At 74.1% G+C, this 55,711-nt stretch carries 55 protein-coding genes, 1 pseudogene and 2 riboswitches (2 of these 58 running past the window's edge); of the genes and pseudogenes, 29 read left to right on the top strand and 27 right to left on the bottom strand.

Annotation, left to right across the window (positions count from 1 at the left end):
- Positions 1 to 181 carry the start of a metalloprotease gene (locus CRP29_RS17340; protein WP_097196293.1) on the bottom strand. 185 nt of this gene lie to the left of the window's left edge, so 181 of the gene's 366 nt are visible here — the first part of the coding sequence; the start codon lies at positions 179 to 181; its stop codon lies off the left edge, out of view.
- Between the two features lie 231 nt (positions 182 to 412).
- Between CRP29_RS17340 and ctaC the strand changes: the two genes are divergently transcribed.
- Together ctaC and CRP29_RS17330 are read left to right on the top strand one after the other, a co-directional pair.
- Positions 413 to 1,300 (top strand): aa3-type cytochrome oxidase subunit II, encoded by an 888-nt coding sequence (ctaC, locus tag CRP29_RS17335; RefSeq protein WP_097196292.1) that lies wholly within the window; start codon positions 413 to 415, stop codon positions 1,298 to 1,300.
- A gap of 51 nt (positions 1,301 to 1,351) precedes the next feature.
- On the top strand, positions 1,352 to 1,756 hold the full coding sequence (locus tag CRP29_RS17330; RefSeq protein WP_097196291.1) for a cytochrome c oxidase subunit 4: 405 nt from the start codon (positions 1,352 to 1,354) through the stop codon (positions 1,754 to 1,756).
- Between the two features lie 581 nt (positions 1,757 to 2,337).
- Here CRP29_RS17330 and qcrB read toward each other — a convergent pair.
- From qcrB to ctaE, 4 genes are read right to left on the bottom strand one after another with little or no spacing between them, the layout of a single operon-like run.
- Entirely contained in the window at positions 2,338 to 3,999 is a 1,662-nt protein-coding gene (gene qcrB / locus CRP29_RS17325) for a cytochrome bc1 complex cytochrome b subunit (protein WP_097196290.1), read from the bottom strand.
- On the bottom strand, positions 3,999 to 5,111 hold the full coding sequence (gene qcrA, locus CRP29_RS17320; RefSeq protein WP_097196289.1) for a cytochrome bc1 complex Rieske iron-sulfur subunit: 1,113 nt from the start codon (positions 5,109 to 5,111) through the stop codon (positions 3,999 to 4,001). Before qcrA ends, qcrB begins: the two co-directional genes overlap by 1 nt.
- The gene (qcrC, locus tag CRP29_RS17315; protein ID WP_176523018.1) at positions 5,108 to 5,959 is read right to left on the bottom strand and encodes a cytochrome bc1 complex diheme cytochrome c subunit; all 852 of its coding nucleotides are present in this window, start codon (positions 5,957 to 5,959) and stop codon (positions 5,108 to 5,110) included. The genes qcrA and qcrC overlap by 4 nt, the downstream gene beginning before the upstream one ends.
- A gap of 7 nt (positions 5,960 to 5,966) precedes the next feature.
- Positions 5,967 to 6,584, bottom strand: a complete 618-nt coding sequence (gene ctaE / locus CRP29_RS17310) for an aa3-type cytochrome oxidase subunit III (protein WP_097196288.1) — start codon at positions 6,582 to 6,584, stop codon at positions 5,967 to 5,969.
- A gap of 135 nt (positions 6,585 to 6,719) precedes the next feature.
- Here ctaE and CRP29_RS17305 point away from each other — a divergent pair, with 135 nt between their 5' ends.
- Complete coding sequence (locus CRP29_RS17305) at positions 6,720 to 7,145, top strand: response regulator (RefSeq protein ID WP_097196287.1); 426 nt, start codon at positions 6,720 to 6,722, stop codon at positions 7,143 to 7,145.
- Positions 7,146 to 7,152: 7 nt separating this feature from the next.
- The gene (trpD, locus tag CRP29_RS17300) at positions 7,153 to 8,220 is read left to right on the top strand and encodes an anthranilate phosphoribosyltransferase (protein WP_097196286.1); all 1,068 of its coding nucleotides are present in this window, start codon (positions 7,153 to 7,155) and stop codon (positions 8,218 to 8,220) included.
- A gap of 15 nt (positions 8,221 to 8,235) precedes the next feature.
- Here the strand turns inward: trpD and CRP29_RS17295 are convergent, their stop codons facing one another.
- Positions 8,236 to 8,523 carry an Lrp/AsnC family transcriptional regulator gene (locus CRP29_RS17295; RefSeq protein WP_091985632.1) on the bottom strand — a complete coding sequence of 96 codons (288 nt, stop codon included), beginning with the start codon at positions 8,521 to 8,523 and terminating at the stop codon, positions 8,236 to 8,238.
- The gene (locus CRP29_RS17290; protein WP_217991641.1) at positions 8,520 to 10,340 is read right to left on the bottom strand and encodes a DEDD exonuclease domain-containing protein; all 1,821 of its coding nucleotides are present in this window, start codon (positions 10,338 to 10,340) and stop codon (positions 8,520 to 8,522) included. The genes CRP29_RS17295 and CRP29_RS17290 overlap by 4 nt, the downstream gene beginning before the upstream one ends.
- A gap of 183 nt (positions 10,341 to 10,523) precedes the next feature.
- Between CRP29_RS17290 and CRP29_RS17285 the strand changes: the two genes are divergently transcribed.
- The 5 genes from CRP29_RS17285 to CRP29_RS17265 all read left to right on the top strand — a co-directional run bounded on the left by CRP29_RS17285 (position 10,524) and on the right by CRP29_RS17265 (position 16,641).
- Positions 10,524 to 12,248 (top strand): D-alanyl-D-alanine carboxypeptidase family protein, encoded by a 1,725-nt coding sequence (locus tag CRP29_RS17285; protein WP_217991640.1) that lies wholly within the window; start codon positions 10,524 to 10,526, stop codon positions 12,246 to 12,248.
- Between the two features lie 60 nt (positions 12,249 to 12,308).
- A complete protein-coding gene (locus CRP29_RS17280; RefSeq protein WP_097196284.1) occupies positions 12,309 to 12,632 on the top strand; it encodes a hypothetical protein in 324 nt (107 codons plus the stop codon).
- A 195-nt stretch (positions 12,633 to 12,827) separates the two neighbouring features.
- Positions 12,828 to 13,009, top strand: a riboswitch (cyclic di-AMP (ydaO/yuaA leader).
- Positions 13,010 to 13,023: 14 nt separating this feature from the next.
- The gene (locus CRP29_RS17275) at positions 13,024 to 14,139 is read left to right on the top strand and encodes a C40 family peptidase (RefSeq protein ID WP_245852975.1); all 1,116 of its coding nucleotides are present in this window, start codon (positions 13,024 to 13,026) and stop codon (positions 14,137 to 14,139) included.
- Between the two features lie 115 nt (positions 14,140 to 14,254).
- The gene (locus tag CRP29_RS17270) at positions 14,255 to 15,523 is read left to right on the top strand and encodes a M48 family metallopeptidase (protein WP_097196283.1); all 1,269 of its coding nucleotides are present in this window, start codon (positions 14,255 to 14,257) and stop codon (positions 15,521 to 15,523) included.
- On the top strand, positions 15,520 to 16,641 hold the full coding sequence (locus CRP29_RS17265; protein ID WP_097196282.1) for a glycosyltransferase family 4 protein: 1,122 nt from the start codon (positions 15,520 to 15,522) through the stop codon (positions 16,639 to 16,641). Before CRP29_RS17270 ends, CRP29_RS17265 begins: the two co-directional genes overlap by 4 nt.
- 53 nt (positions 16,642 to 16,694) lie before the next feature.
- Here CRP29_RS17265 and CRP29_RS17260 read toward each other — a convergent pair whose 3' ends face one another.
- Entirely contained in the window at positions 16,695 to 18,488 is a 1,794-nt protein-coding gene (locus tag CRP29_RS17260; protein ID WP_097196281.1) for an AMP-dependent synthetase/ligase, read from the bottom strand.
- 161 nt (positions 18,489 to 18,649) lie between these two features.
- On the opposite strand from CRP29_RS17260, the gene CRP29_RS17255 reads away from it, so the two are divergent.
- From CRP29_RS17255 to CRP29_RS17240, 4 genes are read left to right on the top strand one after another with little or no spacing between them, the layout of a single operon-like run.
- Positions 18,650 to 19,081, top strand: a complete 432-nt coding sequence (locus CRP29_RS17255; RefSeq protein ID WP_097196280.1) for an SRPBCC family protein — start codon at positions 18,650 to 18,652, stop codon at positions 19,079 to 19,081.
- Positions 19,082 to 19,087: 6 nt separating this feature from the next.
- A complete protein-coding gene (locus tag CRP29_RS17250; protein WP_097196279.1) occupies positions 19,088 to 20,236 on the top strand; it encodes an ArsA family ATPase in 1,149 nt (382 codons plus the stop codon).
- Entirely contained in the window at positions 20,233 to 20,565 is a 333-nt protein-coding gene (locus CRP29_RS17245) for a hypothetical protein (RefSeq protein WP_097196278.1), read from the top strand. Before CRP29_RS17250 ends, CRP29_RS17245 begins: the two co-directional genes overlap by 4 nt.
- Positions 20,562 to 21,551, top strand: coding sequence for an ROK family protein (locus CRP29_RS17240; RefSeq protein ID WP_097196277.1), 990 nt, complete (start codon positions 20,562 to 20,564; stop codon positions 21,549 to 21,551). Before CRP29_RS17245 ends, CRP29_RS17240 begins: the two co-directional genes overlap by 4 nt.
- A 24-nt stretch (positions 21,552 to 21,575) precedes the next feature.
- Here the strand turns inward: CRP29_RS17240 and CRP29_RS17235 are convergent, their stop codons facing one another.
- Both CRP29_RS17235 and CRP29_RS17230 read right to left on the bottom strand, forming a co-directional pair.
- Positions 21,576 to 22,250: a hypothetical protein gene (locus tag CRP29_RS17235; protein ID WP_245852972.1), complete on the bottom strand. Its 675-nt coding sequence runs from the start codon at positions 22,248 to 22,250 to the stop codon at positions 21,576 to 21,578.
- Positions 22,247 to 23,056: an alpha/beta hydrolase gene (locus CRP29_RS17230; protein WP_097196276.1), complete on the bottom strand. Its 810-nt coding sequence runs from the start codon at positions 23,054 to 23,056 to the stop codon at positions 22,247 to 22,249. The genes CRP29_RS17235 and CRP29_RS17230 overlap by 4 nt, the downstream gene beginning before the upstream one ends.
- Positions 23,057 to 23,178: 122 nt before the next feature.
- Between CRP29_RS17230 and CRP29_RS17225 the strand changes: the two genes are divergently transcribed.
- Complete coding sequence (locus CRP29_RS17225; protein ID WP_097196275.1) at positions 23,179 to 23,934, top strand: lysophospholipid acyltransferase family protein; 756 nt, start codon at positions 23,179 to 23,181, stop codon at positions 23,932 to 23,934.
- 21 nt (positions 23,935 to 23,955) lie between these two features.
- Here CRP29_RS17225 and CRP29_RS17220 read toward each other — a convergent pair whose 3' ends face one another.
- Genes CRP29_RS17220 through CRP29_RS17210 form a run of 3 tightly spaced genes read right to left on the bottom strand, consistent with a single transcriptional unit; the run spans position 23,956 to position 27,051 of the window.
- Positions 23,956 to 24,549: a TetR/AcrR family transcriptional regulator gene (locus CRP29_RS17220; protein ID WP_097196274.1), complete on the bottom strand. Its 594-nt coding sequence runs from the start codon at positions 24,547 to 24,549 to the stop codon at positions 23,956 to 23,958.
- A 10-nt stretch (positions 24,550 to 24,559) separates the two neighbouring features.
- Positions 24,560 to 25,510: an alpha/beta fold hydrolase gene (locus tag CRP29_RS17215; RefSeq protein WP_097196273.1), complete on the bottom strand. Its 951-nt coding sequence runs from the start codon at positions 25,508 to 25,510 to the stop codon at positions 24,560 to 24,562.
- Complete coding sequence (locus CRP29_RS17210; RefSeq protein WP_097196272.1) at positions 25,507 to 27,051, bottom strand: flavin-containing monooxygenase; 1,545 nt, start codon at positions 27,049 to 27,051, stop codon at positions 25,507 to 25,509. Before CRP29_RS17210 ends, CRP29_RS17215 begins: the two co-directional genes overlap by 4 nt.
- Before the next feature lie 142 nt (positions 27,052 to 27,193).
- Here CRP29_RS17210 and CRP29_RS17205 point away from each other — a divergent pair, with 142 nt between their 5' ends.
- Complete coding sequence (locus tag CRP29_RS17205) at positions 27,194 to 28,099, top strand: SDR family oxidoreductase (protein ID WP_097196271.1); 906 nt, start codon at positions 27,194 to 27,196, stop codon at positions 28,097 to 28,099.
- A gap of 3 nt (positions 28,100 to 28,102) precedes the next feature.
- Here the strand turns inward: CRP29_RS17205 and glpK are convergent, their stop codons facing one another.
- A complete protein-coding gene (glpK, locus tag CRP29_RS17200) occupies positions 28,103 to 29,572 on the bottom strand; it encodes a glycerol kinase GlpK (protein WP_097196270.1) in 1,470 nt (489 codons plus the stop codon).
- Positions 29,573 to 29,628: 56 nt separating this feature from the next.
- Here glpK and CRP29_RS17195 point away from each other — a divergent pair, with 56 nt between their 5' ends.
- The 5 genes from CRP29_RS17195 (at position 29,629) to CRP29_RS17175 (ending at position 33,310) form a co-directional block, all read left to right on the top strand.
- A complete protein-coding gene (locus CRP29_RS17195; protein ID WP_097196269.1) occupies positions 29,629 to 30,078 on the top strand; it encodes a RidA family protein in 450 nt (149 codons plus the stop codon).
- Between the two features lie 277 nt (positions 30,079 to 30,355).
- Positions 30,356 to 31,480 carry a PKD domain-containing protein gene (locus tag CRP29_RS17190; RefSeq protein WP_097196268.1) on the top strand — a complete coding sequence of 375 codons (1,125 nt, stop codon included), beginning with the start codon at positions 30,356 to 30,358 and terminating at the stop codon, positions 31,478 to 31,480.
- 30 nt (positions 31,481 to 31,510) lie between these two features.
- Positions 31,511 to 32,173, top strand: a complete 663-nt coding sequence (locus CRP29_RS17185; protein WP_097196267.1) for a class E sortase — start codon at positions 31,511 to 31,513, stop codon at positions 32,171 to 32,173.
- Between the two features lie 22 nt (positions 32,174 to 32,195).
- Positions 32,196 to 32,681: a polyadenylate-specific 3'-exoribonuclease AS gene (locus tag CRP29_RS17180; protein ID WP_097196477.1), complete on the top strand. Its 486-nt coding sequence runs from the start codon at positions 32,196 to 32,198 to the stop codon at positions 32,679 to 32,681.
- Between the two features lie 44 nt (positions 32,682 to 32,725).
- A complete protein-coding gene (locus CRP29_RS17175) occupies positions 32,726 to 33,310 on the top strand; it encodes a GNAT family N-acetyltransferase (protein WP_097196266.1) in 585 nt (194 codons plus the stop codon).
- Positions 33,311 to 33,313: 3 nt separating this feature from the next.
- Here the strand turns inward: CRP29_RS17175 and CRP29_RS17170 are convergent, their stop codons facing one another.
- Positions 33,314 to 34,216, bottom strand: coding sequence for an NmrA family NAD(P)-binding protein (locus CRP29_RS17170; protein ID WP_245852970.1), 903 nt, complete (start codon positions 34,214 to 34,216; stop codon positions 33,314 to 33,316).
- Between the two features lie 59 nt (positions 34,217 to 34,275).
- Between CRP29_RS17170 and CRP29_RS17165 the strand changes: the two genes are divergently transcribed.
- The 3 genes from CRP29_RS17165 to CRP29_RS17155 are packed head-to-tail and all read left to right on the top strand — an operon-like array spanning position 34,276 to position 37,697.
- Complete coding sequence (locus CRP29_RS17165; RefSeq protein ID WP_097196265.1) at positions 34,276 to 35,301, top strand: 6-phosphofructokinase; 1,026 nt, start codon at positions 34,276 to 34,278, stop codon at positions 35,299 to 35,301.
- A gap of 46 nt (positions 35,302 to 35,347) precedes the next feature.
- The gene (locus CRP29_RS17160; RefSeq protein ID WP_097196264.1) at positions 35,348 to 36,685 is read left to right on the top strand and encodes a class II 3-deoxy-7-phosphoheptulonate synthase; all 1,338 of its coding nucleotides are present in this window, start codon (positions 35,348 to 35,350) and stop codon (positions 36,683 to 36,685) included.
- Entirely contained in the window at positions 36,678 to 37,697 is a 1,020-nt protein-coding gene (locus CRP29_RS17155) for a threonine aldolase family protein (protein ID WP_217991639.1), read from the top strand. The genes CRP29_RS17160 and CRP29_RS17155 overlap by 8 nt, the downstream gene beginning before the upstream one ends.
- 63 nt (positions 37,698 to 37,760) lie before the next feature.
- On the opposite strand, the gene CRP29_RS17150 is transcribed toward CRP29_RS17155, so the two are convergent.
- The 5 genes from CRP29_RS17150 to CRP29_RS17130 all read right to left on the bottom strand — a co-directional run bounded on the left by CRP29_RS17150 (position 37,761) and on the right by CRP29_RS17130 (position 44,453).
- On the bottom strand, positions 37,761 to 38,615 hold the full coding sequence (locus CRP29_RS17150) for a DUF559 domain-containing protein (RefSeq protein ID WP_245852969.1): 855 nt from the start codon (positions 38,613 to 38,615) through the stop codon (positions 37,761 to 37,763).
- Positions 38,616 to 38,729: 114 nt separating this feature from the next.
- Entirely contained in the window at positions 38,730 to 39,629 is a 900-nt protein-coding gene (locus CRP29_RS17145) for a deoxyribonuclease IV (RefSeq protein ID WP_245852967.1), read from the bottom strand.
- 13 nt (positions 39,630 to 39,642) lie between these two features.
- Positions 39,643 to 41,616, bottom strand: coding sequence for a Stk1 family PASTA domain-containing Ser/Thr kinase (pknB, locus tag CRP29_RS17140; protein WP_097196262.1), 1,974 nt, complete (start codon positions 41,614 to 41,616; stop codon positions 39,643 to 39,645).
- A gap of 110 nt (positions 41,617 to 41,726) precedes the next feature.
- Complete coding sequence (locus tag CRP29_RS17135; protein WP_097196261.1) at positions 41,727 to 43,202, bottom strand: glycine hydroxymethyltransferase; 1,476 nt, start codon at positions 43,200 to 43,202, stop codon at positions 41,727 to 41,729.
- 23 nt (positions 43,203 to 43,225) lie between these two features.
- Positions 43,226 to 43,311: riboswitch (ZMP/ZTP riboswitch) on the bottom strand.
- A gap of 5 nt (positions 43,312 to 43,316) precedes the next feature.
- Complete coding sequence (locus CRP29_RS17130; RefSeq protein WP_097196260.1) at positions 43,317 to 44,453, bottom strand: alpha-hydroxy acid oxidase; 1,137 nt, start codon at positions 44,451 to 44,453, stop codon at positions 43,317 to 43,319.
- A gap of 13 nt (positions 44,454 to 44,466) precedes the next feature.
- Here CRP29_RS17130 and CRP29_RS17125 point away from each other — a divergent pair, with 13 nt between their 5' ends.
- The 3 genes and pseudogenes from CRP29_RS17125 to CRP29_RS23345 form a co-directional block, all read left to right on the top strand.
- Positions 44,467 to 44,790, top strand: a complete 324-nt coding sequence (locus CRP29_RS17125) for an Rv2175c family DNA-binding protein (RefSeq protein WP_091985718.1) — start codon at positions 44,467 to 44,469, stop codon at positions 44,788 to 44,790.
- A gap of 71 nt (positions 44,791 to 44,861) precedes the next feature.
- The gene (locus CRP29_RS17120) at positions 44,862 to 45,206 is read left to right on the top strand and encodes a lycopene cyclase domain-containing protein (RefSeq protein ID WP_097196259.1); all 345 of its coding nucleotides are present in this window, start codon (positions 44,862 to 44,864) and stop codon (positions 45,204 to 45,206) included.
- Positions 45,203 to 45,412: pseudogene (locus CRP29_RS23345) on the top strand (lycopene cyclase domain-containing protein); the annotation flags it as partial. The gene CRP29_RS17120 and the pseudogene CRP29_RS23345, both read left to right, overlap by 4 nt.
- Here the strand turns inward: CRP29_RS23345 and CRP29_RS17110 are convergent.
- From CRP29_RS17110 to CRP29_RS17100, 3 genes are read right to left on the bottom strand one after another with little or no spacing between them, the layout of a single operon-like run.
- Positions 45,409 to 46,362, bottom strand: a complete 954-nt coding sequence (locus tag CRP29_RS17110; RefSeq protein ID WP_217991638.1) for a phytoene/squalene synthase family protein — start codon at positions 46,360 to 46,362, stop codon at positions 45,409 to 45,411. The pseudogene CRP29_RS23345 and the gene CRP29_RS17110 overlap by 4 nt on opposite strands.
- Positions 46,359 to 47,849 carry a phytoene desaturase family protein gene (crtI, locus tag CRP29_RS17105; RefSeq protein ID WP_097196257.1) on the bottom strand — a complete coding sequence of 497 codons (1,491 nt, stop codon included), beginning with the start codon at positions 47,847 to 47,849 and terminating at the stop codon, positions 46,359 to 46,361. Before crtI ends, CRP29_RS17110 begins: the two co-directional genes overlap by 4 nt.
- Before the next feature lies 1 nt (position 47,850).
- Positions 47,851 to 48,981, bottom strand: coding sequence for a polyprenyl synthetase family protein (locus tag CRP29_RS17100; protein WP_245852965.1), 1,131 nt, complete (start codon positions 48,979 to 48,981; stop codon positions 47,851 to 47,853).
- Between the two features lie 178 nt (positions 48,982 to 49,159).
- Here CRP29_RS17100 and metF point away from each other — a divergent pair, with 178 nt between their 5' ends.
- A complete protein-coding gene (gene metF / locus CRP29_RS17095) occupies positions 49,160 to 50,071 on the top strand; it encodes a methylenetetrahydrofolate reductase [NAD(P)H] (RefSeq protein ID WP_217991637.1) in 912 nt (303 codons plus the stop codon).
- On the opposite strand, the gene CRP29_RS17090 is transcribed toward metF, so the two are convergent.
- Both CRP29_RS17090 and CRP29_RS17085 read right to left on the bottom strand, forming a co-directional pair.
- A complete protein-coding gene (locus CRP29_RS17090; protein ID WP_097196254.1) occupies positions 50,055 to 50,693 on the bottom strand; it encodes a hypothetical protein in 639 nt (212 codons plus the stop codon). The genes metF and CRP29_RS17090 overlap by 17 nt on opposite strands.
- Positions 50,694 to 50,734: 41 nt before the next feature.
- A complete protein-coding gene (locus tag CRP29_RS17085) occupies positions 50,735 to 52,822 on the bottom strand; it encodes an HNH endonuclease signature motif containing protein (RefSeq protein ID WP_245852961.1) in 2,088 nt (695 codons plus the stop codon).
- Positions 52,823 to 52,986: 164 nt separating this feature from the next.
- On the opposite strand from CRP29_RS17085, the gene CRP29_RS17080 reads away from it, so the two are divergent.
- Both CRP29_RS17080 and CRP29_RS17075 read left to right on the top strand, forming a co-directional pair.
- Complete coding sequence (locus CRP29_RS17080) at positions 52,987 to 53,742, top strand: CDP-alcohol phosphatidyltransferase family protein (protein ID WP_245852959.1); 756 nt, start codon at positions 52,987 to 52,989, stop codon at positions 53,740 to 53,742.
- Positions 53,743 to 53,906: 164 nt separating this feature from the next.
- A complete protein-coding gene (locus CRP29_RS17075) occupies positions 53,907 to 54,884 on the top strand; it encodes a carbohydrate kinase family protein (protein ID WP_097196253.1) in 978 nt (325 codons plus the stop codon).
- A 3-nt stretch (positions 54,885 to 54,887) separates the two neighbouring features.
- Here CRP29_RS17075 and CRP29_RS17070 read toward each other — a convergent pair whose 3' ends face one another.
- Both CRP29_RS17070 and CRP29_RS17065 read right to left on the bottom strand, forming a co-directional pair.
- Positions 54,888 to 55,544 (bottom strand): flavin reductase family protein, encoded by a 657-nt coding sequence (locus CRP29_RS17070; RefSeq protein WP_245852955.1) that lies wholly within the window; start codon positions 55,542 to 55,544, stop codon positions 54,888 to 54,890.
- Positions 55,541 to 55,711: the 3' portion of a glycosyltransferase family 2 protein gene (locus tag CRP29_RS17065; RefSeq protein ID WP_097196252.1), read on the bottom strand. 978 nt of this gene lie beyond the right edge of the window; the window shows 171 of its 1,149 coding nt (coding positions 979–1,149); the start codon falls outside the window, past its right edge; it ends in the stop codon at positions 55,541 to 55,543. The genes CRP29_RS17070 and CRP29_RS17065 overlap by 4 nt, the downstream gene beginning before the upstream one ends.

Below are 55,711 nucleotides of genomic sequence, written 5' to 3'. Positions count from 1 at the left end.
AGAACCAGAGCCCCATGACGCCGTAGAGCGGCCACTGCAGCGCGTAGCTCCAGTTGACCGCGCCGCCGCCGTCCTCGGCCTTGGTGAGCTGCCAGAACCCGAGGAACCAGGTGGCGACGAAGAGCGCGGCCACCAGCAGGTGGAGGAGCACCCACTTGGGGGTCAGCAGGCGGTACCACACGCCACGACTCTAACCGGCTCGCCCGATCCGGCCCCCGACGCGACGGGCGTGATCGGCCACAGTCGCCGCGACCCGCCGGGAACGCGTCTCCGGTGGTCAGCCGCCGAGCGCCGTCGGCTAGTCTCGACACACACTGAGATCGGCGTGGACGCCGCCTGCCGAAACCGGCTCGCGGCCCCGCCGGGAGGACCGTCCGGGCGCACCGGACGGAGGACGAGGAGGCAACGAGCAGTGGCTCGAGGCAGCAGGCTCGCGCGGCTGGCCGCGCTCGGTCTCCTGGGGGTGTTGACCCTCACGGGGTGCGACATGCCCAACAACGAGTTCTGGCGGTTCGGCTGGCCCGAGGGCATCACCGACGAGGCCGAGTCGATGCGTGAGCTGTGGACCGGTTCGGTCATCGCAGCCCTCGTCGTCGGCGTCCTGGTCTGGGGGCTGATCCTCTACTCGGTCGTCGCCCACCGGAAGCGCAGCGACGAGCTGCCGCGGCAGACGGCGTACAACCTGCCGCTGGAGATCGCCTACACGATCGCGCCGTTCCTGATCATCGCCGCGCTGTTCTTCTTCACCGTGGTGACGCAGAACGAGGTGCAGGAGCGCAGCGACACCCCGGACGAGACGATCGCGGTCAACGCCTTCAAGTGGAACTGGCAGTTCGTCTACCCGGAGACCACGGGCACCGACGGCGAGCCGGTGAACACGATCGGCAGCAGCAGTGAGATCCCGATCCTGGTCCTGCCGACCGACCGCTCGATCCGCTTCGAGGTCGCCTCGGCCGACGTCATCCACTCGTTCTGGGTGCCGGAGTTCCTCTTCAAGCTCGACGTCATCCCCGGCAACGACAACGGCCGCGACAACGTCTTCGAGGTGACCGTCCGCGAGGAGGGCGCCTACGTGGGCCGCTGCGCCGAGCTGTGCGGGACCTACCACGCGTACATGAACTTCGAGGTGCGCGCGGTCTCCGGGGACGACTACGACGCCTACCTCGCGGCGCGCGAGGAGGGGCTGGACACCTTCGAGGCCCTCGAGGAGATCGGTCAGCCGGGCGCCTCGACGACCACGACGCCGCTGGAGCTCTTCCAGGCCAAGAACGACGACGAGCAGCAGTCGAGCAATGGCTGACCGCCGCACGGCCCCGGCCCCCACCGCCACGACGCCTGAGGAGGCACGACCGTGAAGGTCGAGGCGCTGATCTTCAACATCATCGCGTTCTTCTGCATCGCCGCAGGCGTGGTCTACGGCGTGTGGGCGAGGGAGCCGATCGGCACCACGGCGCTGATCCTCTCCGCCGGCCTGACCGGCATGGTCGGCATGTTCTTCTGGTTCGTGTCGCGGCGCATCGACGCCCGCCCCGAGGACCGCAAGGACGCCGAGATGGCCGACGGCGCCGGCGAGCTCGGCTTCTTCAGCCCGGCCAGCTACTGGCCGCTGGGCATCGCCCTGTCGGTCGGTCTGACCGCCCTGGGGCTGTCGTTCTTCTACTACTGGCTGATCGCGATGGGCGCCGTCGCCGTCCTCCTCACGGTCGGCGGGCTGCTCTTCGAGTACTACGTGGGGCAGAACGCCACGCAGAGCTGAGCTCCACCCACCACGGTCCGAGGGCCCCTTCCGCTGCGGCGGGAGGGGCCCTCGGCCGGTCCGGCGCGACGGACGTCCGGGCACCGAGCCCCTGACCCGGAGCCGGTGGGCCGCTGTGGGGGTGGTTCTCGTGCTGGGGGAGTGCTGCGCAGGCCCCTCGAGCGTGAGTGGGCCTCCGGAAGCCCGACGGCGCGCTGAGTAGGGGCCCGGCACACGAGCCGGTGGTTGATGTGCGGCCCCCAGGGGGCGGGCGGCTCTGTGGGTGGCTCTCGTGCTGGGGGAGGGCTGCCGGAGCCCCAGCGCGAGAGGACCGCCCCCACGGCAGGCCGGCGGTGGTGGGCCGCCGCCGGGGTCAGTGGTTGCCGGCCATGGAGGGGTCGCCATGCGCGTAGACGCCGGCGCTGCACCTGGGGCCCGGCCGACGACCTGCGCTGCACGGCGCGGACCCAGAGGCGGTGCGGCAACGGGCAGCGGGTAGCGGGGCGGTGCGGCGTCGTCCTGGCATGCAGCGGGGCGCCGGAATGCAGCAGGGCCCCGGTGGACGGATCCACCGGGGCCCTGCTGTTCGTGCGTTGCCGACGTCAGTCGCGCGGCTCCTGCGGGCGCCCACCCTCGGACGGGCGGCCGGAGGAGCTGAGCTCGCGGTTCTCGCCGGCGGCCAGCCCGCGGCCCTCGGCACGCTGCTCCAGCTCGACCTGCGAGGGCTCCTCGATCGGCTTGAAGAAGCCGCGGATGGCCCGTCGGGCGCCACCCACCTGGTTCATCTTCTTCGGCACCGGCGCACCGCCGTACGCGAGCGTGCCGTGGCCGTGCTCGTCCACCGGGCCGAGGGGCTGGTGGACCTCGATGAACTCACCGTGCGGCAGGCGCCGGATGACACCGGTCTCGATGCCGTGCTCCAGCACCTCGCGGTCGTGCATCTGCAGACCCAGGCAGATGCGGTAGGTGAGCATGTAGACCAGCGGCGGGAGGACGATCACGCCGAGCCGGCCGAACCAGGTCATCGCGTTCAGGCTCACGTCGAACTTGTCCGCGAAGACGTCGTTCCCACCGGAGAGCATCAGGACGCCGTAGAAGGTCAGCCCCATCATGCCCAGCGAGGTCCGCACCGGGACGTCCCGGGGGCGCTGCAGCAGGTGGTGGGACGCCGTGTCCCCGCTGAGCTTCCGCTCGATCATCGGGTAGAGCGCCAGCACCGTGAACATCGCACCCGCGACCACGACGGTCGGCCAGAACAGCGCCGGGATCGTGTAGTCGCCGGGGAGGTTGATGTCCCACGCCGGGAAGATTCGCGTCGAACCGTCCAGGAAGAGGACGTACCAGTCGGGCTGCGACCCCGAGGAGACCTGCGCGGGGTTGTACGGCCCCCACAGCCACACCGGGTTGATCTGCACGAGACCGCCCAGCGCGGCGATGACGCCGAACACGATGAACAGCAGGCCGGTCGCCTTCGCCGCGAAGGTCGGGAAGAGCCGGTTGCCGACGACGTTGTGCTCGGTGCGGCCGGGGCCGGCGAACTGCGTGTGCTTCTGCTTGACCAGGAGCAGCAGGTGCACCGCGATCAGGGCCAGCAGGATCGCCGGGATGATCAGCACGTGCGCGATGTAGAAGCGCCCGATGATCAGCTCGCCGACGAACTCACCACCGAAGACCGCCCAGTGCGCCCAGGTGCCGATGACAGGGACGGACAGGATGATCGCGCTGATGATGCGGAGCCCGGTGCCCGAGAGCAGGTCGTCGGGGAGGGTGTAGCCGGTGACGCCCATGAGCAGGGCCAGCACCAGCATGACCACGCCGATGATCCAGTTGGTCTCCCGCGGCCGGCGGAACGCGCCGGTGAAGAAGATGCGCAGCAGGTGGATCACGATCGAGGCGACGAACAGCAGCGCGGACCAGTGGTGGACCTGGCGCATGAAGAGGCCGCCGCGGACGTCGAACGACAGGTTCAGCGCCGAGTCGTACGCGGCCGACATCTCGACCCCGCGCAGCGGGGCGTACGAGCCCTCGTAGACGACCTCGCGCAGCGAGGGGTCGAAGAAGAACGTCAGGTACGTGCCGGACAGCAGCGCGATGAGGAACGAGTAGAGCGCGATCTCACCGAGCAGGAAAGACCAGTGGTCGGGGAAGACCTTGTTCAGCGTCCGGCGCAGGGGGCCGGCGACGATCAGGCGGTCGTCGATCTCGTACGCCTGCTTGCCGAGCCGGGTCGTCGGAGCTCCCGGGGCCGTGGCGGTAGCTGCCATCAGATGCGCTCCCGGTTCCAGTACGTGGGGCCTACGGCCTCAGGGTAGTCGCCGCGGGCGACGAAGAAGCCCTCGTCGTCGACCGTGATCGGCAGCTGGGGCAGGGACCGCGTCGCCGGGCCGAAGACCGGCTTGGCGCCCTGGGTGACGTCGAACTGCGACTGGTGGCACGGGCAGAGGATCCGGCTGGTCTCCTGCTCGTACAGCGACACCGGGCAGCCGGCGTGGGTGCAGATCTTGGAGAACGCGACGTAGTCGCCGTAGCCGAAGTCGCCCTGGCCCTCGCGCGGCGCCTCCTGCTCGCGCTGCTCCGGACGGAGCCGGATGAGCATCGTGGCGGCGTCGGACTGGCGGTTGCCGCCGGGAACGGCCGGGAAGACCGTCTCGAGCGAGCCGGGCTCCTGGTCGCCGGGGCGGATCGGGCTGCCGTCGTTGCGCACCAGGCGAACGCCCTCGGCCCAGGCGGTGCGGCCGAGCGGGTTGCCCTTGTTCGGGTTGTTGATCAGGCCGCCGAGGGGCATGAGCAGCATGAGGCCGAGGCCGCCACCCATGAAGCCGAGCGAGCGGGTGATCAGCTTGCGACGGGCCAGCCCGCTGTTGTGCAGACCGCCGACCAGCGTCGCGCCGGTGGTGACCCGGTCGAAGTGCGAGCCGTCGTGCTTGTCCTGGACGGCCGTCTCGTGCGGCAGCAGCTTCTTGCTGAAGAGCACGAGGCCCACGCCGACGAGCGCGAGCGCCAGACCCATGGTCGCGCCCAGCAGGGGCGTGAAGAAGGCGCTGAAGTCGCTCCCCGAGACGCTCCACTGCCAGTCGGGGAAGAACCAGCCCGCCCCGACGTAGACGACGACGAAGGCCAGCGCGGACAGCCCGGCGAGCGTGAAGGTCAGGCCGACCTGGCGGATCGCCCGCCGCTCCATCGGTGAGCCCGGCTCGGGGCCCGGGTCGACGTGCAGGATCTGCACGCCGTCGTACCGGGCACCCAGGCGGTCGAGGTCCTCCCGCGGCATGGCCGCGAGCTGCTCGGGGGTGTAGTCGTCGTCCGGGCCGCCGTGCAGCGGGCCGGCCGTGTCCGCGCCACCGGTCGAGCCGGGGCGGGTGTCGTGCGTCGTCACGCCTTGCTCCCCATCCAGAAGATGCCGAACATCAGTACGCCGATGCCGACCACCCAGATGACCAGGCCCTCGGCCACGGGGCCGACGCGGCCGATGCCGGCGCCGCCCGGGTCGGCCTGCTCGCCGATCGTCTGGACGTAGTTGATGATCGAGCGCTTCTCTTCCGACGTGAGCTGGTTGTCGCCGAACACCGGCATGTTCTCCGGGCCGGTCAGCATCGCCGTGTAGATCTCGAGGTCGGTGGAGTCGTTGAGGCTCGGCGCCGCCTTGCCGGACGAGAGCGCACCGCCTTCGCCGACGAAGTTGTGGCACGAGGCGCAGTTCAGCCGGAAGAGCTCGCCGCCCTCGGCGATGTCACCGTCGCGGAGGTCACCCGACGGGAGGGTCGGGCCGCCGCCGTTGGCCTGGACGTAGGCCATCAGCTGGTCGATCTCCTCGTCGGAGAAGACCGCGGGCTTGGCCGCGGCGTCGGCCTCCTGGCGCACGAGGGGCATGCGCCCGGTGTGGACCTGGAAGTAGACCGACGCCTCGCCGACGCCGATCAGCGAGGGGCCCCGGTCGGGGACGCCCTCGAGGTTCTCACCGTGGCAGGAGATGCAGCTGCGCTCGTACAGCTCGCGGCCGGCCGCCTCGGCGGCCGACTCGCTGCTGCTGTCGGCCGGGGCCGCCTGCGCGGGGCTGAAGACCGAGTAGAGCGCGCCGGTGAGGACCAGGCTCGCCATGAGCCCGGCCACGTTGGCGACCCGGCGGCGGTGCTTGCTGCGGCGGCGCGCCCGGGCGCGGGCGACCGGCGAGGCGGTCGCGGCGTCGGACGGTGCGGCGTCGGACTGCGGGTGCGTGGTGGACACCGTTCCCCTAGCGGATCAGGTAGATCGTGGCGAAGAGCCCGACCCACACGACGTCGACGAAGTGCCAGTAGTAGGAGACCACGATCGCCGCGGTCGCCTGTGCCGGCGTGAAGCGGCCCATGGTGGACCGGATGAGCAGGTAGACGAACGCGACCAGCCCACCGATGACGTGCAACGCGTGGAACCCGGTGGTGATGTAGAAGACCGAGCCGTACGTCGACGACGAGATGGACGTGCCGTGCTCGGTCACCAGGACGCGGTACTCGTTCATCTGGGCCACGACGAAGATCAGGCCCATCACGAACGTGATCGTGAACCAGCGCCGCAGGCCGTAGACGTTGCCGCTCTCGGCCGCGAAGACACCGAACTGACACGTCACCGAGGACAGCACCAGGATGATGGTGAAGACCGTGGCGTACGGCAGGTTCAGCTCTGTCGGCTCTGGCGGCCACCCTTCGGCGCCGGCCCGGGATCGGGCGGTGAAGTACATGGCGAACAGGCCGGCGAAGAACATCAGCTCACTCGAGAGCCAGATGATCGTGCCGACGCTGACCATGTTCGGTCGGGTCAGGGAGTGCACCCGCGAAGGGTCGAAGGTGCTGCTCGCCACGGGGGCCGTTGTCACCCGGTCATCATGGCATCGGCCGAGACTCGTGACGACCTCGGGTCGGCCCGGCGTGGCGCGCGCCGGGATCGTCCCCGGAGCGGGCGGCGGCCGTCCTCACCAGCGGACCCGGGCCGAACCACTAGGCTCGCCCGCGTGAGCACAGCCGGAACCCCCGACGCACCGGCCACCGTGCTGGTCTACAGCTCCCGAGCCGAGACCCGCGAGGCGGTGCGCACCGCGGTCGGGCGCCGTCCCGCCCCGGATGTCGGCCCCCTCACCTGGATCGAGTGCGCCACCGGCGAGGAGGTCGTCGCGGCCGTCGACGCCGGGGGTGTCGCGCTGTGCATCCTGGACGGCGAGTCGCAGCCGACCGGGGGGCTGGCGCTGGCCCGGCAGCTCGACCAGGAGGTGCCCGACCGCCCGGCCGTGTGCGTCCTCATCGCCCGGCAGCCCGATCGCTGGCTGGCGCACTGGTCCCGCGCCGAGGGCACCCTCCCGTTGCCCGTCGACCCGCTGACCGCGCCGGGGCTCGTCGCGGACCTGCTGCGCAGCTCCGTCCGTCGTCCCGCGGTCCGGTGATCCCGCGGTGACCACCGCTCCTGCCGCCCGGCCGTCCTGGCCGGGCCTGCTCAACCGGCTGCTCGCCTCCCAGGACCTCACCGCGGAGGACACCGCCTGGGCGATGCGCGAGGTGATGACCGGGGAGGCGACGCCGGCCCAGGTCGCCGGCTTCGCCGTCGCGCTCCGGGCCAAGGGCGCCTCGGCGCAGGAGGTCTCCGGTCTGGCCGCCGAGATGCTCGCCCAGGCGACGCCGGTCTCGCTCCCGCTGGCGTGCGTGGACATCGTGGGCACCGGTGGCGACGGCGCGCACACGGTGAACATCTCCTCGATGGCGTCGGTCGTCACCGCCGCTGCCGGGGCGCCGGTCGCCAAGCACGGCGGGCGGGCGGCGTCGTCCTCCTCCGGGGCGGCGGACGTGCTCGAGGAGCTGGGCGTCGTCATCGATCTGCCGGCGGCCGGGGTCGCGCGCTGCGTCCAGGAAGCCGGCATCGGCTTCTTCTTCGCGCCGGTGTTCCACCCCGGCATGCGGCACGCCGGCGCACCCCGCCGGGAACTGGGCATCGCCACGGTCTTCAACTTCCTCGGCCCGCTCACCAACCCGGCGCGGCCGGTGGCCGCCGCCATCGGCTGCGCCGACCGCGCCATGGCGCCGGTCCTGGCGGAGGTCCTGGCCGCCCGGGGCGCCCGGGCCGTGGTGTTCCGCGGTGACGACGGGCTCGACGAGCTGACGACGGCGACGACGTCGTCGGCCTGGGTCGTGCGCGACGGCGCCGTCGTCCCCGACCGGGTGGACCCCGCGGCGCTGGGCATCCCGGCGTCGGGGCCCGACGCGCTGCGCGGCGGGTCGCCGGCCTTCAACGCCGACGTGTTCCGCCGGGTGATGGACGGGGAGCAGGGCCCCGTCCGCGACGCCGTCCTGCTCAACGCGGCGGCGGCGCTCGCGGCCTTCGACGAGCACTCCACCGGACTGCACGACGGGCTCGCCGCCGGGCTGGAGCGCGCCGCGGCCGCGGTCGACGAGGGCCGCGCGGCCGCTCAGCTGGAGCGCTGGGTGTCGGTCAGCCGGGCGGTACGGGACGGCCTCGCCGGCTGACCGGCGCGGCCGGGCTCAGTCGGCCGACTCGAACCCGATGGCGAACGCCGCCTCGAGGTCGTGGCGGGAGTAGGCCCGGAAGGCGATGTGCGTCTCGGTCTCGAGCACGCCGGGCACCTTGTTGATCCGGCCGGCGATCACCTCGGCGACCTGCTCGAACTCGCGCACGCGGACGAGGGCGATCAGATCGACCTCGCCGGCGGTGGAGTAGACCTCGCTCACGCCGTCGAGGTCGGCGATCGCCGCGGCCACCTCGGGGATCGAATCGGTGGCGGCGTCGATCATCACGATGGCGGTGATCACGCCGGCGATGCTAGCGGTGGCCGGCCGCCGGCGCCCACGCCCGCCGTGATCCGGTCCGGGCGGGCACGGGTCCCCAGTGACCGGCCGTCGGCGAACGGGTCGCGGCCGGCTCCACTGCCGTCGGCCATCGCGAGGAAGCGGCTGAAGGCGCCGGTGCCGGGGGCGGGGCTGGCGAGGGTGCCGTCGAGCTCGACCAGCCGGGTGCCCGGCTTCTCCATCCAGCGGAGCACCAGCTCGGTCTCGTCGACGGACGCGGCGATCTCCCCGTCGGGTCCGAGCAGGGTCTCGGCGGTGCCGAGCAGGCCGGCCAGCGTCGCGCGGACCGACGCCCCCCGCGGCGCGACCCCGGCGGACACCAGCCGCCCGCGGCGGACGACGGACAGCTCCCAGCCGCCCGCGCCGTCCGGACGGGCCAGGACCAGCTCCGGGACGGCGGCGAGCGACTCCAGCCGCTGACGCCGCCGGACCGCCCTCAGCAGCACCGCGATGCGGTCCCGGAGGACCGCGGCGTCCTCGTAGCGCTCCTCGGCCGCCAGCCGGTCGACCCGGTCCAGCAGCGGGGCCACCAGCGCGCCCGGATCGCAGGCGACCGCCGCCCGGAGGACCGCCGCGACGTCGGCGTACTCGGCGACGGACTGGGAGCCCGTGCAGGGCGCTCCGCACCGCCCCATGTCGAACAGCGCGCACGCCGAGCCGGCCGGCGCCCGCGCCGGGATGCGGGCGGTGCACTGCCGCAGGGGCAGGGACTCGTGCACGGCCGCGACGGCGGCGTCGGCGGCCCGCCGGTCGGGGAAGGGACCGAGGAACACCCCCGCGCCGGGGCGGACGCGGCGCACCACCGAGAGCCGGGGGAAGGGCTCGTCGGTGAGCCGCACCCACAGGGCCCGTTCGGGGAAGCGGGACCGGCGGTTGTACCGGGGTTTGTGCTCGGCGATCAGCCGCAGCTCGCGGACCGCGGCCTCCAGCGCGTGCGCGCACGGGATCGCGTCCACCCGGGATGCGAGGGCCACCATCTCGGTGATCCGGCTGCGCTGCTCGCCGGCGGTGAAGTAGCTGCGCACCCGGGTGCGCAGGTCGGTCGACGTCCCCACGTAGAGCGGCTCGTCGCGCGGCCCGCGGAAGAGGTAGACGCCCGGGCCGGAGGGGACGGTGTCGGCCAGGTGCCGCTTGCGCCGCCGCTCCGGGTCGATCTGCCGGGTCAGGCCGGTGAGCTCCTCGAGCGAGGAGACGCCCAGCGGCCCCAGCCGCTCGAACAGGCCGTGCAGCACGTCGACGGTGGCCCGCGCGTCGTCCAGCGCGCGGTGCGTCGGGGAGGTGGTGGCGCGGAAGAACGGTGCGAGCGTGCCCAGCTTGCAGTTGGGCACCTCGTCGCGGGTGAGCAGCCGCCGGGCGAGCACCGCGGTGTCCACCGACGCCGCCGCCGGCCACAGGATGCCGTTCTGCGCGCACGCCGCCTTGAGGAAGCCGAGGTCGAACGGGGCGTTGTGCGCCACCAGCACCGCTCCGCGGGCGAACTCGAGGAACGCCGGCAGCACCGTCCCGATCCGCGGCGCCGCGGCGACCATCGCCGTCGTGATCCCGGTGAGCACGCTGATGTAGGGCGGGATCTCCTGGCCGGGGTCGACCAGCGTCTGGAACTCCCCGAGGACGGCGCCGCCGCGGACCTTGACCGCGCCGATCTCGGTGATCGCGCAGTCCTTGGGGGAGCCGCCGGTCGTCTCGAGGTCGACCACGACGAAGGTGACCTCCGCCAGCGGGGTGCCCAGTTCCTCGATCGTGCCCTGCACGTAGTGCGGGAGGGTGGGGGAGGAGCTCACGGGGCGGACGGTAGGTCGGGGTGCTGACAGTCCCGGGGTGCCGCGCCGACCGGGATCCGGGCCGCAGCTGCCGGCGGGGTCGCCCGCGCGGGCGGTTCCGAGCCGCTCACCTGGCGCTTCGCCCGTGCGCGGGACAACATTCCTGCGGTGGGCGACGCTGCCCAGATCCGCAGAGGTGGTCCGATGTCCCCGCGCTCCCCGTGGCGCTCGCGCGTGCTCGTCGCACCGTTCGTGGTCCTGGCGTTGCTCGGCACGGCGGCCCCGGCGGCGGCGGCGCCCAGCGACCAGCCCGGAGGCACCTCCGGCGTCCTCGACAGCCGGGCGCTGGACCGCCTCCAGCAGCGCGCGTCCGAGGTCCAGCAGGGCCTGCAGGAGCAGCAGGGCGAGGTGGCCGCGGCCCGGGACGCGCTGGCCGAGGCGGAGCGCGCCGTCGCCGACGCCGAGGCGGTGCTCGGCGACGCCGAGGGCGAGCTGGCGGGGTACCAGCGGGTCGTCGCCCAGTACGCCTCGGCCGTGTACCGGGACGGCGGGGCGCTGTCGCCGCTCACCCTGTTGCTCAGCGGTGGCGCCCCCGGCGAGGTGGTCGCGGCGCTGAGCTTCCTGGACGTCGTGGACCGGCACGCCGCGACGGTGATCGGCACCGCCGAGGCGCAGCGCCGGGCTGCCGTGGAGCAGCAGCGCGCGGCGACCGAGGCGCTCGAGCAGGCGCGCGCCCGCGCCGCCGAGGTCGGCGCCCGGGCCGCCGAGCTGGAGGCCGCGGCCTCGGCGGTGACCGACGAGCTGGACGAGGCGCTGGGCGCGGTGGACCGCCAGCTGGCGCAGCTGCAGGCCGAGCAGGTCGAGGTCAACGACCGGACGGCGGCCAGCTGGCGGGGGTACCTCGACCAGCTGACCGCGGCGGGGATCGTGCCGCCGCCCGCGTCCGCGCTGCGCGAGCCGGCGGCGGGGCTCCCCGAACGCCTCGTGCCGGTCGGCGCGGCCGGCGGGGGCGCCCAGCGCGGCGCGGCCCAGCTGCCCGGCCAGCCCGCCTCGCTGCTCGTGCTGCCCGCGGAGACGCTCACCGCGGTGACCGCCGCCATGGAGGCCCTGGGGCTGCCCTACGCGCCGGGCACGGCCGGTCCGGAGTCCTGGAGCTGCGGCTCGCTGGTCCAGTCGGTCTACGGGCGGGCCGGGGTCGCGCTCCCGGGGAACCAGGCCGAGCTGTTCGCCGTCACGACGCCGGTCGCGCCCGTCGACGTGCTGCCCGGCGACCTCGTGTTCCTGGGCACGCCGGAGGCGGGGCTCGGGCACGTGGGCATCGCGCTGGACGCGCGGACCATGCTCGCGGCCGACGCCCGGGCCGGCGCCGTGGTCGTGCGCACGCTGCCGGCCGAGCAGGTCGTGGGGGTGGGCCGGCCGAGCCTCGGCCAGCGTCCGCCGGTGGCCGGCCCCGGTCCGACCGGGGGAGCGCTGCGGATGGAGTGCGGCAACAGCGTCTACCCGCCCAGCTTCGACGGTGCGCGCCAGTGGGGCGGCTATCCCAACGGGCTGATCCCGCCCAGTGCGATGTGCCCCCTGGGCGCGGCCGGGCACTCGCTGCGCTGCGACGCCGCGGCGGCCTACCGGGCGATGTCCGCGGCGTACGCCACCGCGTTCGGCGGCCCGATCTGCATCACCGACTCCTACCGGACCTACGCCGGCCAGGTGAAGCTCTACGGCGAGAAGCCGGCCCTGGCCGCCGTCCCGGGGACGAGCAACCACGGCTGGGGGCTGGCCGTGGACCTGTGCGGGGGCATCCAGACGTTCGGGACGGCGCAGTACTCGTGGATGGTCGCCAACGCCGGCCGTTTCGGCTTCCTGCACCCCACGTGGGCCGATCCGGGCAACGGCCGCGAGGAGCCCTGGCACTGGGAGTACGCCGGGAGCTGAGGCCCGGGCGGAATTGTCGGTGGCCGCTCCTACCGTGCGCATGACTCACGGAGGAGAGACATGCTCATCGACTGCGACACCTGCACGCTCCGGGGCACCGGCTGCGCCGACTGCGTCGTCACCGTGCTGCTCGGCGCCCCGCCCGGTTGGCAGGGGGTGGATCCCGTCGTCGTGCCGATGGCGGGTCGCCCCCGGACGCCCGAGCCGTTCCCGGCGGCGGAGGACGTCGTGCTCCCACCGCCCGGCGTGGTGGTGGAGTTCGACGACGTCGAGCGCCGCGCGGTGCGGGCGTTGGCGGAGTACGGCCTCGTACCGCCCCTGCGGCACCGCGGGGCGCCCGAGGCCGGCGGGGGCGGTGCGGCGTCCGGGCGGCGCACCGGCTGAGCGCTTTCTCACGGGCACCGGAAGCAGCGGAGCGTGCTTGTACCCCTACGCAGCGCGGTGATCGGGGAGGCGCGCGGCACGGAGAGCGATTCTCGTCATACGTTTACCGGCCGCTTCCATTTGTCACGGCAACATCACGAACGTAGGGTCGCTGCGTCCGACCGGGTGGTCGTCATCCGCTCAAGGGGTGGCCTCGGCCGGGCACCGCCGAATCACCGCACGACGTCCCACCGTGGTCGTCCGAGGTGAACCGGGGACCCACCGCAGTCCTGGGGTGAGTTCCCCTGCAGGGCCGGTTCGCCGGTGAGCAGGGGATAGGGCCAGTCTTCCCCGCCCGAACCCGTCAGCTAACTCGGTAGGCGGACGAGGAAGAAACGGAGAGCCGCCTCACGTGGCGACCCCTCACGCCCTGTCGACGCATGTCCTCGCACCCTTCCGCAGCGCTCCACCGGCCGGCTCCGCCCGCCGGATGGGCCGCGTCCGCGCCGGCCTCCTCATCGGGGCCACCACCGCACTGACCTTCACGGTCCTGCCCGGCACCGCGGTGGCGACGCCCGGCACCGCCAGCAGTGCCGCCGAGGCCGCTCAGCTGGTCGCCGACGCCAGCCACGAGCTGGAGGTCGTCACCGAGCAGCTGAACGAGGCCAAGGTCGACCTCCAGCGCCAGCAGGCCGCCGTCGAGACCGCCGAGCTCGTGGCCTTCGACGCCCAGCAGCAGCGCGCTGCCCTGGACGGGCGGATCCGCCAGCTGGCCCGCTCGGCCTACACCGCCGGTGGCGCCTCGCGCAGCCAGCTGAACGCCATGCTCACCAGCGACTCCGCCGGCGACCTGGTCTCCCAGCTCGGCACGCTCGACGCGATCGCCGCGCGCACCAACGCCGCCGTCAGCGAGGTCGCCGAGGCCTCCGACCGGGCGGACGAGACCCGCGCCGAGGCGCGGGCGGCCCGCGAGAAGGCCGAGCAGAGCGTCGAGGACATCGCGGCCCAGCAGAAGGACCTCGAGGTCCAGATCGCCGACTACCAGCGGCAGTTCGACGCGCTGGACGCCGCGCAGCGGGCCGTGGTCGAGCGGGCCCACGGGGGCTCCGAGCCCGTCCGCGCCTCGCGCGCTGAGCGGACCGCCCCTGCGCCCACCGGCGCCCCCGCGCCCAGCGGTGCCGCGCAGGCAGCGGTCGACACCGCGCTGGCCCAGGTGGGGGACCGCTACGTGTGGGGCGCCGGGGGTCCGGACGCCTTCGACTGCTCCGGTCTGACCTCCTACGCCTACCAGGCCGCGGGGGTCGCGCTGCCGCACTCCAGCCGCAGCCAGTCGCAGATGGGCCGGCCGGTCTCCCGGGGCGAGCTCCAGCCCGGCGACCTGATCTTCTTCTACAGCCCGGTCAGCCATGTGGCCATGTACATCGGGAACGGCCAGATGGTGCACGCCTCCACCTCGAGCCAGCCGGTGAAGGTCGACAACGTCGACTCCTTCCCGAGCTACAACAGCGCCCGCCGCATCACCGGCTGACGCAGCCCGCTCCACGAGGGCCGGCGTCCTCCCCCAGGGGAGGGCGCCGGCCCTCGTCGTCGGTGGTCGGGGAACGCTCAGGTCAGGCCCATAGGATCGGCCGGGTGAGAGCTCTGTGACGGCGCGTCGCGCGGCGCTGGCGACGGCGGTCGGCCTGCTCGCCGCCTTCGCCGTCGTGGTCGCCATCGGCACGCCCTGGGAGGTGCTCCCGGAACCCGCGGGCGGCGCCACCGCGATCGATCCGACGGCCGGGCTGCCGGCCGACCAGGTCTCCCGCGCGGAGTCCTTCGCCGCCGCGATCCGGCCGGCGTCGGTGGCCTCCCTGCTGCTCGGGCTGGCCGTCTCGGCGCTCCTCGGGCTGACCCCGCTGGGTGCGCGCCTGGTCCGTGCCCTGCGCACCCCGCGGCGTGGCCGCTGGGCCTGGCAGGTCCTGCTGGGGGTGCTCGCGCTGGCGGTCGCCGGCCGGCTGGTCACCCTGCCGATCGCCGCCTACGGCGAGGTGGTGCGGCACCGCTACGGCCTGTCCACGCGCAGCTGGGGGCTGTGGGGGCGGGACGTGGTCGTGTCGACCGCGATCGACGCCGCGCTGACCGCGCTCGGTCTGCTGGCCCTCGTCTGGCTCGCCCGCCGGGCCCCGCGGGCGTGGTGGGCGCTCGCCGCCGCCGGCGCCACGGTTCTGGTCGTCGTGGGCTCCTTCCTGTGGCCGGTGCTCGTCGAGCCCGCCTTCAACAGCTTCGAGTCGATGCCGCCGGGCCAGTTGCGCAACGATCTGCTCGCCCTGGCCGAGGAGAACGGCACCCCCGTGCAGGACGTGCTGGTGTCCGACGCCTCCCGGCGGACCACCGCGCTGAACGCCTACGTCTCCGGCTTCGGCTCGACCCGCCGCATCGTCGTCTACGACACGGTCCTCGACCGCCTGCCCGACGAGCAGATCGAGTCGATCGCCGCGCACGAGCTCGGGCACGTCGCCGCCGACGACGTCCTCGCCGGCACGCTGCTGGGAGCGCTCGGGGGAGCCGGGGGAGTGGCCCTGCTCGGCTGGGCGCTCACCTCGCCCCGGCTGCTCCGCCGCGCGGGGGCACAGGGGCCCGGCGACCCCGCGGTGGTGCCGCTGGCCCTGCTGCTGGTCGCCGTCGGCACCCTGGTCGCGACGCCGGTGCAGAACCTGGTCTCCCGGCAGGTCGAGGCCCGCGCCGATGTCGCGGCGCTCGACCTCACCGGCGACCCGGAGGCCTACATCGCCATGCAGCGGGGCCTGGCCGGCACCAACCTCTCCGATCCGAGTCCGCCGGCCGCCTGGCGCTGGTACTTCGGCTCGCACCCGACCGTGGCCGAGCGGATCGCCCTGGCCGAGGACTGGGCGCGGCTGGAGCGCGAGCCGTGAGCCGGACCCTGGTCGTCACCAACGACTTCCCGCCCCGCCAGGGCGGCATCCAGACCTTCGTCGCCGCGCTGCTCGAGCGGCGCCCGCCCGACTCGCTCGTCGTGCTCGCCTCCGACCATGCCGGGTCGGCGGAGCACGACGCCGGCCTGCCGTACCCGGTGGTCCGCCGGCCGACCGGCATGCTGCTGCCCACGCGGGCCACCGCGCGGGCGGCCGTCGACCTGGTCGAGCGGTACGGCTGCGACACCGCGTTCTTCGGGGCCGCAGCGCCGCTGGGCCTGCTGGCCCCCACGCTGCGCGCCGCCGGCGTGCGGCACCTGGTCGGCGCGACGCACGGCCACGAGACCGGCTGGGTGGCGCTGCCCGGGAGCCGGCAGCTGATGCAGCGCATCGCCTCCGGGCTGGACGTGCTCACCTTCATCACCGAGTACACCCGCGCCCGGCTGGCCCCGGCGCTGGAGGGCCGCACCCGGCTCGCGCAGCTCTCCCCGGGGGTGGACGTCGAGCGCTTCACCCCGGCCGTCGACGGGACGGAGATCCGGCGCCGGCACGGGCTGGGCGAGGCGCCGGTGGTGGTCTGCGTCTCGCGGCTCGTGGCCCGCAAGGGGCAGGACGTGCTGGTCGAGGGGTGGCCGCACGTGCTGGCGCGGCATCCCGGTGCGCGGCTGCTGCTCGTCGGCGGCGGGCCGGACGAGGGGGCGCTGCGACGCGCCGTCGCGGCGCGGGGGCTGGAGCGCTCCGTCGTCCTCACCGGGGCCGTGGACGCCGCCGAGCTCCCCGCGCACTACGCGGCCGGCGACGTGTTCGCGATGCCTTGCCGCACCCGCCGTGCCGGGCTGGACGTGGAGGGCCTGGGCATGGTCTTCCTCGAGGCGGCCGCCTGCGGTCGGCCCGTGGTGGCCGGGACGTCGGGTGGCGCGCCCGAGGCGGTCCAGGAGGGCGTGACCGGCCACGTCGTCGACCCGCGCTCACCCACCGCCGTCGCGACGACGCTGGCCGACCTCCTCGACGACCCGGAGCGGGCCCGCGCCATGGGCACCGCCGGCCGGGCCTGGGTGGAGCAGCGCTGGTCCTGGACGACGATCGCTGCGACCTTCGCCGGCCTGCTCGAGCCGTAGACGGACCGAGGCCCGCCCCGCGGATGCGGGACGGGCCTCGGTGCGGCGGGGGATCAGCGCGTGTAGAGCGCCTCGACCTCGTCGCCGAACTCCTTCATGACCACCGAGCGCTTGAGCTTCAGGCTCGGGGTGAGCATCCCGTTGTCCTCGGTGAAGTCGGTGCCGAGGACGTGGAACTTCTTGATGGCCTCGGCCTGCGAGACGGCCTTGTTCGCGTCCTTCACGGCGGCGTCGATCTCCGCCTTGAGGTCGGCGTCCTCGCGCACCTGCTCGATCGTCTGGCCGGCGGGCTTGCCCTTGGACTCCAGCCACTGCGGCAGCGCCTCCTCGTCGAGGGTGATCAGCGCCGCGATGAACGGGCGCTGGTCGCCGACGACGATGCACTGGCTGATCAGCCGGTGCGAGCGGAGCCGGTCCTCGAGGACGGCGGGGGCGACGTTCTTGCCGCCCGCGGTCACCAGGATCTCCTTCTTGCGGCCGGTGATCTTCAGGAAGCCGTCGGCGTCGAGCTCGCCGATGTCACCGGTGTGGAAGAAGCCCTCCGCGTCGATGGCCTCCTTCGTCGCGTCCTCGTTCTTCCAGTAGCCGCGCATGACGATGCCGCCCTTGATGAGCACCTCGCCGTCGTCGGCGATCCGGAAGGTGACACCGGGCAGCGGCTGCCCCACGGTGCCGATGCGCAGGCCGCCGTCGTGGTTGACCGACGCGGCGGCGGTGGTCTCGGTCAGGCCGTAGCCCTCGAAGACGGTGACGCCGATGCCGCGGAAGAAGTGGCCGAGCCGGTCGCCCAGAGGCGCGCCACCGGAGATGGCGCCGAGGCAGCGGCCACCCAGGGCGGCGCGCAGCTTGCCGTAGACCAGCTTGTCGAACACGGCGTGCTGGAGGCGCAGCACGATGCCGGGGCCGCCGGTGTCCTGGGCGCGCGACCAGTCGATGGCCACCTGTGCGGCCTTGTCGAAGATCTTGCCCTTGCCGTCGCCCTCGGCCTTCGCCTTGGCGGAGTTGAAGACCTTCTCGAAGACCCGCGGCACGGCCAGCACGAACGTCGGCTTGAACTCGCCCAGGTCGTCGAGCAGGTTCTTGACGTCGGGGGTGTGGCCGATGACGGTGCGGTTGTAGATCGCCCCGACCTGCAGGACCCGGGCCAGCACGTGCGCCAGCGGGATGAACAGCAGCAGCGAGCCCTGCACGCTCATGAACCGGTCGAGCAGCGTGATGCCGTTCTCGATCTCGAACAGGAAGTTGCCGTGGGTGAGCTCGCAGCCCTTGGGCCGGCCCGTGGTGCCGCTGGTGTAGATCAGCGTCGCCGTGCTGTCGGCGTTCAGGGTGGCCCGGCGGGCGTCGAGCTCGGCGTCGGGGACGTCCGCGCCGGCCGCGATCAGCGCGTCGACGGCGCCGTCGTCGATGACGTGCACCGACGCCAGGTCGGGCGCCTGGTCGCGGATGGACTCCACGGCCGCGGCGTGCTCGGCGCTCTCCACGACGATGGCCGTGGCGCCGGAGTCGGAGAGGATCCAGGCGACCTGGTCGGCGCTGGAGGTCTCGTACACCGGGACGACGACGCCACCGGCGGTCCAGATGGCGAAGTCGAGGACCGTCCACTCGTACCGCGTCTTGGCCTGCAGGGCGACGCGGTCGCCCGCGGCGACGCCGGACGCGATGAGGCCCTTGGCGACACCGCGCACCTCCTCGCCGAACTGCTGCCAGGTGACGTCCCGCCACTGGCCGTCGCGCCGCCGTCGCAGCCCCACCTCGGCGCCGTGTTCGGCGACGTTCAGGGCGAGCATGTCGGTCAGCGCCGCGTCGGGCTGCACCTCGGTGGTCACAGGAACGCTGAACTCGCGCACGCCTGGTCCTCTCCTCCCTGGCCGCCGCCGCCGGGCACCGTCGCCCGGCGGTCCCTGACCAGGATCGTCGAGATCAATCTACCGGGCACCGGCTACCGGTGAGTAACGGAACGGGTGATCGACGCTCTGCGCAACCCGCGCGAACCGTTAGCCTGCTGCCCATGGCCGACCAGTCCACGCAGTCGATCGTCATCGAGGCCCCCGCTGCCGAGGTGATGGCGGTCATCGCCGACTTCCCCGCCTATCCGGAGTGGGTCGCCGCGGCGGAGAAGGTCGAGGTGGTCGAGGAGGGGCCCGGCGGGCGGGCCCGCCGCGCGCACTTCGTGCTCGATGCCGGCGCCATCAAGGACGACTACGTCCTCGAGTACACCTGGGACGGCGACCGCCGGGTGACCTGGACGCTGGTACAGGGCCACATGCAGAAGCGCCAGGACGGCTCCTACACGCTGGTCGAGAAGGACGGGCGCACCGAGGTGAGCTACGCGATCACCATCGACCTCTCGATCCCGATGCTCGGCATGATCAAGCGCAAGGCCGAGAAGGTCATCCTCGACACGGCTCTCAAGGAGCTCAAGAAGCGCGTCGAGGGCTGACGGGGCGTGCACACCCTCGTCCTCACCGGCCCCGGCGGTGCCGGTGCCAGCACCCTGGCCGCGTCCGCCGCGGTGCGCGCGGCCACCGCCGGGCGCTCCACGCTCCTGCTGACCCGCCAGGCGCCGCCGGTTCCCGGGCTCGACGACGTGCCGGGCCTCGAGGTGCGCACCGTCGACGCCGCGGCCGCGGTCGAACGGTTCTGGGCCGGCACCGTGACCCCCGCCGCCGCCTCGCTGCCGCAGGTCCAGCTGCCCCCGGCGTCCTCGGTCACGCCCCTGCCCGGAGCGGCCGACCTCGCCCTCTTCGCCGAGCTCGGCCGGGCGCGGGCCGACCTGGTGGTCGTGGACGCCGGATCACCTGCCGAGGCGACGGCGCTGCTGGCCCTGCCCGCCACGCTGCGCTGGTGGCTGGACCGCCTGCTGCCGCCGGGCGCGCGGGCCCTCGGCGCGCTGCGCTCCGTGGCGGTCAGCTCGGGTGCGGCCCGCCGCGGCCCCCTGGACGAGGCCCTCGCGCTCGCACCGCAGCTGGAGGCGCTGCTGGCCGCCGACCGGCTGGCCGATCCCGCGGGCACCGTCGTCGCACTGACGGTCGTGCCCCGCGCCGGGACGGCGGCGTCGCTGCGCGCGGCGACGACCGCGCTGGGCCTGCACGGCCTGCGCCCCGGCGTCGTCCTGGCCCGCGTCCTGCCGGAGGACGGGCCGGGGGAGTGGTGGCGCGCGCGGCTGGCCGAGCAGACCGCCGAGCTGTCCGCCCTGGCCGAGCTCGCCCCGCTGCACCGCATCCCCGACACCGCGACCGCGCCGGCGGACGCCGCCGCCCTGACCGCCCTGCTGGAGGACGTCGCGCTGACCGACCGCGGTGCCCTGCCGGAACCGGCGACCGAGCGCCTCGAGGGCAGCTGGGAGCTGGGTGTGCCCCTGCCGTTCGCCGAGCGCGGCGGCGTGGGCCTGACCCGCTGGGAGGACGACCTGGTGGTCACCGCCGCGGGTACTCGCCGCTCGCTGCGGCTGGACCCGCTGCTCCGCCGGTGCGAGGTCACCGGTGGACGGATCGCGGACCCCGGGAGCGTCGACGCCCGGCTCGTGGTCTCCTTCCGACCCGACCCACAGCTCTGGCCGGCCGATCTGCTGGCCGCGGTGAGGAGAACGCCATGACCGCAGGTGCCGACTGGGTCGACTCCGCCCGCAGGCTGCTCGACGCCTTCCGCCCGCCCGCCGGCACGCCGGCGGCCACTCCCGAGCCGGGAGCCGGCCACGCTGCGGACTGCCGCTGGTGCCCGGTGTGCCAGGCGGCGGCGGTGCTGCGCGGCGAGCGCCCCGAGGTGAACGCGGCACTGGCCGACGTGCTGGCGACGACGGCGTCGGTGCTGCGGGACGTGGCCGGCGAACCCACCCCGTCCGGCCCGCCGGACCCCGCGGCCGGCGAGGCCGAGCCCGACGACGAGCCCGGCCCGGCGACGGTCCAGCGGATCGACATCGCATGACGGCCCCGGCTGCCGCGTCTCTCGCGGCGCTGGGCATCGACATCGGCGGCACCAAGGTCGCCGGTGGCGTCGTCGCACCCGACGGCACGATCCTGGCCACCGCCCGGCGGGCGACACCCGGCGGTTCCGTGGCCGACACCGAGGACGCCATCGTCGCCGTCGCCGAGGAGCTGGCCGCCGGCCACGACGGCGACCTGGTGGGCGTCGGGATCGGTGCCGCCGGCTGGTTCGACCGCACCGGTGACACGGTGCTGTTCAGCCCGCACCTGGCCTGGCGGCACGCGTCGCTCCGCAAGGACCTCGCCGCCCGCCTGCAGCGCCCGCTGTGGGTCGGGAACGACGCCGACGCCGCCGCCTGGGCGGAGTACCGCTACGGCGCCGCCCGCGGCGCCGACCTGGCGCTGATGGTCACCCTGGGCACCGGCATCGGCGGCGGCATCGTCATGGACGGCCGGCTCCGGCGCGGCTCGCACGGGGTCGCGGGGGAGTGGGGCCACATGCGCGTGGTCCCCGACGGGCGGCTGTGCGCCTGCGGCAACCGCGGCTGCTGGGAGCAGTACGCCAGCGGCTCGGCGCTGGGGCAGACCGCCCGCGAGGTGGCGAGCACCTCGCCGGCGGCCGCCGCGCTGCTGCTGGAGCGGGTCGGGGGCGTGGCCTCCCGGCTGACCGGCGAGGACGTCGCCCGGGCCGCGCACGACGGCGATCCACTGGCGCTGGAACTGGTCACCGAGGTCGGGGTGTGGCTCGGGCAGGGCATCGCCGACCTCGCCGCGGTCCTCGACCCCGAGGTCGTCGTCATCGGCGGCGGGGTGAGCGTGCTCGGCGAGATGGTGCTCGGCCCGGCGCGGCAGAGGCTCGAGCGTGCCCTGCCGGGGCGTGGCTTCCGGCCCGGCCCGCGCGTCGTCGCCGCAGAGCTCGGCGCCCAGGCCGGCCTGGGCGGCGCGGCCGATCTCGTGAGAAGGGCCGTCGCCGAGGGCGAGGCCTGACTCACGGCGCCTAGACCACGGCGCCTAGACCACCGCGCCGTCGTCGCCGTCGTTCTCGGAGTGGTCCCGCATCCGGGAGACCAGCATCGCCGCACCGCCGGCGATCGCGGCCACGCCGAGCACCAGGCCCAGGTCCGCCGACAGACGCAGCGTCCCGGGGGTGGCGATGAGCACGAGCCCGAGCAGGACCAGCAGGCCCGCGTAGAGCGCGTGCGGCGCGAGCACCGGCACCGGCGGAGGCGGCGGCGGCTCGAAGTGCTCCTCCGGCAGGTCGAGCACGGACACCTCGTGCGGCGGCGGAGGGGGCGCGTCGGAGGGGCGCTCGGTCACCGCGGCGGACCCGTGCTCCGCCTCGAAGGCGGCCACGATGCGCGACCACTCGGCGTCCTCGTCGAGGTCGGCGTGCGCCGGTGCGGGCTCCGCGCTCCGGCGCGGGTGCTCGTCGGCGTGCTGGTCGACGAGTGCGCGCGCCTCCGACGTCCGGCCGCGGTCGACGAAGAGCCGGTCCGAGGGCGGGCTCGGCAGGGAGACCTCGCGGGTGTACGGGCCGACGTCGGCCGACGGGTCGAGGTAGGCGGCGATACCGGCGGCCTCGAGGAGGTCGAGCAGGTGTTCGCCCACCCGGGGGTCGACGTCGCGCAGCGGGCTCCACGACGTCGCCTGCAGGCCGTTGTCCCGTCGGCCCCGGCCGCCGGTCACGATGCGGTCGTCCCCGGCTCGACGGCCGGCGTGCGCTCCCGGATCCAGGCGACCGACCGCTCGAAGATCTGCGGGGCGTCGTTGTCCAGGGTGGCGACGTGGTAGCTGTCGCCGAGCACGATCTCGGTGGTGTCGGAGCTGGACACCGACGCCAGGAGCACCTCGCTGTTGACCGGCTCCACCACGTGGTCCTCGATGCTGTGGAAGACGATGACCGGCACGGTGACGCGCTGCAGGTCGGCCCGGGTGAGCGCCCACAGCCGGCGCAGCTGCATCATCGCCCGCGTCGGCAGCCGGGGATAGGCCAGCTCGGTGACGCCGGGCTTCTTGATGTCGCTGGCGATCGGGGCCCAGCTGCCGGTCAGCCGGGCGATCAGCGGCAGCAGCCGGGCGTCCAGCCGCTGGGTGAACAGCGCCGGGTTGACCAGCAGGAGGCCCGCCACGTCGGCCGAGCGCTGCTCGGCCAGGCGGGTGGCCAGCGTCCCGCCCATGGACAGACCGGCCACGAAGACGCGGTCGCAGCGGCCGGCCAGGTCGTCGAAGGCGCGCTCCACCGCCGTCGTCCACTGGTCGTGGGTACTGCTGTTGCAGTCCTGCCAGCTGGTGCCGTGGCCGGGGAGCAGCGGGCAGCGCACGGTGAAGCCCTGGGCAGCGAGGTGCTCGCCCCACGGCCGCATGCTCATCGGCGTGCCGGTGAAGCCGTGCACCAGGAGCACGCCGGTGCGCGCGTCAGGGCCCGAGCCGGGCAGATCGAAGGGCTCGGCGCCCGGCAGCACCGCGGGCGTCGGCGTGGTCGATCCGGGCACGGGCTACTCCTGCGGTGCGGCGGCGGAGCCGACGGGCGGGCGAGTGATCCCTCGCACGTGGACGGCCGATTGTCCTACGGCCCCCCGGCTCCCTAGTCTGGCAGTCCCCCGAGGGAGGCGCGTTGTTCTACTGGTTCCTGAAGTTCGTCGGCATCGGCCCCGCGGTGAGGGTGGCGTTCCGTCCCCGCGCCGAGGGCACCGAGCACGTCCCGACCAGTGGGGCGGTCATCATCGCGAGCAATCACCTGTCGGCGGCCGACTGGATCTTCATGCCCCTGTCGATCAAGCGCCGGGTCACCTTCCTCGCCAAGGCCGAGTACTTCACCGGCTCGGGCGTGAAGGGGTTCCTCCAGCGGGCCTTCTTCTCCGGCGCCGGCCAGGTGCCGATCGACCGCACCAGCGCGTCGGCGGCCGAGGACGCCATCCAGACCGGTCTCCGCATCCTGCGGGACGGCCAGATCCTGGGCATCTACCCCGAGGGCACGCGCTCCCCGGACGGTCGGCTCTACCGCGGCAAGATCGGCGTCGCGCGGATGGCGCTGCAGACCGGCGTGCCGGTCGTCCCCGTGGCCATGTGCTACTCGCACCTCAGGCTGCCGTTCGGCAAGAAGATCATGCGGGTGCGGGTGCGCTTCGGGGAGCCGCTGGACTTCTCCCGCTACGAGGGCCTCGCCGGTGACCGCTTCGTCGAGCGCTCGATCACCGACGAGATCATGTACGAGATCATGACGCTGTCGGGCCAGGAGTACGTCGACGTCTACGGCGCGACGGTGAAGAAGTCGATGTCCTCCGGCGGCAGCGCCGCGGACGCCGTCGCGACCCTGCAGCCCCCGGCGGCCGAGGCCGCCGACCGCGCGCCGACGTCGCTGGCGGGCTAGCACCCGCCGCCGACTGGCGGGCTAGTGCCCGCTCCGCACCAGCCGGTCCAGGATCTCGCGCAGCAGCGCGAGCAGTTCCGGCCGGCTCAGCGTGGGCTCGTCGGCCCAGGAGCCCACGAGGTCCTCGGCGAAGGCGAACCAGGCCAGCACCAGTTGCCGGCGCAGTGCGTCGTCGGGGAGGCCGAGCGTGCTGAGCGCGACCTCGACCAGCCGCTGCCGGGTCTCGGCGTAGACGTCGGCCACCCACGGGTCGCCCCCGCCCGCGCCGCGGACGAACGCGAGGTGGCTCTCGCGGTAGGTCTCCACCCAGCCGACGTAGCGGTCGAGCATGCCGGCGACCTGCTCGTCGGCCGGGGTGCCGGGACGGGGCTGCAGGTGCGCCCACATGAGGTCGGCCGCCGCCCGGGTGACCGCCGTGTAGTACTCGCGCTTGGTCGCGAAGTAGTGGAACAGCAGGCTGCGGCTGATCCCGGCGCGGCGGGCCACCGCGTCGATGGTCAGCTCCTGGATCGGCGTGGTCGGCAGGAGCTCCAGGCCGATCTGCACCAGCTGCGCCCGGCGGTCGCCCGCCGAGCGGCGGGACCGGGACGTCGGGGGCGTCGGGGACGCCGTCATCGCGGGCGGCTCAGGCGGGGACCCGGCCGGCGGTCGCGGCGGCCAGCAGCCGCTCGATCGCGTCGGCCACCAGCCCCGGCCGCTCCTGGATGAGCATGTGCCCGGTCCGCTCCGCCACGTGCAGCCGGGCGTCGGGGAGCGCCTCGGCCATCGCCCGGCTGTGCCGCAGGGGGGTGAGCTTGTCGCTGTCGCCGACCAGGATCTCGACCGGCACACCGGCCAGCGCCGCCAGCTCCGCGCGCTTGTCGTGCGCGCCGAGCGCCGGGTAGAACGCGGCGAAGGCGCGGACCGTCGAGGCGTGCATGATCTCCGCCCCGGCGACGACCATCTCGTCGGTGGCGTCGGCCCCGTAGAGCAGGTCCCGGACGATCTTCCGGTGCCGGGCGCTGGTCGGTGGGAGCAGCTGCCGGACCCGCTCGACGGCCCGCGCACCGCCGATGGCGGCCGTGACCACGCCGGGCACCAGCCTCAGCTGCAGCCGCTCGGCGAGCGTCTCGCCCGCGGGCGCGAGATCACCGGACGACGTCGAGACCAGGGCCACGCCACGGACGTGGTCGCCGAACAGATCCGGCCGGGCCGCGGCCAGGCACATGATGGTCATGCCGCCCATGGAGTGCCCGCCGAGGACGACCGGCGCGTTCGGGACGAGCTGGTCGAGCAGGTCGCCGAGGTCGGCGCCGAGCTGGTCGATCGAGAGCTCCCCGACGTCGCGGTCGTAGCGGCCCCACGTCGAGCGCCCGTGACCGCGCTGGTCGTAGCGGATCACCCGCAGCTCGCCGGCGGCCACGCGCGAGGGGAGCAGGGCGGCGACGTCGTCCCAGGCCGCCTGCGCCAGCGTCCAGCCGTGGGCCAGCACCAGCGTCGCGGGGGCGTCGTCGGACCCGTCGACGACGGCGTGGATCAGCGCGCCGTCGCCCGTGCGGACCGCGGCGACGCGGCGGAGCACGGTGCCCGCGGTCATGCCGCCACCTCCGGGGTGCTCGCGGGGGCGCCGGCCGGGATGCCGACGTAGTTCTCGCGGTCGAGCTTCCTCGTGAGCTTGCGGAACCGGAAGGTGAAGTCCGGCCACAGCGTGGTGTTGTGGCCGTGCTCGTCCAGGTACCAGCTGGCGCAGCCGCCGGCCAGCCACACGGTGCCCTTCGACTTCTCGGCGATCAGGGCCCGGTAGGCGTCCTGGGCCTCGCGCGTGGTCTCCAGGACCTCGAGGGCCTCGGCGTCCATCGTCCGCAGGGCGTCGTCGACGTAGTTCACCTGGGACTCGATCATGTAGACCATCGACGTGTGGCCGACGCCCACGTTCGGCCCGACCAGCAGGAACATGTTCGGGAAGCCGGCGACGGTGGCGCTCCGGTTGCTGACCATCCCGTCTGCCCACACGTCGGCCAGGCTGCGGCCGTCGCGACCGCGGATCTTCCCCGCGATCGGCAGGTCGGTGACGTGGAACCCGGTGGCCAGGACGATCGTGTCGGTCGGCCGCTCGACGCCGTCGGTGCTCACGATGGAGTGCGGGCGCACCTCGGCGATGCCTGCGGTGACCAGCTCGGCGTTGGGGGCGGCGACCGCGGGGAAGTAGTCGTTGCTGATCAGGATGCGCTTGCAGCCGATGGTGTAGTCCGGCGTGAGCGCCTTCCGCAGTTTCGGATCGCGGACCTGGCGCTCGAGGTGCGCCTTGGCCAGTTTCCCGACCGGCCGCAGGAACCGGCGGTTCTTCGCCAGCCCGATGACCAGGAACTCGCGGAACAGGTAGAGGGCGCCGCGAATCGCCTTCTGCGCGCCGGGGAGCGACCGGTACAGCCGGCGCATCAGCGGCTTCACCGGGTGGTCGGTGCGCGGGACGACCCATGCGGGTGTGCGCTGGTAGACCGCGATGGTCTCGACCAGCGGCTGGATCGCGGGCACGACCTGGATCGCCGAGGCGCCGGTGCCGATGACGGCGACCTTCTCGCCGGCCAGGTCGTGGTCGGCGTCCCACCGGGCGGAGTGCATGACCGTGCCGGCGAAGGTGTCCAGGCCCTGGATGTCGGGATAGGTGGGATCGGCCAGCGCGCCGGCCGCCGACACCAGGATGCGGGCCCGGAACTCGCCCGCGGTGGTGGTGACCAGCCAGCGGCGTGCGGCGTCGTCCCACCGCGCGTCGGTGACCTCGGCGCCGAACACGCAGTGCCGGCGGACGTCGAACTCCTGCGCGACCCGCTGGAGGTAGGCCTGGATCTCCGGCTGCTCGGAGTAGGAGCGGCCCCAGTCGGGGTTCAGGGCGAACGAGAAGGAGTAGAGGTTGGACTGCACGTCGCAGGCGGCGCCCGGATAGGTGTTGTCCCGCCAGGTGCCGCCGACGTCGTGGGCCCGCTCCAGCAGGACGAAGTCGGTCTCGCCCCGCCGCTTGAGCGCGATCGCCATGCAGAGGCCGGCGAAGCCGGACCCGATGATCGCCACACCGACCTCGCGGACGGCGCCCGACGGCTCCGCCGCGGGGGTGGGCTGGGTCTCGAGCGTGCTGGTCACCGATCGGCTCCTTGTCGGTCCTGCGGTCGGCCCCATGGTCGGTCCTGCGGGGCGGCTCCCGGCTTGCTGAGCAACGCTCAACAAGCTACAACGGCTTCTCAGCAGGCGCTCGATGCGAGCGCCCGGATCCGAGGAGCCGACGATGGCCTTCCGCACCTCCCGCACGTCCCTGACCGGGAAGTCCGTGCTGATCACCGGCGCGGCCCGGGGCATCGGCGCGGCGCTGGCCCGCAGGGCCGCCGCCCGCGGCGCCCGCGTCGCGCTGGTCGGCCTGGAGCCCGACGAGCTGGCGCGGGTCGCCGACGAACTCGGCCCCGAGCACCTGTGGGTCGAGGCCGACGTCACCGACCCCGAGGCGCTGAAGGCCGCCGTCCAGCGCACGGTCGACACCTTCGGGGGGCTGGACCTCGTCGTCGCCAACGCCGGCATCGCGCCCCTGACCACCGTGATGACGTCGTCGGCGCACGCGCTGGCGCGGACGATCGAGGTCAACCTGATCGGCACCATGCTCACCGCCCACGCCGCGCTGCCCGAGATCGCGAAGCGGAAGGGCCACGTGCTGCTGATCAGCTCCGCGGGCGCCTTCACCGTGCTGCCCGGGATGAGCGCCTACTGCGCGTCCAAGGCCGGGGTCGAGCGGTTCGGTGACGTGCTGCGGCTGGAGGTGGCGCACCGCGGGGTGACCGTGGCCAGCGCCCACCCGACCTGGATCGACACCGACATGGTCCGCGACACCGAGGCCGCGCTGCCCACTTTCAAGGCTGTGCGCTCGCAGCTGCCCGGCCCGCTCGGTGCCTTCACCTCGGTCGACACGTGCGCCGAGGCGCTGGTGGACAACCTGGAGACCCGTCGCCGCCGGGTGTTCGTGCCCCGCTCGGTGGGCACGGTGGCCGCGCTGCGGCAGGTGGTGACCGGCGCCGTCGCGGAGAAGCTCGTGATGCGGGCGGCGGCCACCCAGGTGCCGCAGCTCGAGCGCGACATCGCCGCGCTGGACGGCCGCGAGTTCGGCACCAACTCCGTCGGCGACCGCGCGAAGGGCGCTGCCTGAACCTCAGCTCGTCCAGTGGCCGGCGCGGCCGACGGCGTCCTTCCAGCGGTCGTGCCGGCCGTCGTCCCGGCGTCCGGGCTCGGGGTCGAATCGGCGGTCCAGGGCCCAGGTCTGGGTCAGCTCGTCGGTCGAGGCCCAGACGCCGGTGCCGAGGCCGGCCAGGAATGCCGCCCCGAGCGCCGTCGTCTCGGTGACGACCGGCCGGCGCACCGGCACGCCGAGCTGGTCGGCCTGCAGCTGGAGCAGCAGGTCGTTGGCGCTCGCGCCCCCGTCGGCCGAGAGCTCGGGGACGGAGAGGCCGGCCTCGTCGACCATCACGTCGACGACGTCGCGCACCTCGAAGGCCAGCGCCTCGAGCGTGGCCCGCGCGATGTGCGCCCGGGTGGTCCCGCGGGTGATGCCGAGGATCGCGCCGCGGGCGTGCGGGTCCCAGTGCGGGGCGCCCATGCCGGTGAGCGCGGGCACGAAGACGACGTCGCCGGAGTCCGGCACCGTGCGCGCCAGCCCCTCGATCTCGGCGGCGGAGTCGATCAGGCCCAGCCCGTCGCGCAGCCACTGCACGGCGGCACCGGTGACGAAGATGGCGCCCTCGAGCGCGTAGACCAGCCCGTCGCCGAGATCCCAGGCCACCGTCGTCAGCAGCCCGGCGTCGGAGCGCACCGCCGTCGTCCCGGTGTTGGTGAGCACGAACGAGCCGGTGCCGTAGGTGCACTTGCTCATCCCGGGGGAGAAGCAGGCCTGCCCGAACAGCGCGGCCTGCTGGTCGCCGGCGATCCCCGCGATCGGCAGGGAGAGGCCGAGGAAGGCGTCGGGGTCGGTGGTGCCGACCACGCCGGAGTTCGGGACCAGCTCCGGCAGTGCCGACCGCGGGACGTCGAACAGGTCGCACAGCTCGTCGGACCAGGCGCCCTTCTCCAGGTCGAACAGCAGGGTGCGGCTGGCGTTGCTCGGATCGGTCACGTGCCGCGCGCCGCCGGTGAGCCGGGCGATCAGGTAGGAGTCGACGGTGCCGAGCGCCAGCGCGCCGTCGCGCACCCCGGACCACGTCCGCGGTTCGTGCTCGGCCAGCCAGGCGAACTTCGTGCCGGTGAAGTACGGGTCCATCCGCAGCCCGGTCAGCTGGGAGACGCGCTCCTCGTCCCCGCGGAGCCGGTCGCAGATGCCGGTGGTGCGGCGGTCCTGCCAGACGATGGCCGGGCGGGGGGAGTGCAGCGTGCGCCGGTCCCAGAGGACGGCGGTCTCCCGCTGGTCGGTGATCCCGATGCAGGTGGGCTGGTCCTCCGTGCCGGCGAGCGCCTCCCGGCAGGCCGCGACCGTCGCCGTCCAGATGTCGTCGGGCTCGTGCTCCACCCAGCCCGGGCGGGGGAACAGCTGCGCGAACTCGCGGTAGCCGCGGGACAGGACGTCGCCGTCCTCGCCCACGACCAGCGCGGTCACCCCGGTGGTACCTGCGTCGATGGCCAAGACCGGCATGCCGCGAACCTAGCGCTCCGGACGACACGGGCCCCAGTGGAGGAGAGGATCGGCGGGTGACCACAGGCATCGAGCTCGTCCGCCCGCCGACGCTGAGCGCGACCGTCCCGTACGCGTACGCCGCCGTCACCGACCCGGGCCGCATGGTGTTCACCGCCGGCGCCTGCCCGCTGGACGCCGACGGGGCCACGGTGGCCGTCGGCGACGTGGCCGGTCAGGCGCGGCAGGTGATGGCCAACCTGGCGACGGCGCTCGAGGCGGCCGGTGCCGGCCTCGGCGACGTGCTGAAGACGACGGTCTACGTGGCGACGGCCGACCGCGCGGACCTGCTCGCGGCCTGGCAGGTCGTCCGCGAGGCGTTCGGCGAGCACGAGGCGCCCAGCACCCTGGCCGGGGTGACCCTGCTCGGCTACCCCGACCAGCTCGTCGAGGTGGAGGCCGTGGCCGTGCGCGACAGCTGGCAGGAGCCCGGCCCGCCGCACGACGCGGAGCAGCTCACGGCCTGAGCCCTGCTCGATCACAGAAAGTAGTGAGCGAGGGTGAGATCCGGGTGAACCGGCTCATCCAACGGGTGAACGCCCTTCTGCTGGTCACTGCGCGTAGTTGACGCTCCCCTTGCTCGACGGAGGCGACTCGTAACTGCCTCCTCGTAGTCCACGGGGGAACACCACAGACGGGGGAGCGGCTTCGGTCGCGTCGTCGCTCGAGTGCGCCCAGGTGGCTGCCCGCTCGGCGCCGAACGCGCCGGCTGGGAGCGCCCTCCTCACGGAAGCGACACCTCGCATGAAGCGCACGACCGCGTCCCTGCTCACCGGGGCCCTGGCCGCCGGCACCTTCGCCGCCCTCGCCACGCTCACGCCCTCCATCGCCTCGGCAACCGCGTGCGGCCCCCAGAAGGTCGAGGCCCTCGGCGCGGGCAGCGGCTTCGTCGTGACGACCCGGGACGGCGACGTCCAGGGCCTCCTGGGCTCCGCCGAGCTCCGCGACCAGCCGGACAACCTCTGGCTGAGCGCCGCGCAGGGCAACGGCAAGGTCACCGTCACCTACCCGATCTCGGTCGAGGGTGTCCCGCTGGCGAGCCAGACGGCGCAGTCGAACTACGGGTACGAGTTCCAGCGCAACGACGCGCTGCCGGTCGGCTCGGCCGGCGGCGGCGACGTCACCTACGAGATGGTGCTGGACTTCAACGGCCCGGCGGTGGCCGGCGGCTTCACGACGCTGGTCTTCGAGCCGTACTACCAGTCGCAGGCCGGCAAGCAGAACACCTGGTGGAGCACTCGGGACCTGCCGGGCCTGCCGGACAAGACCGGCCACGGCTCGCCCAACTGGGGCACGCTGGACGAGATCAGCCTGGCCCAGCCGGATGCCGTCATCCAGTCCTTCGGCGTCAACCTGAACGGCACCTCGGCCAGCGCCTTCCAGGCCTCGGTCGACTCGGTGACCTTCGGCTGCAACACGTTCGTCTTCGACCTGGCCAACCGCGCACCCAGCGCCGTGGTCGCGGTGGACGACGCGGGCGACGCCGACTACCGGACCTTCGTCCTGTCCGGCCGCGGGTCCTCCGACCCGGACGACGGGGACGCCCTCTCCTACGCCTGGACGGTCACCGACAAGGCGACCGGTGCCGTCGTGAGCACCAGCGCGGCCAGCCAGTACGAGGTCTCGGTCCCCAACGGTCCGGGCACCTACACGGCCGGCCTGACCGTCACGGACCGGGACGGGCTCTCCTCGACCGCGGCCGCGGACTTCACCGCGACCCCGCCGTCGAACACCGTCAACACCGACACGAAGCTGCCCAACACCGGCGCCTCGGTGATCGGGCTGGCGGCGCTGACCGGTGCGGCCGTCGTCGCCGGTGGGGCCGGCACGGTCATCACCCGCCGTCGTCGCAGCGACAGCGCCGTCTGATCCGGCCGTCGTAGGAAGAGGGAGCCCCCCGTGGTCCGCAGGATCGTCAGCGGCGTCTCGCAGCTGCTGCTCACCGCCGGCCTGGTGGGCTTCCTCTTCCTCGTCCACCAGGTCTACGTCACCGACTGGCTCTCCGACCGCCAGCAGGAACGCATCGTCGACGACCTCCGCGAGGAGTGGGTGGCCCCGCCGGTCCCGGATCGGGAGCAGCCCGTGCTCGGCGACGCCTTCGCCTTCCTGCACGTCCCGGCGTTCGGGGCCGGATGGGCCCCGCGTGCGGTCGTCGAGGGGGTGGACCCGGACGAGCTCGCCGAGGGCCCCGGCCACTACCCGGGCAGCGCTCTGCCGGGTGGGATCGGGAACTTCTCGCTGGCCGGCCACCGCGTCGGCCAGGGCAGCCCCTTCGGCGAGCTGGACCGGCTCGAGGACGGCGACGCGCTGGTGGTGGAGACGGCCGACAGCTGGTTCACCTACCGGGTGACGGAGCAGCGGGTCGTCAGCCCCACCGAGGTGAGCGTCCTGGCCGCGGTCCCGGGGGATCCGGCGGCGTACGCGGACGATGCGTACATCACGCTGACGACCTGCCACCCCAAGTTCTCCAACCGCGAGCGGCTGGTCGTCCACGGTGTCCTCGAGGCGGCGGTCGCGAAGGCCGACCTGCCCGGCGGGCCACCGAGCCTGCGGGGCGTCTGACCCCGCCCCTACCGTGGTCGCCGTGCGCCGCTTCTTCTACGACACCGAGTTCATCGAGGACGGCACCACCATCGACCTCGTCTCCATCGGCGTCGTCGACGAGACCGGGCGGGAGTTCTACGCGGTCAGCACCCAGTTCGACGAGCGCAAGGCCGTCCCGTGGGTGCGCCGCAACGTGCTCGACCAGCTGCCCTCGCCGGCGGACAAGGCGTGGCGCAGCCGCGAGCGGATCCGTGACGACCTGCTCGCCTTCCTCACCGGGCCGGGCGAGGAGATCGAGCTGTGGGCCTGGTTCGCCGCCTACGACCACGTCGTCCTGGCCCAGCTGTGGGGCGCGATGCCCGCCCTGCCGCGGCCCATCCCGCGGTTCACCCGGGAGCTGCGGCAGCGCTGGGACGACCGCGGTCAGCCTCCCCTGCCGCCCAAGCCGGAGGGCACGCACGACGCGCTGGTCGACGCCCGCTACAACCTGGCGCGCTGGCGGGCCATCGAGGCGGCCGGGGGCTGACCCCGCCCTGGCGCCCGGACGGCCGGTCCGGGACGCTGCACGGCGTGGCAGAGATCAGCGCCGTCCGGGCGCGCACCGTGCTGGCCCGCGCCTTCGTCGAGGACCCCCTGATGGTGTGGTTCTTCCCCGACGAGGAGGTCCGGCCGCACGCGTGCGCGGCGATGTTCGGGCTGTTCGCCGAGCACTACCTCGCCGACGGCCGGGTCGACGTCCTGCTGCGCCCGGACCCGGTGGGGGTCGCGATGTGGCAGTGGCCCTCGGCGGAGGCCGCTCCGGACACCGGTGCGGAGGAGCTGCCCTCGATCGGCGGCCTCCTGACCGCCCTGATGGGCGTCGAGCGGGCCATGGAGGTGGGTGCCGCGATGGGAACGCTCCCGGCCCTGCGACCGCCCCAGCCGCACGCCTACCTGCACCTGCTCGGCATCGACCCCGGGTCCTGGCACCGGGGTGGCGGAGGAGAGCTGCTGGAGCGCGGCCTCGCCGCCACCCGCGACGCCGGGCTGGTGGCCTGCCTGGACACCATGAACCCGGCCAACGTGCCCTTCTACGAAGCGCACGGGTTCACCGTCCACGCCGAGGTGCAGCTGGCTCCCGACGGCCCCACGAGCTGGGCGATGGCGACCGGCTGAGGGTCAGCGGCGCAGGTGTGCCCAGTCCTCCGGGTGCGCGCGCAGGTGCTCGGCGACGCTGCGGGCCGGGGAGCCGGTCAACCGCGGGACGACGTCGGTGACGGCGGACAACTCACCGGCGGCGATGGCCAGGTAGCTGCTCACCCAGCCCTCGATCTCCCAGTCGGGATGCCCGGAGGGACGCCGGGTCTCCCACGCCTGCGCCTCGGTCTGCTCCCGGTAGCCGGCGGGCCGGCCGGTGACCTCGGCGAGCACCGCGGCGGCCTCGGCCAGGGTCAGCGCCTCCGGCCCGGTCACGTCGAGGGTGGCGCCCGCCAGGTCGTCGTCGTCGCGGAGCAGGACGGCGGCGCCGACGTCGGCGAGGTCGTCGCGCGAGACGAACCCGGCGCGGCCGTCGCCGCCCGGCGCGGCGATGACCGCGGTGTCCCCCTCCAGCGTCGCGAAGAACGGCACGAAGTCGGCATACATGGCGTGCCGCAGGTAGGTCGCGCGCAGGCCGGTCGCCGCGATCGCGTCCTCGGTGGCGGCGTGCTGTCGCGCCAGGGTGAAGGTGGCGTCGGGGGAGGCGCCCACGAAGGACGTGTAGACGATCCGCCGCACCCCGGCCGCGGCGGCCGCACCGACCGCCGTGAGGTGCTGCTGCAGCCGGTCCGCGGCCTCGGCGGCCGACACCAGGTAGACGGTGTCGACGCCGGTGAGCGCCGCCTGCAGGCCGGCCCCGTCCGCGTAGCCGCCGGGTGCCGCGGCTACCTCGGCGCCGGGCAGCGACGGCGCCCGGGCCGGGTCGCGGACCACCAGCCGCAGCGAGGCGCCCGCGGCGGAGAGGCGGGCGGCGACCCGTCCGCCGAGGACGCCGGTGGCCCCGGTGACGGCGATCGTGCGCGAGGGGCCCTGCGATCGCTCCACCTGCGGCATCATGACCCGTGCCAACCCGGCAGCACCCCCGCTCCTTCCCGGAGGTACGCATGCGCATCGGCATCCTGACCGGCGGCGGCGACTGCCCCGGCCTCAACGCGGTCATCCGCGCCGTGGTGCGCAAGGGCATCGGCGAGCACGGCGACGAGATCGTCGGGTTCCGGGACGGCTGGCGCGGCGCCATCGAGGGCGACACCGTGCCGCTGGACCTGGCCGCCGTCCGCGGCATCCTGCCCCGCGGTGGCACCGTTCTCGGCACCTCGCGGACCAACCCCTACGCACTGGACGACGGAGGCGACCGCGTGCTCGCCACCCTCGACCGGCTGGGCATCGACGCCCTGATCCCGATCGGCGGCGAGGACACGCTCGGCGTCGCCACGCGGCTGGCCGAGGCCGGGGTGGCCGTCGTCGGGGTGCCGAAGACGATCGACAACGACCTGGACGCCACCGACTACACCTTCGGCTTCGACACCGCCGTGGGCGTGGCGATGGAGGCCATCGACCGGCTGCACACCACCGGCGACAGCCACCACCGGACGCTCGTGGTGGAAGTCATGGGCCGGCACGCCGGCTGGATCGCGCTGCACGCCGGCATGGCCGGCGGCGCCAACGTCGTCCTCATCCCGGAGAAGCCGTTCGACCTCGACGCCGTCATCGCGCACTGCCGGCACCGGTTCGAGTCCGGGTTCTCACCGATCGTCGTCGTGTCGGAGGGGGCGGCCCCGAAGGACGGCGGGCTGATGCTCTCGGCGGGGGAGCGGGACGCCTTCGGCCACGTCCGCCTCGGCGGCATCGGCGCGGCGCTGGCCGCGGTGATCGAGGAGCGCACCAACCGGGAGGCGCGGGCCGTCGTCCTCGGGCACGTGCAGCGCGGCGGCACGCCCTCGCCGTTCGACCGGGTGCTCGCCACCCGGTTCGGCCTGGCCGCGATCGACGCCGTGCACGACGGGGAGTCGGGGATCATGGTCGCGCTGCGCGGCACCGACATCGTCCGGGTGCGGCTGAGCGAGGCCACCGCGCAGCTGAAGCTGGTGCCGCCGGAGCGCTACGCCGAGGTGGAGGTGTTCTTCGGGTGAGGCGTCTCTCCCGGGGGCCGGGCGCCCGCGCCGTACCCTCGGGGGCGTGACTCTCACCGATCCTGCCGAGCTGGTCCCCGGTCTGGACCGGTGGCGGGAGCTGCCCGCCGCCCAGCAGCCGGCCTGGCCCGACCGCGCCGCGCTCGACGCCGTCCTCGGCACGCTCTCCACCGTGCCGCCGATCGTCGCGCCCAGCGAGGTCGATGCGCTCCGCGCCCAGCTCGCCGACGTGGCCCAGGGCAAGGCGTTCCTGCTCCAGGGCGGCGACTGCGCCGAGACCTTCGACCTCAACACCGAGCCGCACCTGCAGGCCACCACGCGGACGCTGCTGCAGATGGCCGTCGTCCTCACCTACGGGGCGAGCGTCCCGGTGGTGAAGGTCGGCCGGGTCGCCGGCCAGTACGCCAAGCCGCGCTCGTCGGACACCGACGCCCTCGGCCTGCCCTCCTACCGCGGCGACATGGTCAACGACCTCGAGCCGGTGCTGGAGAAGCGCATCCCCGACCCGTACCGGCTGGTGCGCGCCTACGCGAACTCGGCCGCCGCGATGAACATGATCCGCGCCTACGCCAAGGGCGGGCTGGCCGACCTGCACGCCGTGCACAACTGGAACCAGGACTTCGTCGCCAGCTCGCCGGCCGGCGTCCGGTACGAGGTCATCGCCCGCGAGATCGACCGGGCGCTGGCGTTCATGAAGGCCTGCGGCGTGGACTCCGAGGCGCTGCGCGCCGTCGAGCTCTACAACTCGCACGAGGCGCTGATCCTCGACTACGAGCGGGCGCTGCTGCGCATGCACGAGGGCCGCCCCTACGCGCTCTCCGCCCACTTCGTCTGGGTCGGCGAGCGCACCCGGCAGATGGACGGGGCACACATCGAGTTCGTGTCGCAGCTGGCCAACCCGATCGGCGTCAAGATCGGCCCGACGACGACGCCCGAGCAGGCCACCGAGCTCGTCGAGCGGCTCGACCCCGACGGCCTCCCCGGCAAGCTGACGCTGATCAGCCGGATGGGCAACGGGAAGATCCGCGACGTCCTGCCGGCGATCGTGGAGAAGGTCACCGCCAGCGGGCACCAGGTCGTGTGGCAGTGCGACCCGATGCACGGCAACACCCACGAGTCGCCCAGCGGCTACAAGACCCGCCACTTCGACCGCGTCGTCGACGAGGTGCTCGGCTTCTTCGACGTGCACCGCGGCCTGGGCACCTGGCCCGGCGGCATCCACGTCGAGCTCACCGGCGAGGACGTCACCGAGTGCCTCGGCGGGGCCATGGAGATCAGCGACGAGGACCTCAACAGCCGGTACGAGACGGCGTGCGACCCGCGCCTGAACACCGGGCAGTCCCTGGAGCTGGCCTTCCTCGTCGCCGAGATGCTGCGTGGCTGAGCCGGCCGCCCTGGTCGATCTCCGCTCCGACACCGTCACCCGGCCGACCGCCGGGATGCGCCGCGCCATGGCCGACGCCGAGGTCGGGGACGACGTCTACGCCGAGGACCCGACCGTCCGCGCGCTGGAGGAGCGGACGGCGGCGCTGTTCGGCCACGAGGCGGCGCTGTTCGTGCCGTCGGGGACGATGGGCAACCAGATCGGCATGCGGCTGGTCTGCGAGCCCGGCCAGGAGGTGCTCTGCGACGCCGATGCGCACGTGGTCACCTACGAGATGGGCGCCGCGGCCGCGATCTTCGGCATCTCGACGCGCACCGTCGTCTCCGACCGTGGCCGGCTGGACGCCGACGCGCTCATCGCGCAGGTCCGCCCGAAGGGCGACTGGCACCTGACCGCGACCGCCGCGATCGCGGTGGAGAACACGCACAACCGCGGCTTCGGCCGGGTGCAGCCGCTGGCCGAGCTGGAGAAGCTGTGGCGCTGGTCGCGCGACGCCGGCGTCGCCGTCCACCTCGACGGGGCGCGGATCTGGAACGCGCACGTCGCCTCCGGCGTCGGTCTGGACACCTACGGCCGGCTGGCCGACACCGCCTCGGTCTGCTTCTCCAAGGGCCTCGGGACGCCGGTCGGCTCGGTGCTGGTCGGGTCCGCCGAGCGGATCGCGACCGCCCGGCTGTGGCGCAAGCGGCTCGGCGGCGGCATGCGCCAGGTCGGCGTCCTGGCCGCCGCTTGCCTGTACGCGCTGGAGCACCACCTGCCCCGACTCGGCGAGGACCACGAGCACGCCCGGCTGCTGGCTGCGAAGCTCGGCGTCGACCCGGCGTCGGTGGAGACCAACATGGTCGTGCTCGACGACGTGAACGCGCCGGTGCTCGCCGAGGCGGCGAAGGCCCAGGGCGTGCTGGTGTCGCAGGTGAGCCCCACCCGCGTCCGGCTGGTCACGCACCTCGACGTCGACGCCACCGGTATCGACCGCGCCGCCGCCGTCCTCACGGAGCTCCTCGCCCGCTAGGCGTGATCACCACGCACCGATGGTCATCAGGTCGGCGCGCGAGCAGCCGTGAGTGCGTGGTGATCACGCGGCCAGCGCCGCGGCGATCCGGGCGAGGAGTGCTCCGGGATCCCGCATGTCCGCGGCCGTGACGAAGAGGACCCGCCACCCGGCGGCCAGCAGCCGATTCATGCGGGCGCGGTCCTCGGTGAGCCGCTCCCCGTGCCAGGCGCCGTCGTACTCCACGGCCAGTCTCTGCTCCGGGAACGCGAAGTCCACCTGCGCCACGAAGCGCCGGTCGTGCCGGATCTCGAGCTGGGCGACCGGGGTTGGCAGGGAGCTCCGGTGGATCAGCAGTCGCAGACGGGTCTCCGGCGGCGACTGGGCCAGACCGTCCGAGAGCCCGGCCACCCGGCGGGCCTGAGGCCTGCCACGGCAGCGGGGCAGCCGGGCGGCCGCCTCGCGCACGTCACCGAGGAATGTCACCCGGTGGTGAACGAGGCGGTCGAGGAGCACGACGGCGTCGTCCAGCGGGCCCCGGCGGATGAGGTCGAGCGCCGTCCGGGTCCGGTCGGTGTACCGCAGGCGGCCGTCGGTGACCACGTCGCCGGACGGCGCCGCCTGGCGGACCACGACCCCGGGCCCGGGGTTCCAGCGCACCCCGGACGGGAGGACGAGTTCGACGGGATCGTCCGGACCGGCGAGGGGGCCACGCATGCTCCACCACGACGCCGCGGTCATGCCGGCGAACACTGCCTGCGGCGGCGCTACGAGGGCGACCGCCCGCGCCACGAGGTCGTGCGTGAGCGGCAGGCGGGCGTTGCAGTAGACGTCCTGGCGCAGCCGGTGCCACCGTGCCCCGCGCAGCTGCGCGCGGCTCACGAGACCGAGGCGGAGGGCATCGCTGCCCCGGAAGACGTCGTCATGGGGGAGTGTCACGCCCGGAGACGATCGTCGACCGGGACGGAGCGCCGCGGCGTCGTCCACAAGCATGATCACCGCACACCGGTGGCTGCTGGATCGGTGCGTTCGGCAGCCCTCAGTGCGGGGTGATCACGCGACCCCGGCGGGCGCGTCGGGTATCAGCGAGTTGAGCAGCTTGATGTCGGCGGCGTGGCCGCCGCACGGGTCGCCGTCCTTCTCCGACGGGGTCTCCACCACCACGGGGACGCCGGCCATCGAGGGGTGGGCCAGCAGCTCGGCGAACGGGGTCACGCCGATCGAGCCCTCACCGATCGTGGTGTGCCGGTCGCGCTTGGAGCCGCAGCCGTCGAGGGAGTCGTTGGCGTGCACCAGGCCCAGCCGGCCGGGACCGACGGTCGCCGCCACGAGGTCCAGCGTCGCGGTCATGCCGCCCGGCGTCGCCAGGTCGTGGCCGGCCGCCCAGATGTGGCAGGTGTCGAAGCAGACGCCGACCAGCGGGTGGTCCTCGAGAGCGGCGAAGTACGGGCCGAGCTCCTCGACCGTCGCCGCCAGGGCCTTGCCGCCGCCGGCGGTCGGCTCGATCAGCAGCCGCGGACCGGCCGGGTCGGCGGCCTCCAGCACCGGCAGCAGCCGCTCGTGCAGCTGGCGCAGCGCGTCGGCGTAGCGGTCCTCGCCGACGGCCGAGCCCGCGTGCACCACGACGCCCTGACAGCCGAGCTGCGCGCCACGGGCCAGGTTGTGCGCGATGGAGGCGATCGACTGCTCGACGGTCGCCTCGGTGGGGGAGCCGACGTTCACCAGGAACGGCGTGTGGATGAACGAGGGCACGCCGCGCTCGGTGCACCCGGCGGTGAACAGCGCGTCCTGCGCCGGGTCGCCGGGGGTCAGCTTCCAGCCCCGCGGGTTGCCCACGAACACCTGGACGGCGGCGGCGCCGACCGCGTCGGCGTAGGCGAGGCCGCCCTTGGCCAGGCCGCCCTTGATCTGGATGTGCGCGCCGATCGGGGGCACGCGGAGGGGAGTGCTCACTGCGGGAGGAGGCCTATCCGAAGGTCAGGAGGATGGTGATCTTGGAGCCCTGTTCGACGGTCTCGCCGGGGCTCACGCTCTGCCGGAAGACCCGGTCGCCGAAGAACCGGGTGGACTCGACCTGCAGGCCCACCGCCTTGAGCGCGGCGGTCGCCTCGGCCTCGTTCATCCCGACCACGTCGGGGACCTCGACCAGCGGCACGCCGACCGAGACCTGGATCGTCACCGTGCCGCGGTAGGGCGCCTCGCGGCCCGGTGCGGGGTCGACGGCCATGACCTCGCCCTTGTCGACGGCGGCGCTGCGGCCGTCCTCGGCCCGCTCGACCGTGAAGCCCAGCGCCTCGAGGTTGGCCACCGCCTGCTCCGGCGACTGCCCGGTCACGTCGGGCACGGCCACCGGCGCGTGGCCCTTGCTGACCAGCATCGTGACCACCTGGTCGCGGGTCAGCTGCGTGCCGGGGGCGGGGTCGAAACCGGTGACCAGGCCCGGCGCCACCTCGTCGTCGTAGACGTCGCTGCGGGTGATCTGCACCGGCACGGTCTCCTGCAGCTCGGCCTCGACCTCGTCGGCCGGCCGGCCCACGAGCTCGGTGGCGACGACGTAGCGCTCCGGCCCCTTCGAGACGACCACCTGCACGTCGGTGCCCCGGATCGCCTCGCGGCCGGCCACGGGGTCGGTGGAGATGACGGTGCCTGCGGGCACCGTCTCGCTGAACTGCTCGACGACCGGCTTCGGGTCCAGGCCGGCGTCCTGCAGCATGTCGACGGCCGCCTCGCGCGACTTGCCCACCAGGGTCGGGACGTCGGTCCACCGGCCGCTGCCCATCCACCAGCCGATCGCCCCGATGGTGACCGCCAGCAGCAGCACCAGCGCCACGGCGAAGCGGGCCCGGCGCCGGCGGATGTGCTGCGGCACGCCGGGGCGGGCACGGTCCACCCCCGGCCGGCGGCCGCCGACGTCGGTCGTGGGGCCGGCGCCCATGGCGGGCAGCATGCTGGTGCGCCCGCTGCGCTGGGCGCCGAGGACGGCGGTGCCCGGGTCGCTGGGGTGCCGCGGGCGGGTGGGCCGGTTGGTCGGGCGGAGCGTGCCCGGGCCGGCGGTGCTGCGCCCGGTGGGCACCGGCACCGGCTCGATGCCCAGGTCCTTGCGGACGTCGGACAGCTCGGCGAGGAACGCGCCGGCGTCGATCGGCCGGCCGGCCGGGTCGCGGCGGGTGCCGCGGGCGACAAGCTCGTCGACCGCCCACGGCAGGCCCGGCACCTCGGTCGACGGCGCGGGGACGTCGTGGTGCACGTGCTGGTAGGCGATGGCGAGCGGGGTGTCACCGCCGTAGGGCGGGTGCCCGGTGAGCATCTCGAAGAGCACGATGCCGGCCGCGTAGATGTCGGAGCGGGCGTCGGCGCGGCCCCGCTCGAGCTGCTCGGGGGAGAGGTAGGCGACCGTGCCGATGAGCACGCCGCCGGTCTGGCTGGTCTGGCCGGTGCCGACGACGGCGCGCGCCAGGCCGAAGTCGGCGACCTTGACCACGCCGTCGATGCCGATGAGGACGTTCTCCGGCTTGATGTCGCGGTGCACGATGCCGGCGCGGTGCGCGGCCGTCAGCCCGGACAGCACCGGCTCGAGGACGGCGAACGCCTCGCCGACGGTCAGCCGGCCGCGGGCGGTGAGCAGGTCACGCAGCGTCCGCCCGCGCACCAGCTCCATGACCAGGAACACCAGGCCCTGGTCGCTGCCCTGGTCGCTGACGCCGACGACGTTCGGGTGGCTGAGCATCGCCGCGGCTCGCGCCTCGCGGGTGAACCGGTCGACGAAGGTCGGGTCGTGCGCCAGGTGCTCGGCCATGACCTTGACCGCGACGGTCTTGTGCAGCCGCAGGTCGGTGGCCGAGTAGACGGTCGACATGCCGCCGCGGGCCACCCGCTCCTCGAGGCGATAGCGCCCCTCCAGAACGAGGCCGACCACGGGGTCGGTCACGGCGGTGTCCACCTGGCCGAGTGTAGGAGCGACGACGGGCCCGGGGGGCCTCCCACGCTGTGCGGGGGACGCCCGGGACCCGTGGTGCGGATGGTCAACCGACCCGCGTCACAGCCGGCCGCTCAGCCCAGGTCCAGGCCGGGGTAGAGCGGGTGCGCCGCGAGCAGCTCGGCGGTGGCCGCGCGGGTCCGGTCGGCCAGGCCGTCGGTCAGCACGTACTTCGCCTTGGAGACGCCACCGTCGCGGGTCGCGGTCGGGGTGGCACCGGTGAGGACGTCGACGATGAGCTCCGCCGTCCGGTCGAACTCGGCCGCGCCGAACCCGCGGGTGGTCAGCGCCGGGGTGCCCAGGCGGACGCCGGAGGTGTACCAGGCGCCGTTCGGGTCGGCCGGGATGGCGTTGCGGTTGGTGACGATGCCGGCGTCGAGCAGCGCGGACTCGGCCTGCCGGCCGGTGAGGCCGAAGGCGGTGACGTCGAGCAGCACCAGGTGGTTGTCGGTGCCGCCGGTGACCAGGCGCGCGCCCCGGCTGCTCAGGCCCTCGGCGAGGCGCTGCGCGTTGTCGGCGACGGCCTGGGCGTAGCCGGCGAACGCGGGCTGCCGGGCCTCGGCGAAGGCCACGGCCTTGGCGGCCATCACGTGCGGGAGCGGGCCGCCGAGCACCATCGGGCAGCCCCGGTCGACGGCGTCGGCGAACTCCGGCTGGGCCAGCACGAAACCGCCGCGCGGGCCGCGCAGCGACTTGTGGCTGGTGCTGGTGACGACGTGGGCGTGCGGCACCGGGTCGAAGTCGCCGGTGAGCACCTTGCCCGCCACCAGGCCCGCGAAGTGCGCCATGTCGACGACGAGCGTGGCGCCCACCTCGTCGGCGATCTCGCGCATCGTCGCGAAGTTCACCCGGCGCGGGTAGGCGGAGTAGCCGGCCATGAGGATCAGCGGCTTGAACTCCCGGGCCCGGGCCCGGACGGCGTCGTAGTCGAGCAGTTCGGTCGACGGGTCGGTGCCGTAGGAGGACTGCTCGAACATCTTGCCGCTGATGTTGGGGCGGAAGCCGTGCGTGAGGTGGCCGCCGGCGTCCAGGGACATGCCGAGCATCCGCTGGTCGCCCAGGGCCCGGCGCAGCGTCGCCCAGTCGGCGTCGGTGAGGTCGTTGACGTGCTTGGCGCCGGCCTGCTGCAGCGCCGGCAGCTCGACGCGCTGGGCCAGCACGGCCCAGAAGGCGACCAGGTTGGCGTCGATGCCCGAGTGCGGCTGCACGTAGGCGTAGGGCGCGCCGAACAGCTCGCGGGCGTGCTCGGCGGCGAGCGCCTCCACGGTGTCGACGTTCTGGCAGCCCGCGTAGAAGCGGTGCCCGACGGTGCCCTCGGCGTACTTGTCGCTGAACCAGTTGCCCATGGTGAGCAGCACGGCGGGGCTGGCGTAGTTCTCGCTGGCGATCAGCTTGAGCGACTCGCGCTGGTCGGTGAGCTCCTGGCTGATCGCGGCGGCGACCCGCGGCTCGACCGCGCCGATCACCGACAGGGCGCTGCGGTACGCGTCGGAGGCGGTGGCCGCGTCGAAGGGCGTGGCCGACGGGGTGGTGGAGGGCGCGGTGGTCATGGGGGTCTCCTGGGATCGTCGACAGGGGGCGCCCAGGCGCGCGGCAGGGGAGGAACAGGACCGCTCCCCGGTGGGTGCCCACCTCTTCGCGCCAGTCACGGCCCAGGGGTCAGGTTATCGCGCGGGGACGACGGTGTCGCGGGGCACCGACCGGACGTCGGTCACGCCGCAGAGCGCCATCGTGTGCGCGAGCTCCTCGCCGAGCCCGGTGAGGACCCCGGCCACCCCGTCGGCCCCGCCGGTGGCCAGCCCCCAGATGGTGGGCCGGCCGACGAAGACCGCCCGCGCGCCCAGGGCGAGGGCGGTGAGCACGTCCGAGCCGGAGCGGATGCCGCCGTCGGCGTAGACCTCGACCTCGTCGCCGACGGCGTCGACCACCTCCGGCAGGGCGTGCGCGCTGGCCACCGCCGGGTCGACCTGGCGGCCACCGTGCGTGGAGACCCAGACGGCGGCGGCGCCGGCCTGCACGCAGCGCGTGGCGTCGTCCCCGCGGAGCACGCCCTTCACCACGACCGGCAGGCCGGAGAGGTCGCCGAAGCGGGCGATGTCGTCGAAGGTCCAGGTCGCGGTCGCCAGGTCCTGCAGCGAGGGGCGGTCACCGTCGGCCGGGTGGTTGGCCATCCGGAGGCCGGCCGGGAGCGCGAAGTCGTGCCGCAGGTCGCGGCGGCGGCGGCCGAGCAGCGGCAGGTCGACGGTGAGCACGAGGGCGGCGTAGCCCGCGGCCCCGGCGCGGCGGGCGAGGTCGTCGGTGTGCGCGCCGGAGTGCAGCCGGTAGAGCTGGAACCAGGCAGGTGAGCCGGCCGCGGCGGCCGCCACCTCCTCCAGGGTGTGCGTGGCGCTGGTCGAGACGGTCATGAGCGAGCCGGCCGCCGCCGCACCCCGGGCCGTGGCCAGCTCGCCGTCCGGGTGCGCCATGCCCTGGTAGGCCCACGGTGCGACGCCGATCGGGGACCGGACCGGGCTGCCGAGCAGTTCGGTGTCCAGCGGCACGGACGTGACGCCGCGCAGCACGCGCGGCCGCAGCCGCCACGAACGCCAGGAGCCCGGGGCCTCGCGCAACGTCGTCTCGGACTCCGCGCCGCCGGCGTAGTAGTCGAAGACGTCGGCGGGCAGGAGCTCGAGCGCGCCGCCCTCGAGCCGCTCCAGGTCGAGGTACGGCGGCTCGACTCCGGCGTCCTCCGGCGTCTCCTCGCCCACGGCGCGACGTCGCTGCCCCGGCACCGGGCTGTCGGCTGGTCGTGGAGGCGCCATAGGCTCGCACCTTATGGACACGTTCACCCCCGCGGAGGTCGCCCAGCTCCTGGGTACCTCGCCGAACCGGGTCCGGCAGCTGCTGCGCGACCGCAAGCTGATGGCCGTCCCCGGCAGCGGCAACGGCAAGATCCCGGCCGCTTTCGTCCAGGACGGCATCATCCTCAAGCACCTGCCCGGGCTGCTGACCGTGCTCCAGGACGGCGGCTTCACCGACGAGCAGGCCTTCGACTGGCTGTTCCGGGAGGACGACACGCTCCCCGGCACCCCGGTCCAGGCGTTGCGCGACGACCGGCACACCGAGGTCACCCGCCGGGCGCAGGCCCTGGCGTTCTGACCTCGTCCTCCTGAGCCCGGCGTCGTGAGCAGGGTGCATCCGGCCCCGGTGCCCACGGGGAAGGACCTGTCGTGGAGCAGCTGACCTACCTCGGCCTGCTCGTCGGCTGCCTGGTCGTCACCGCACCCCTGGAGCTGGTGCTCCGGGTGCGGGTCTACGCCCGCTGGCGGCGGTTCCTGCTGGCGGTGCTGCCCGAGTTCACCGTCTTCGTCGTCTGGGTGCTCTACGCGATCGACCAGGGGCACTGGGACTACTCGTCCGTGCGCACCCTCGACGTCCGGTTGCCCGGGGGGATCCCGGTCGAGGAGGCGCTGTTCTTCCTCGTGGTCCCGCTGTGCTCGGTGCTGGCGCTGGAGGCGGTCCGCCGGGTGACCGGCTGGGACGCCGGCTATCCCCCCGAGGAGGCCGACGCATGAGCTACAGCGCCCTGGCGATCGTCGCCGTCGTCGCCGTCCTGGTCGTGGACCTGGCCGTCTACCGGACCCGGATGGTGACCCGGAAGGTCTTCTGGACCGCCTACGCGATCATCGTGTTCTTCCAGCTGCTGATGAACGGCGTGCTCACCGGCCTGGACGTCGTGGTCTACGACGAGCGGGCCATCTGGGGTCCGCGGATCGCCTACGCGCCGGTCGAGGACCTGCTCTTCGGCTTCGCCATGGTGACCCTGACCCTGGCCAGCTGGGCGGCGGTCAACCGGCGGGCGAACACCGCCAGGCGGCGGGGCTTGGACACCGACACCCGGCCGTCGAGCACCCGGTAGTCCGCGCGCTCGATCTCGCCGAGGATGCCGCCGTAGAGGTCGGTGGCCGCGCGGACGCAGTCGCGGGACTCGGGGGCGAGCATCGGCGTGCCGAGGGCGGCGTCGTCGTAGCGGCGGCGGGTGACCTCGACCATCTCGCGCATCAGCGCCTCGAACCCTGGGGAGTGCCGCTTCTCGGCGAGCTGCTCGCGGGTCACCCCGTGCGCCGCCATGAGATCGGCGGGCAGGTAGACGCGGCCGCGGTCGATGTCCTCGGCGACGTCGCGCAGGAAGTTGGTCAGCTGGAAGGCCTCGCCGAGGGCGATGGCGTGCGGCGCGGCCTCCTCGCGGGCGACGCCGGGCGCGGTGCCCAGGACCGGCAGCACCTGCAGGCCGATGACCGACGCCGAGCCCCACATGTACCGGTCGAGCGCGGCGAGGTCGGCGTAGGAGTCGACGTCGAGGTCGCTGGTCATGGCGGCGAGGAAGTCGACCAGGTGCTCGACCGGGATGGCGTAGCGGCGGTAGGTGTGCACCATGGCCAGCCGGACCGGGTCCTCCGACCAGCCGGCCTCGAGCTCGGCGAGCAACGCCCGCGACCACTCGGCGAGGTCGCCCTGCGGGTCGGCTCCGGGCAGGTCGACGAGGTCGTCGGCGGTGCGGGCGGCGGCGTAGAGCGCGTGGACGGCGGGCCGCCGGTCGGGGGTCAGCAGCCGGGTGGCCAGGAAGTAGCTCTTGCCGTGCCGGGCGGCGATCGCGGCGCAGTGCGCGTAGGCCGCTTCGAGCTGCTGCTGCTGCGCCGCCTGCGTTCCGGGCGGGTGGACCAGCGTCATCGCTGTGCCCCCGTGATCCGCTCGGCGGCGAGCCGGCCGCTGATCAGCACCATCGGCACGCCGACGCCGGGCTGCACCGACGAGCCGGCCAGCACCACGTTCTCCGGCCCGCGGCGGGGGAGCGTGGAGGGCCGGAACGGGCCGGTCTGCCCGAAGGTGTGGGCGAGAGCGAACGGGGTGCCGGCGGCCATGCCCTGCTCGGCCCAGGTCAGGGGCGTGTCCATGTGCTCCACCTCGATCGCCTCGGCGATACCGGACCACCCGCGCGCGTCCAGCGTGGCCAGCAGCTCCTCGCGGTAGCGCGGGCCGAGGGCCGCCCAGTCCAGGTTCGCGTTGCCCCCGCTGCGCGGGTCCAGGTTCGGGGTCGGGGCGACGACGCTCACCACCTGCCCGCCCTCGGGTGCCAGCGTCCGGTCGGTGACCGACGGCATGCTGATCAGGAGGCTGGGATCGGTCATGGGCCGGCCGTCGCGGGTCAGCTCGTCGAAGACCCCGCGCCAGGACTCCCCGAAGCTGATCGTGTGGTGCGCCTGGCCGGGCAGCTCGGCCTTCACGCCGACGTGCAGGGCCACGCAGGACGGCGAGTACACGGGGCGGCGCGGGGCGGGCACCCCCGGCACCAGCCGCCACGGGGCGTCGGTGGTGACGACGACGGCGTCGGCGGGCAGCACCTCGCCGTCGGCCAGCCGCACGCCGCTGATCCGTCGCCCCGACGTGGGCAGCTCGGTGACGGTGGAGCCGTAGCGGAACGTCACCCCGGCGTCGGCCGCCGCGCCGGCCAGGGCACGGGGCACCGCGCCGATGCCACCCTCGGGGTGCCAGACCCCGGCGCCGATGTCGAGCTGCGCGATGACCGCGTACGCGGCGATCGCCTTGAACGGGGAGACCCCGGCGTAGAGCGCCTGGAAGCTGAACAGCCGGCGCAGCCGGTCGTCGGCGAAGTACTTCGCGACGTGCGAGGAGAGCCGGCCGAAGCCACCGCGGCGGGCGAGCTGCACCAGCTCGGGGCCGAGCAGGTCGAGCGGGGAGTCGAGGTTGCGGTCGATGAACGTGGCCAGCTGCAGCCGGTAGAGCTCGGCCAGGTCGGCGAGGTAGCGGCGCAGGGCGTCGGCCTCGGCCGGCCCGCAGATGCGGGCGACCTCGGCGGCGAACGCGTCCGGGGCGGCGTGCACGTCGAGGGAGCTGCCGTCGGCGAACTGCGCCCGGTAGCTGGTCTCCAGCGGGGTCAGGGTCAGCCGGTCGGTCAGCCCCTCGCCGACGGCGGCCAGGGTGTCGGCGAGCACCTCGGGCGCGGTGAAGACCGACGGGCCGGTGTCCAGCGCGTAGCCGCCCTGCTCGATGCGACCGGCGCGGCCACCGGGGCCGTCCCCGCGCTCGACGACGGTGACCTCGCGGCCGGCGCCGCGCAGCCGCAGGGCCGTCGCGAGGCCGGCCAGCCCGGCGCCGATGACGACGACGCGGTCCGTGGGTCCGGGAACGGTCCGCACGTCAGGAGGTGCGGGTGGTGGCCGCGACGGCGAGCGCGTCGAGGGCCGCCTTGGCGTCGTCGGCCAGCGGGGCGTCGGCGATGGCGGTGCGGGCGCGCGCGGTGCTCTCGGCGATGCGCTGCTCCACGCGGTCCCGGGCGCCGGTGCTCTCGATCAGTGCCCGCAGGGCCTCGAAGTCCTCCTGGCGGGCGGCGGTGTTGCCGAGCAGGTCGGCCAGCAGCCGGCGGCCGGCGGAGTCGGCGGCCTCCTCCGCCAGGGCGATGAGCAGAGTCTGCTTGCCCTCGCGCAGGTCGTCGTCGGCGGACTTGCCGGTGACGGCCGGGTCGCCGAAGACACCGAGGACGTCGTCCCGCAGCTGGAAGGCCTCGCCGAGTGGCAGGCCGATGGCGGTGGTCGCCTCGACCACGTCCGGGCCGGCGCCGGCGATGGCGACGCCGAGCTGCAGGGGGCGCTGGACGGTGTAGCCGGCGCTCTTGTAGCGGGCCACGGTGAGCGCGCCCTCCGGGCCGGGCAGGCCGCCGGCGGCGCGGAGCAGGTCGAGGTACTGGCCGGCGGTGACCTCGGTGCGCATGGTGTCCCAGACGGCGCGGGCCCGGCTGAGGGCGCCCTCGGAGATCCCCGAGCAGCGCAGCAGCTCGTCGGACCACACCAGCGCCAGGTCGCCGACCAGGATCGCCGCGCCGGTGCCGAACAGCTCGCCGTCGCCGGTGAGCGCGTGGGCGGCGTGCCGGCTGGCGAAACCGATGTGCGTGGCCGGCCGGCCGCGGCGGGTGGTGGCGCCGTCCATGACGTCGTCGTGGACCAGCGCGCTGGCGTGCACGAACTCCAGCGCGGAGACCGCGCGCAGCACGGCGGCCTCGTCCTCGCCCGAGCCCGGGCCGGTGTCGCGGGCACCGCGCCAGCCCCAGTAGGCGAACGAGGGCCGCAGCCGCTTGCCGCCCGCCGCGAGGGCGGCGACCTCGTCGACGAGCGGGATCAGGCTCCCGTCCATGCCGGCGAGGGTGGTGCGCTGGCGCTCGAGGAACTCGGTGAGGGCGGCGGTGACCGCAGCGTTGAGCCGGTCGAGATCGGCGGCGGCCGGTGACGGCGCCCGATGGGCGATGGCCGTCCCGTGCGGGGTCCCGAGGGTCACCGGGTCAGTATCGCCCCACGTCGCCGGACGGGCTGATCCAGCGCGGGTCGTCAGGGTGCTGCCGTTCATGGGGGTTCCGCCTTCCCGGGTCGTCCGCTCGCCCTTCTTCACCGTCACGGGTGGTTCCGGATGCGGTCGGTCGGGAGATTTCCCCGCAGGCTCCGTACCCTCGTTGCCCGTGACCCAGACCGTGCGTGAGCTGCTGGCCTCGGAGCGGCCGACCTGGTCCTTCGAGTTCTTCCCGCCGAAGACGCCCGAGGCCGAGCCGCAGCTGTGGACGGCGCTGCGCGAGCTGGAGCGGCTGCGGCCCTCGTTCGTGTCGGTGACCTACGGCGCCGGGGGCTCCACCCGCGAGGGCACGGTCTCGGTCACCGAGCGGATCGCGACCGAGACCACGATGACCCCGATGGCGCACCTGACCGCCGTCGACCACAGCATCGCCGAGCTGCGGCACGTGGTCAGCCGGCTGGCGGCCGCCGGGGTCCGCAACATCATCGCGCTGCGCGGCGACCCGCCCGGTTCGGACCCGCAGGCCGAGTGGGTGGCCCACCCCGAGGGCCTGTCCTACGCCGCCGAGCTGGTCGAGCTGATCAAGTCGATGGGCGACTTCTCCGTCGGCGTCGCCGCCTTCCCGGAGCGGCACCCCCGCTCGCCGGACTTCGACACCGACATCGACATGTTCGTGGCCAAGTGCCGGGCCGGGGCCGACTTCGCGATCACCCAGATGTTCTTCCGCGCCGAGGACTACCTGCGGATGCGCGACCGCGTGGCCCACCGGGGCTGCGACGTGCCGATCATCGCCGGCGTCATGCCGGTGACCAGCGCGCGGCAGATCAAGCGCATCGTGCAGCTGTCCGGTCAGGCGTTCCCGGCCGACCTCGCCGAGCGGTTCGAGGCGCTCGACGGCGAGCGGCCGGAGGACAAGGCGGCGGTGCGGGCCTTCGGGGTCGAGGTGGCCACCGAGCTGTGCAGCACGCTGCTGGACGAGGGCGTGCCCGGGATCCACTTCATCACCATGAACCGGTCGACGGCGACGCGGGACGTCTACACCAACCTGGTCGGCAACCCGTCGATCACGACGCCGAGCTGATCCGGTCGAGCGCCGCCGCGGCCTTCGCGGCGGCCCGGCGCAGACCCTCGCGCTCGGCGGAGTAGCCGCCGATCACGCCCACGACGGGGATGTTGGACAGCGCCCGGTGGCGGAGCTTGCCCTTCGGGCGGGCGTCGAGCGCCTCGTCGATCCGGCTCAGCAGGCGGGCGACCCGCCACACCGTGCGGACGGCACCGCGGGCGCCCTTCCGCTCGTCGGCGGCGCCGAACGCCTCCTCGCGGTAGGTGCCCCGGCTCTTCACGAGCAGCGGCTCGACGGCGGACGGCGGCAGGTCGCGGTCGAGCAGGACGCGGGCGAGCAGGGACACCCGCTCGGCGGACCCGGTGACGCCGTGCTCCCCGGCGACGCCGAGCACGAGGACGGACTGCACCGCCGTCCCGACGGTGTTCTGCAGGGGCAGCAGGTCGGCGAGCTTCCCGGCGAAGCGCGGCGCCGCCGAGACGACGGCCGCGATCCGGGAGACCCGGTCGGCCCACCACTGGTCGCGCTGCGCCTGCGGCAGCTCCGGTGGCCGGCCGAGCCGGCCGGCCAGCGGGGACGCCAGGCGGTCCACTCGGCGGAGGACGTCGACGACGACGGCGTCACTGATCGGGGCAGCCATGGTCGGAGCATGCCCCGAGCTGCGCGATTTCACCCGCGGGGTCAGTACGGCGGGGGAGTGGTGACGGCGATGAGCCCGGTGGGGGTGGTGACGGTCAGCGTGCCGTCCGCATCGAGACGGTGCTCCCACCCGGGTGCCTGGTGCTTGCCTCGGTGGTCGGTGGTGCAGTAGCCGGCGAGGTTGGCGGCGCTGGTCGATCCCAGCGGGTACGGGACGCTGTGGTCGAGCTCTCCGCCTCGGGGCACGCGTCGACGACAGCCAGGGAACCGGCAGCGCCGGTCGCGGCCGCGGACGAAGCGGTCGAGTTCGGCCCCAGGCCGGTAGCCGTCCGTGGGGCCGGGCGGACCGAGCCCCGGGCGATCCGTGAGCTCGTGGTCGCAGCATGCCCCGGACCGCCGGCACGCGGCCCGGCCGCAGCTTCCCACTCGGCGCAGGCCGGGGAGGTCGCTGAGCGCGACCAGTGCCCCGGTGAGTGCGTCGGTCAAGGCGATGCGCGGGCGTTCGGCCAGCCCGCCTCCACCGGTCATCGCCAGCAGATCGGCGACCAGATCGCGTTGTGCGCTGCTGGCCGACCTGAGCACCGCGAGCGCGTCCTCGGCGTCCGCCAGGCGTCCGCCGACACCTGCTTGCCAGGCGTCCTCGTCCGCGGCGTCGGCTGCTGCCGCGGTGCGGACGGTGCGCTCGGCCCGGGCCAGGGTGCGGCGGGCCTCCTCCACTGCCTGTCCGGCGTCGTCCAGCGCCCGGTCGGCCGTGGCCCACCACTCGGACTCGCCGGACTCGCCGGACTCGGACCTGGACGGCTCCGGTGGGCCGTCAGCGGGGAAGAGGGGACGGTCGTCGACGTCCTGGGGCGGGTGGTCCCCGAGGGCGGACGAGGAGTCCGCGGGCGAGGTCGTCCCGCCGCCCCCGAACCACAGCTCGCGTTCGAGCGGTAGGTGGTCGAGATCTTCCGAGGAGAGCGGGCACCGCTCGGGATCCGGATCGACCAGTTCGCCGGTCACCACCCGCCGTTCCATCTCGGCCCACCAGGTCTCCAGCTCCCGTTGCTCGCGCTCAGCCCACCCCATCGCCGCGGCCCCGTCCGGGTTCGGAGGCGGGGTCACGTCGGGGTCTTGATCGGTCGGGATGTCCAGGCCGGTGCCGGTCAGCGCGGCGAGGAGCTGCCGGACCATGTCGGCGGGGACGACCTGGCCACCGATCTCGCCCGGCTCGTCACCGCCCGCCAGCGTGGCGATCGAGGCGACCACGGTCAGCAGCACCTGCACAGGTGGCAGGTCGCTCTCCCCGGGGCGCAGCACCAGATCGAGCAGGCAGTCGATCATCTTCTGCCCGCGCGTTCGCGGATCGTCGCCCCCGTCCAGAGACTCCGCGCACGCCAGCAGTGCTCGGTACAGCGCCTGCGCCTCGGGAAGCGTTGCGACCACGGTCAGGGTCGCCATGCCGTCGTCGTCGTGCGGCCGGAGATGGATGCCGCGGGCCTTCAGCGCCTTCTCCAGGCGCCGGGCGGCGGCGCGGACGTCCCGCCGAGCCACTTCCCGCCGCACCTTGTCGCCCAATGCGGCCGGTGCGACCACCCGCCCTGCTGCCCAGCGCAGCAGCTCGGCCTCGACCTCCGCACGGATCGTGGCGTCCTCGATGGGGGCCACCTTGTCGAGCATCGACCAGAGGTGGCCGGGGTGGAGCGCTCCGGCCTCGAGCGCGGCCAGCGTCCCCGGCAGCTGGTGCACCAGGTCCAGCGACCTGGTCAGCAGCGCCTCGGCGGCCTGTGCACTGATCGACAGCGCCACCACGAGCTCCTGGGTGGCCCACTCGCTCACGCTGCGGAGGCAGGCCGGACGGGCAGCCCAGCGCTCGGCACTCATGGCGCCCCGCTCGCCCTGTGCGCGGTCCTCGCTCGCCGGCCGGGTCGCGGCGAACTCGGCCACCGCGCGGGCCTTGAGTGCGGTCTGTCGCGCGATCTCGCGGTCGGCTGCCTGGACGGCGCCGAGCGGACCGTCGGCCAGCGTGACCGGAGGCGCGAACTCCGGCCACTCCGCGGACTCCGTACGCGGCCGACGTCCTCGACCAGCTGCCTCGGCCCGCCGGCGAGCTTCGGTGTACCAATCACCCGTCACCGACTTCGTGGCCATGCATTCGATCATACGTTCGAACGGGATTCTCGACAAGGCCTGGGGCACAGTGCTCGGCGCGCCAGAACCACCGGATGACCTCGTGCTGGTCCTGGCGTCTTCGATGCCGGCACGTCGGTGCACCCGGGGCAGCCGCGACAGCGCCGCGCCGGATGGGGCCCGAGGTGACCACGGGACCCACCGACCCGCGGATCGGCACCGCGACGAGCTGGTCACGGATGATGGGCGTTGTGCTGAGCCGTGACGAGTACCTGGCCGCCTGGTCGCGCTGGCACGGCGGCAGCGACACGTCCTCGCCGCTGGTGCGCGGCTGGCTGACGCTGGCGCACACCCTCGCCCGCCCGCTGGCGGGGATGCACCCCGCGGTGGCCACCGCCGCGGGGCTGCTCGTGGCCGCGGCCGCCGTCCTCCCCGCCGCGGCCGGGGGCGGCTGGCTGATCGCCGCCGGGCTGCTCGTCGGGCTCTCCGGGCTGCTGGACAGCCTCGACGGCGCGCTCGCCATCGGCGCCGGCCGCGCCTCGCAGCGGGGCTACGTGCTCGACTCGGTCGTCGACCGGCTCACCGAGGTGGCCTACGCGGCCGCGCTCTGGGGCGCCGGGGCGCCCGGCTGGCTGGCCGTCCTCTTCGGCGCGCTGTGCTGGCTGCCCGACTACGTGCGGGCCCGCGCCGGTCAGGCGGGGGTCGACCGGACCGGCCCGATCTCGCTGTGGGAACGGCCCACCCGCGTCCTCATGGCCGGTTTCACCCTCGGTGGCGCGGGGGTCGTGTCGGGCCTGGAGGTGCGTGGTGTCGACGGCGACGTCCTGACCGTGACCGCCGGAGCCGCGGTGGGTGCGCTGCTCGGCGCGGTCGCGACGGTGCAACTGGGCTGGTGGCTGCGCTCGGAACTCGCCGGACCGGGCGCCGACGCCCCCGGCTGAGCGCCGCCCGACCGGGTGCGGGCGAGCACCTCGTGCCCCCCACCGCCCGGAGCGCCGCCTACTGTGTGCGTGCCCGACCCCCTCCGTTCGCCACTCCGTCACCCAGGCCCGCTCGCGAGCCGGGCGCCCGCGCCCCTCCGGAGCCACACCCCCAGGAGCAGCACGTGCCCGTCGTCGTCACCGGCTCGATCGCCACCGATCACCTCATGACCTTCCCCGGGAAGTTCACGGAGCAGTTCGTCGAGGGCCAGATGGAGAACGTCTCGCTCTCCTTCCTGGTCGACGACCTCGTCCAGCACCGCGGCGGCGCCGGCGCGAACATGGCCTACGGCCTGGGCCTGCTCGGCCTGTCCCCGGTGCTCGTCGGCGCCGTCGGCAGCGACTTCGCCGACTACGAGGCCTGGCTCAGCCGGCACGGCGTCGACACCGCCAGCGTGCACTGGTCGGAGCTCAAGCACACCGCGCGCTTCGTCTGCACCACCGACGCCGCCAACAACCAGATCGCCTCGTTTTACTCGGGCGCCATGAGCGAGGCCTCGCAGATCGAGCTGGGGCCGGTCGCCGGGCGCCTGGGCGCACCGGACCTCGTCGTCATCGGGCCGAACGACCCCACCGCGATGGTCCGCCACACCGAGGAGTGCCGGACCCGCGGTTACGCGTTCGCCGCCGACCCGAGCCAGCAGCTGGCCTGGGCCGACGGCGCGATGATCCGCGAGCTCGTCGACGGCGCGGACCTGCTGTTCACCAACGAGTACGAGTCCCACCTGCTCCAGCAGAAGACCGGCTGGAACGCCGACGAGGTCCTGGCCCGGGTGGGTACCTGGGTGACCACGCGGGCGAAGGACGGCGTGCTGGTGCGCCAGGTCGACGCCGAGCCGATCGAGGTCATCGCCGTCCCGGAGACCAAGCCGGTCGAGCCGACCGGCGGCGGCGACGCGCTGCGCGCCGGGTTCATCGCCGGCCGCATGTGGGGGCTGAGCCTCGAGCGGGCCACCCAGCTGGGTTCCGCCGTCGCGACCGCGGCGGTCGAGGTCATCGGCACGCAGGAGTACAGCCTGCCGCGGGAGAGCTTCCTGGGCCGCTTCGCCGAGGCCTTCGGCGACGAGGCCGCAGCCGAGGTCGCCGCGCACCTCCCGGCCTAGCGTCTACTCGCCGCGCAGCCGCTCGCCGATGCTGGGGTCGGCCGCCCACGTCCGGTAGGAGATGCGCGGGATCTCCCGCACCTCGCCGAGCGTCGCCCACTCGTTGCCGCCGAGGCGGGCCAGCGGGCGCAGGTGCTCGATGCGGGGGCGCCCGTCGCGCACGGCCTCGGCCCAGACGCTGATGTGCCGCACCCGGCCGAACACCACCGTGCTGTCGCCGAGGCGGAGGGTGCTGTGCAGCACGCACTCGATGGAGACGGGGGAGTCGGCGACGCGCAACGCGCCGACGGTCTCGGCCGGCTCCAGCCGCACGCCGGTGTGCTCGGCCTCGCTGTGGTCCGGCGGGAAGTCGGTGCCCGTGGCGTTGATCTGCTCGAACAGCGCCTCGGGGGTCAGGTTGACGGTGAACTCGCCGGTCGCCTCCGCGTTGCGCAGCGAGTCCTTGCGGCCCACCGAGGTGAACTGGACGACCGGCGGATCCACGCAGGCGACCGTGTAGAAGGAGTGCGGTGCCAGGTTGTGCACGCCCGCGGCCGACCGGGTGCAGACCCACGCGATCGGCCGGGGGACGACGACGGAGTTGAGCACCCGGTAGAAGGCACGGGTCTCCATGGCATCGGGGTCGAAGTGGACGCGGTCGCGCGCCGCCGGCTGGGTCACCGCACCATCCTCGCCGCAGCCGCCCGGCCCGGCGCGGGCGGTGCGGCGTCGACGGCCCGGCCCCGCCAGCGCAGGGTGCCGCGGCGGTGCCCGATCACCGACCGCAGCATCAGGGCGTCGAGGGCCAGGACGGACACCGGATGCGCCAGCGCATCGGGCCACACCCG

This window comes from Blastococcus aggregatus (assembly GCF_900221005.1).
GTDB lineage: Bacteria > Actinomycetota > Actinomycetes > Mycobacteriales > Geodermatophilaceae > Blastococcus > Blastococcus aggregatus.
The sequence above is the reverse complement of the archived record's forward strand: the minus strand, read 5'-3'. Positions and strand labels throughout refer to the sequence as shown.

What these genes read in the sequence shown, in the direction of transcription:
- CRP29_RS17165 (WP_097196265.1), top strand. Translation starts at nt 34,276, where the DNA reads ATGCGCATCGGCATCCTGACCGGCGGCGGCGACTGCCCCGGCCTCAAC.
- CRP29_RS17240 (WP_097196277.1), top strand. Translation starts at nt 20,562, where the DNA reads ATGACGGCCCCGGCTGCCGCGTCTCTCGCGGCGCTGGGCATCGACATC.
- CRP29_RS17110 (WP_217991638.1), bottom strand. Translation starts at nt 46,362, where the DNA reads ATGACGCTGGTCCACCCGCCCGGAACGCAGGCGGCGCAGCAGCAGCAG.
- CRP29_RS17190 (WP_097196268.1), top strand. Translation starts at nt 30,356, where the DNA reads ATGAAGCGCACGACCGCGTCCCTGCTCACCGGGGCCCTGGCCGCCGGC.
- CRP29_RS17085 (WP_245852961.1), bottom strand. Translation starts at nt 52,822, where the DNA reads ATGGCCACGAAGTCGGTGACGGGTGATTGGTACACCGAAGCTCGCCGG.
- CRP29_RS17135 (WP_097196261.1), bottom strand. Translation starts at nt 43,202, where the DNA reads ATGACCACCGCGCCCTCCACCACCCCGTCGGCCACGCCCTTCGACGCG.
- CRP29_RS17245 (WP_097196278.1), top strand. Translation starts at nt 20,233, where the DNA reads ATGACCGCAGGTGCCGACTGGGTCGACTCCGCCCGCAGGCTGCTCGAC.
- CRP29_RS17130 (WP_097196260.1), bottom strand. Translation starts at nt 44,453, where the DNA reads ATGGCGCCTCCACGACCAGCCGACAGCCCGGTGCCGGGGCAGCGACGT.
- CRP29_RS17285 (WP_217991640.1), top strand. Translation starts at nt 10,524, where the DNA reads ATGTCCCCGCGCTCCCCGTGGCGCTCGCGCGTGCTCGTCGCACCGTTC.
- CRP29_RS17220 (WP_097196274.1), bottom strand. Translation starts at nt 24,549, where the DNA reads ATGACGGCGTCCCCGACGCCCCCGACGTCCCGGTCCCGCCGCTCGGCG.
- glpK (WP_097196270.1), bottom strand. Translation starts at nt 29,572, where the DNA reads ATGCCGGTCTTGGCCATCGACGCAGGTACCACCGGGGTGACCGCGCTG.
- qcrB (WP_097196290.1), bottom strand. Translation starts at nt 3,999, where the DNA reads ATGGCAGCTACCGCCACGGCCCCGGGAGCTCCGACGACCCGGCTCGGC.
- CRP29_RS17205 (WP_097196271.1), top strand. Translation starts at nt 27,194, where the DNA reads ATGGCCTTCCGCACCTCCCGCACGTCCCTGACCGGGAAGTCCGTGCTG.
- CRP29_RS17280 (WP_097196284.1), top strand. Translation starts at nt 12,309, where the DNA reads ATGCTCATCGACTGCGACACCTGCACGCTCCGGGGCACCGGCTGCGCC.
- CRP29_RS17215 (WP_097196273.1), bottom strand. Translation starts at nt 25,510, where the DNA reads ATGACCGCGGGCACCGTGCTCCGCCGCGTCGCCGCGGTCCGCACGGGC.
- CRP29_RS17255 (WP_097196280.1), top strand. Translation starts at nt 18,650, where the DNA reads ATGGCCGACCAGTCCACGCAGTCGATCGTCATCGAGGCCCCCGCTGCC.
- CRP29_RS17090 (WP_097196254.1), bottom strand. Translation starts at nt 50,693, where the DNA reads ATGGCTGCCCCGATCAGTGACGCCGTCGTCGTCGACGTCCTCCGCCGA.
- CRP29_RS17125 (WP_091985718.1), top strand. Translation starts at nt 44,467, where the DNA reads ATGGACACGTTCACCCCCGCGGAGGTCGCCCAGCTCCTGGGTACCTCG.